This window comes from Paractinoplanes rhizophilus (assembly GCF_042664765.1).
GTDB classification, from domain to species: domain Bacteria; phylum Actinomycetota; class Actinomycetes; order Mycobacteriales; family Micromonosporaceae; genus Actinoplanes; species Actinoplanes rhizophilus.
This window is the reverse complement of record NZ_JBHTBJ010000014.1, coordinates 56,443-113,205: the sequence shown is the minus strand read 5'-3', so window position 1 is coordinate 113,205 and position 56,763 is coordinate 56,443. Positions and strand designations below refer to the sequence as shown.

The following is a 56,763-nucleotide window of genomic DNA, read 5'->3' as shown; positions in this document are numbered from 1 at the left end:
GGTCAGACTTACACGCTGCCGTCGAAGAAGTACAGGGGAAACCGCGACCCGGACGGCCCGGCGGGGCGGCTACGCCACCTGGAGCCGGTGGGCGGACTTCTCGGCGTACATGGCGGCGTCGGCCCGGCCGATCAGCGCGTCCCGATCGACGGCCTCGCCGCGCCGCGCGGTCGCCGACCCGCAGGACACCCCGACGCGCACCATCGCGTCCCCGGCGTCGACCGGCAGCCGCATCAGGCTCGCCGCCCGCGTGGGCAGATCCTCGGGCCCGCGCCCGCGCCGCAGCACGAGGAACTCGTCGCCGCCGACCCGGCCCACGACGTCGCCGTCCGCGGCCGCGCCGGCCAGCCGGGACGCCACGGTCCGCAGCACCGCGTCGCCGGCCCGGTGCCCGTGCCGGTCGTTGACCGGCTTGAAGCCGTCCAGGTCGAGCAGCAGCACGGTGACCTGGTCCAGCGTGCCGTTCGCCAGGTCGGCGAGCGCGCGGTCGATCTCGGACACCACGTGCCGCCGGTTGTGCAGCCCGGTGAGGTCGTCGTGGTGGGCGTGGTGAGCGAGGGTGCGCTCGGCCCGGCTGCGCAGCAGCGACATCTGCCGCAGGCGCAGCAGCACGAGCGGCACCGCGAGCATGGTCCCGACCGGCAGCAGCACGCTGGCCGAGGCGTCGCCGCGCACCGCCTGGATCGCGGCGATCAGCGGGTTGGCGCACAGGGCCAGACCCATCCGGAGCAGCGGCGGGTTGCCGGTCACCTCGCGGGCCGGCCGGTCCGGGTCGGTGACCATCGGGGCGGCCGGGTGCAGCGGCGCCGCCGCGATGGTCAGGAACGCGATCATCAGCAGCACCGCGGTCGGGATGGCGCTGCCGTGCGAGGCGGTGAGCACGCCGGTGACCTGCGCGGCGAGCGTGACGCCGCAGCACAGCACGAGGTAGGCGACCGGGCCACGGGCCCGGCGGGCACGGATGCCGATCCGGGCCAGCGCGCCCAGCACCGCGGCGAGCACCGCCACGTCGGCCAGCGCGAGCATCGAACCGAGCGGGGTGGCCGCCGGGGTGAGCCGGGGTGAGATCAGCCAGGCCCAGACCGGCCCGGCCATGCACACGCCGAAGAGGGCCGCGTCGAGCAGGCCCGCGAAGTCATTGGCGCCGTGCCTGCGCAGCACGCCCGCCGCGCCGGCCAGGAACAGCAGGTGCGCGGCGGCGATGCCGAAGTCGGCGGGCCGGCCCTCGGCGCGCCCGAAGTGGTGCCCGGGCACCCATTGCGACCAGAAGGCGAAGCTCACCGACAGCAGCACCAGCCCCGCGGTGGCGATCAGCCAGGGCCGGCGGTCGGCGAGGTGGCCGGTGCCGAGGGCACCGGCGAAGGTCGCGATCGGCACGAGGGTGACCAGGGAGAAGATCAGGGTGCGCAGGTGCGGGCCCGCCATCGCGTACGCCGTCCCGGCCGTCACCACGGCGAGGAGGAAGGCGATGTGCACCGGCCAGGCCGGCGCGGCCGTGCGCGGCCACCTCGTCATGATCTCCCCCTGTCGCCGATGCCCGCCCATCGGCAACGCGCGACCCCGGATAAGGAGATTCGGCGCCGGGAGTCAGCACGCGGGCCGGGATCAGCAGGCGGGCAGGCGCACGGTGACGGTGGTGCCGACGTTCTCGGTGGAGTCGACGTCGATGGTGCCGCCGTGATTGTCGACGATCTTGCGGCAGATCGCGAGGCCGAGGCCGGTGCCCGGCACGGCCTGCCGGATCGCGTTGGTGGCCCGGAAGAAGCGCACGAACAGCGCCTGCTGCTCGTCGGCCGGGATGCCCATCCCGGTGTCGGCCACCACCAGCACCGCCTCGCCGTCGTCCGGCCACGCGTGCACGGTCACCGTACCCGCGGCCGGGGTGAACTTGACCGCGTTGCCGAGCAGGTTGGCCAGCACCCGGTCGAGCTGCACCCCGTCGCCGCGCAGCGGAAGCGGACCGCGTACCTCGGCATGCAGCCCGACCGACGCCTTGGCCGCCGCCGGGCCGATCTCCGCGAGGGCCCGCTCGACGACCTCCGCCAGGTCCACCTCGCCCGGCTCGCTGCGGAAGCCGCCCGACTCGATCCTCGACAGCGTGAGGATGTCCTCGATCAGCTCGCGGAGCCGGCGGGCGTTGCGGGCGATGACCTCGAGCATCCGCTCCTGCGCGTCGGTGAGCTCGCCGGGATCGGCGTCGCGCAGCAGCTCGACGTAGCCGGAGATGCTGGTCAGCGGCGTGCGCAGCTCGTGCGAGACGGTGGCCATGAAGTCGGTCTTGGCGGCGTCGAGCGCGCGGAGCCGGGCCAGCAGCTCCTCCTCGCGCCGGTGCGAGCGCTCGGTCTCGGCGTCCTTGACCACGCTCGCCCGGCGGGCCCGCTCCACCTCGTGCCCGAAGGCGAGCACGGCCGCCGCGCCCCCGGCGAGGAAGCCGGCGGCGAACGCCGCGAGCCTGCGCATCGACCCGGCTCCGCGCAGGCCGCGCTCAGGCCCGTGCCCGGCTCAGCAGCGCCTGGATGCGTGAGACGAGCTCGCGGGGACTGAACGGCTTGGTCACGTAGTCGTCGGCGCCGGCGCTGAACCCGCCCTCGACGTCCTGTTCCTGGACCCGGGCGGTGAGCATGATGATCAGCATGCCGCTGGTGGCGGGGTCGGCGCGCAGCATCCGGCAGACGTCGATGCCGGACAGGCCGGGCATCGAGACGTCGAGCACGGCGAGCGCGGGCTGCCGGCCGCGGGCCTGCTCGAGCGCCGTCCGGCCGTCCTCGACGCCGATCACCTCGAAACCGGCCTGCTCGAGCTTGAAGGCGACCAGGTCACGGATGTCGGCGTCGTCGTCGGCGACCAGCACCACCGTCACGGCTGCTCCTCGGAGGTAGCCCAACTTTCACCACTAATCGGCACCATATCTGGATATCTGAGGCGTGTCGGGCGCTCCGCGAAGCTCGCAGACGGCAACCGGTCCGCAACCCGGCGGCATCGCTTCTGCATCCTTGATCGCTTTTCCTGATGGCACGACGCCCGCCGTTCCAGCCAGGTTGGAGGATCCGATGACCGCCGTGATCGATGACGTCCGCACCGAAGCACTGTTCGTGTCGGACCTGCAGCGGTCCCAGCAGCCGACCGCCGAGGTGATCCGCGAGGCGGTGACCGCCATGGTCGCCCGCCTCGGCGAGGCCCGCTGCGCCGAGCTCGTGGCCCAGGAGTTCGGCGAGCATCCCGACTGCGCGCCCGACCGGATGCGGTGGGCACGGTCGGCCATCCGGCTGGCCTTCGCCTGACACGCGCCGGGACGGGGTGGCGCGGTTGCCGCCCGCGCCCTAAGCTTCCCGGCATGCACGCGCGATTGAGCATGTGGTGGCCCGCCAGACCGGCGGCCACTCTCCCCCGCGCGTAACACACCGCGGCCGCCTCCCCGAGGCGGCCGTTGTCGTTGATGGCCCTCCGCCTCGGCCGGCAGTCGCCCGCCCAGGAAGAGGACAGCCATGATGCCCTTCGCTCTGCTCCACCGCGACGGCGCCGACCACGTCGAGGTGCTCACCGGCGACGTGATCACGGTGGCCACGCTCGCCGAGATCCCGGTGGAGCGCGGCCGGGAAACGCTCGCCCTGATCCCCCATCGGCAGATCGCCGAGCGGGGCTTCGCGTGCGTCGACGACGGCACCCCGCTCGAATGTTTGCTGATCAAGGAGCGGGGCGCCCTGCCGCTGAGCGCGTTCCCGCCGGGCGAGCTGACCCTCACCCCGGGCGGCTTCGATCTCTCCGACCAGGAGTACGGCGAGATCGTCGAGGCGGTGCTGCGCGACGAGATCGGCCACGGCGAGGGCGCGAACTTCGTGATCCACCGCGTCTTCGAGGCGTCCGTCGAGGGCGATCCGGTCGAGGCCGCGCGGGCCGCGTTCGGCCGGCTGCTCGCCGGCGAGCAGGGCACCTACTGGACGTTCCTGGTGCACACCGGCACCCGCACGCTGGTCGGCGCCACCCCGGAGCGGCACGTCAGCGTCGCCGACGGGATCACCATGATGAACCCGATCAGCGGCACCTTCCGGCACGGCGACGACCGGGACCTGCTCGACTTCCTCGCCGATCCCAAGGAGATCGAGGAGCTCTACATGGTGCTCGACGAGGAGCTCAAGATGATGGCGAAGGTGGCCGAGCACGGCGGGCAGGTGGCCGGCCCGTACCTCAAGCGGATGGCCCACCTCACCCACACCGAGTACCTGCTGGCCGGGCGCGGCTCGCTGGACGTGCGCGAGGTGCTGCGCGAGACGATGTTCGCGCCGACCGTCACCGGCAGCCCGATCGAGAACGCGTGCCGGGTGATCGCCCGGCACGAGCGCCGCGGCCGCGGCTATTACGGCGGGGTGCTGGCGCTGCTCGGGCACGACGACGAGGGCCGGCAGACGCTGGACGCCCCGATCCTCATCCGCACCGCCGAGATCTTCCCGGACGGCCGGCTGCGGGTCCCGGTCGGCGCCACGCTGGTGCGGCACTCGACCGCCGGCGGCGAGATCGCCGAGACCCATGCGAAGGCGGCCGGCGTCCTGGTCGCTCTGGGTGCACAGGGTCGCGCTGCTTTTCCCGTACGCGTGGAACTGGAGTCACCCGAAGTGCGTGCCGCCCTCGCGGCGCGCAACCACGACCTGGCCCGCTTCTGGCTCGACTCGCGGGCGCCCGGCGCGCTCACCGTGCCCGCGCTCGACGGCCGGACCGCGGTGATCGTCGACGGCGAGGACACCTTCACCGCCATGCTCGCCCACCAGCTCAAGGCCCTCGGCCTGACCGTCGAGGTGGTGCCGTGGCAGCGGTTCGACGCGCTGCGGGAGGCCGACCTGGTCGTGGTCGGTCCCGGCCCGGGCGACCCGGACGATCTCACCGACCCCAAGATGGCGGTGCTGCGCGACCTGGTCGCCGACCTGCTCGCGGCCCGCCGCCCGCTGCTCGGCGTCTGCCTCGGCCACGAGATCCTCGCCGTGCTGCTCGGCCTGCCCCTGCACCGCCGCGACTCGCCCTACCAGGGCCTGGCCCGCGACGTCGAGTTGTTCGGCCGGACCCGGCGGGTCGGGTTCTACTCGAGCTTCGCGGCGATGTCCGACGCGGACGTGCTGGACTCGCCGCTCGGCCGCGTCGAGATCGCCCGCGACCGGCAGGACGGCACGGTGCACGCGCTGCGCGGCCCGGGCTTCGCCGGCGTCCAGTTCCACCCGGAGTCGGTGCTCAGCCGCGACGGGGTGGCGGTGCTCGGCGAGATCCTGCCGGCATTGATGTCCGGCGTGGTTAGCCCGGCCGCGAACGGGTAGCGAAGGGACTAACCGGTGGTTCAAGGGGATCGAGAGCCTCCGCTTGGACCACCGGCCCCGGCTCGCGTTGCGCCTGGTCGAGGCCCTGCACGGCCCGATCATCGACGCCGTCCCGTCGCTCGACGAGTCCCTCGCCATCTGGGACGCGACGGTCCCGCTCCTGCGCAGCAAGGTCTTCTTCGAGCTGAAGCGCGGCCGCGGCTGACGTTTTCGGCGCGGCGCGACCGGGTATCCGCGTCGCGCCACGTCACGCATCTCACGAGGGGGTCATCATGGCGGAGCCTCAGGTCACCTTGGACCCGGCCGGCCTCAACCCGGTGGAGGACAAGCTGCGCGGCCCCCTCGAGGAACAGCTGACCTCGGCCCTGCGGGCCGCAACCGACAAGACCAGGCACACGTACGCCGGCGAGAGCGTCGACGCGGTCGCCGAGACCCTGCTCCGCCGCACGAAGTCGGCCCTGCACCCGGACATCGCCGCGGGCTTCCACCCCGACCCCGCCGAGCTGCGCCACGTCGCCGAGCAGATCGTCGCCGACGCCGACACCGGCGACATCCCCCGCCCGCGCGCGTAGGCCGCGCGACCCTCCGCCGCCGGGCGGGCCCTCGCGCGTCGGCGGTGGCCCGCCAAGTCCACGGATGCGGCACTCCACGCCCCGCGCGCTATTCGAGCCGGTAGACCTTCGACTCCCTCAGTTGGAAGCCGAGCCGCTCGTAGAGCCGGTTGGCCGCCGCCCGCGAGGGCCGCGACGTGAGGTCGACCGTCTTGGCGCCGTCGGTCCGCGCGAGCCGCACGGCTTCCCTGGTCAGCGCGGCCCCCACGCCGTGCCCACGAGCGCTCTCGTCGACGACGACGTCCTCGATCCAGGCCCGCAGTCCGGTCGGGATGGGGAACACGACCAGCGTCAGCGTCCCCACGACCGCGCCGTCGAGACGCGCCACCAGGAGGCGGTTGCCCGGCTGGCCGGCGATCGCCCTGAGCCGATCGGCGTCGAGTGGCGCGGCGGACCGCGAGAGCTGGGGCAGAAGTCGCCCGAACGCCGCTACCAGCTCGTCGCTGACCTCTTCCACGACCTCGATGGCGACGCTCATGGACCCCGACTCTAGACGTGGGCCCGTGGTCGCGGCAGGCGTGGGTCCGGCGGAGCCCGGTCAGGCGCGCGTCGCCACCAGGACCATGCGGTTGTGGTCGGCGTTGAGGGGCGCGCCGTCCTCGCCGTACCCGTGAATGTCTTGGAAATCGGCGGCGGCGCACCAATCTCTCAGCTCGGGGAAGGCGTAGAGGCGCTTCAGGAAGGTCAGGGTCCGGGCCCGGCCGGCGCGGATCACCGTGCGCTCGACGGTGAAGCGGGCGGTCAAGGGGTCGTAGTGGTGGCGGTCCACCAGCATGTCGCCGTCGGGGAGGCGGGCCGTGATGCGGGACGGGGTGAGGGTGGCGAGGAAGCGCGGGAGGTTGTCGAGGTCCATGATGAGGCGGCCGCCGGGGCGGAGGACGCGGGCCATCTCGGCCAGGACGACGCGGTTGGTGGGGTCGTCGAAGTAGCCGAAGGCCGTGGTCCAGTTGACGACGCGGTCGAAGCGGGCCGTCCAGGAGGCCGGTAGCTGCCGCATGTCGCCCTCGACGAACTCGGCGACGGCGCCGGCGCGGGCGCGCTCGAGGAACACCGTGGACGAGTCGAGGCCGGTGACCTCGCAGCCGCGGCGGGCCAGCTCGTTGGCCAGCGTGCCGTGACCGCAGCCGACGTCGAGGACGCGCATGCCGGGCGAGAGATCGAGCAGCCGCCAGACGAGGTCGGCCGCGGTAGAAGCGCCGCTGTACGCGGTGCCGACGATCGGACCGTGCGTCGGCGCCGACGCCGAGTCGGCGAAGAAATGCAGGTAGTCGTCGTCGTACATGGCCGCGGCATCGAAGAGGTCGCTCACGGCCCGATCCTAGATCGGCCTCAGACGGGGTCCTCGACGTAGCCGGCGGCGGACATGCGCTCGGCCAGCAGGCGCAGGCCGCTGCGCAGGCGGGACTTCGCGGTGCCCTCGGGAATGCCGAGCTCGATCGCCACCTGGCGATAGGAAAGGCCGTAGTAATAGGCCAGGGCGATCGCGTCGCGATAGAGGGCGGGCAGATCGCGTACGCACTCGCGGACCGCCTTCGCCTGGGCGGCGCCGACCACGTCGTCCTCCACCGTGGGCTCGACCGGGGCCTGGCCGGCCAAGCGGGTCAGGTGGGTGCGCTGGGCGGACTGGCGGCGCAGCAGGTCGATGGCGCGGCGCCGGGCCAGCATGCAGAGCCAGGTGCGCAAGCTGCCGGTGTGCGGGTCGAAGCGCTCGGGGTGGCGCCACAGCTCGACGAAGGCCTCCTGGACGGCGTCCTCAGCCCAGCACGGGTCGCCGGTGATCCGGGCGGCCAGGGCGTAGGCCGACGGCGCGTGCCGATCGTAGGCCTCGGTCAGCGCGGACTCGTCGGCGGCGACGAGCATGGCGCGCAGCCGTACGTCGTCGGCGTGGGAGCGCACGTCACTCACACCCCAGGGTGGCGGCGACGGTCAGCAGGTCGAGCGCGGCCGCCCGGGAGCCGTCGATCACGGCGACGGCGGGCGTGACCGGGACCCGGCCGGCCATCAGGCGGCCGAAGCGGTCGGCGGGGATCTCCACGTGGGCCAGCGCCGGCGCGGAGGAGCCGGACGAGGTGGACAGCGGCACGACGTGGGAGGCGCTGCCGGGGCCGGTCAGGGCGAGACGGATCGCGCCGGAGCGGCCGCGACCGGCGGCGTCCATGGCGCCGGGGAGCAGCGCGAGGCCGAAGTCGACGATGCGGGCCAGGTGCGCGGGCGACGGCGCCTCGGGCGGCAGCGAGACCGCCGCGCGGATGTCGTCGCGGTGGATCCACGTCTCGAAGGCTCGCTGCATCATGGCCTCGCGCAGCGGCCGCCGCATCGGTGTCTTGCCGGCCAGCCGCACGGGACGGCTCAGCAGCGACTCCTCGGCCGGCCCGACCGTACGCATCAGCAGATCGGACCGGTCGCGCCAGAGATCGCGGGCCCGGGCGGAAGCCGGCACGGGAGAACCGCGTTCGTCGGGCCGGGCGGAAGCCGGCCCGGGCGAATCGGAAACCGGCACCGCGGTGCCCAGGTCGGCGAGCACGTTCCCGTCGTTGCCGGCGAGGTGGCGGACCAGGTCCTCGACCGTGCGGCCGTCCGTGGTGGGCAGCGACCACTGCGCCGGCGACAGGGAATCGATCAGCACCTCGAAATCGGCGGCCTGTGACACGTACGCGGAAAAAGCCGAACCCGGCGACGGCGGCCGGGCCCGCACCGCGGCCGCGAGCACCCGCGACCGCAACGCCGGAGGCGGCGGCGCGGAGTGCGAGGACGCCAGCCAGTCCGCGGCCTGCCGGGCCAGCGAGACGTGCGCCGAGCACCGCGCGCACTCGGCGACGTGCGGGCCCACGTCCGGCACGTCGCCGAACGCGAACTCCTCCAGCAGGTCATCGGGGTGGTCCATCGCCGACGGACGATACGCGGCGGTGGCGGGCAGGCACAGGACCCGGACAAATGCCGGACAGAACGATCCGATCGGGCTCGGTGTGCGAACACCGGGCATGCGCACGCGGAGAGCACCGCTGAGGTGGACGTTCGTCAATCAGGACCCGACGCCCACCGCGGACCTGCTGCACGAGTTCGTCGCCGGCCGGCGTCGCCACGACATCCCGGCCGTGATCACGACGCTGTCCGAGGACTGCCTGGTGATCGAATCCGACGGAACGGCCCACCAGGGGCACGACGAGATCGAGCGCTGGCTGCGGCAGGACCGGACCGACGACTGGGTGATCGTGACCGCGGCGGCGACGCCCGACCTGCTGATCGCCGAGTGGCGGCGCGGCGGCCAGGAGGGCGTCACGATCGCCCGGCCGCGCGCGGGCGTCATCGGCTACCTGCGCGAATACGTGACGACGGCCTCGGAGAATTGACCCGGTTGCTCCGGCTGTGCGAGCTTGATCAAATGAAGACGTTCGCGGAGGCGACCGCGATCACCGCCCGGGAGGACGGCGCCTACCGGGCCGAGCTCGACCCGCAGTGGGCGGTCGGCGACAAACTTCACGGCGGCTATCTCATGGCGGTGCTGGGCCGGGCGGTGTCGGCCGCGGCCGGGCACGAGCATCCCGTCGCGGTGACCACCTCGTTCCTGCGGCCGCCGGTCGCCGGGCCGGCGACGATCTCGGTGACGCCGCTGCGCCAGGGCCGGGCCACCTCGCAATACCGGGCCGGCCTCGAGCAGGACGGCACGGTCTGCGCCGAGGCACTGATCACCCAGGGCGGGCTGGACGACGCCGAGCCGTTCTGGAGCGCGGCGCCGCCGCCCGAGCTGCCGCCCGAGGACGAGTGCCTGCTGCTGCCCGCGATCGCGCCGGGCGCTCCGTTCGCCGTACCCCTGCTGGATGTCGTCGAGCATCGGCTGGACCCGGCGTCGCTCGGGTTCGCCACCGGGCAGCCGTCGAAGAGCGGGCGGACCGGGGCATGGCTGCGGCTCGCGGACGGCTCGGACTGGGACCCGCTGAGCCTGCTGGTCGCGCTCGACCTGGCGCCGCCGATCTCGCTGACGCTGGGCGTGGCCGGCTGGGCGCCGACCATCACGTTCACCGCCTACCTGCGGCGGCTGCCGGCGCCGGGCCCGCTGCGGGTCACCATGCACGCCGCCGAGATCACCTCGGGGCGGATGGACGAGACGGCGCTGGCCTGGGACACGAAGGGCAACCTGGTCGGCCAGGCGACGCAGCTGGCCGCCATCCGGCACTGAACGGCCCCTACCGGGGCCGGCCGGGTGCCCTTACCATCGCCCGGTGCGAATTCGACCGGTCCTCGCCGCGACGTTGCTGAGCGTGCTCACCGCCGGGACGCTGAGTGGGTGTCACTCCGCATCCGGCGCCGCCGAAGCGCCATCGTTCGTGGACTCCGCGGCCCCGTCGGCACCTTCGCCCGATTTGTCGGCCGGGCCGTCGGCGTCCGTGCCGGCGTCGGCCTCACCATCGACCCCCGCCTCGGCCTCGGCAACCCCGCCGGTCAAGCCGAAGACCCTGCCCAAACCGGGTAATCCGAACGGGCACGCCGCGGTGCCGTCGACCGCCCGCCCGGTCGACACCAGCAAGCCCACCCGCAAGATCGGCAACGGCACCGCCGCGAGCTGCACCTCGGCCGCGGTGGTCAAGGCCGTCGCCGCCGGCGGCATCATCACGTTCGACTGCGGGCCGGTGCCGGTGACGATCACGATGACCGCGACCGCGAAGGTCCGCAACACCGTCAGCAAGGTCGTCCTCGACGGCGGCGGCCGGGTCACCCTGGACGGCGCCGGCAAGCGGCGCATCCTCTACCTGAACACGTGCGACGCCAAGCAGGGCAACGCCGGCGGCTCGTGCATCGAGCGGACGACGCCCAAGCTCGTCGTGCAGAACATGGCCTTCAAGAACGGCAACAGCACCGGCGAGAAGCTCAACGAGGGCGGTGGCGGCGCGATCTTCGCCTACGGCGGGTCGCTCCGGGTGATCAACTCGCGCTTCACCGGCAACAAATGCGATCGTACGGGCCCGGACCTGGGCGGCGGCGCGGTCCGCATCAGCTATCAGGGTGGCGACAACACCGTGTACGTCGTGGGCAGCACGTTCACCGGGGGTTCGTGCTCGAACGGCGCCGCCCTGAGCAGCCTGCACGCCCGCTGGGTGGTGCTGAACAGCGTGCTGAGCGGCAATTCGGCGGTCGGCAACGGCGCCAACCCGGCCCGCGCGGGCACCCCGGGCGGCGGCAGCGGCGGCGCGATCTACATGGACGGCGACACGATCAAGCTGACCGTCGACGGCACGATCATCGAGAAGAACCACGCCAAGGAGGGCGGCGGAGCGATCTTCTTCGTCAGCAACGACCGGTCGGGCACGCTGACGATCCGCAACTCGAAGCTGCGCAAGAACCCGAGCGACGGCTTCGAGACCTTCCCCGGCGTGTTCTACCTCGGCAAGGGCGACCCGGTCATCTCCGGCTCGACGGTGAGCTGACCCGGCGGGCGGACGCTAGGTGGGCTCGCCGCCCTGGCAGTGCCGCCATCGCCAGCGCCCGTCGACGAGCTCGACCAGGCCGGAGACCCGGTAGGCGAACTCGTCGGCGACGCCGGTGTCGGCCCGCACCTCGCCTTCGGCCTCGGTGAAGACATAGGCCTGGTCACCGTGGCGATGGACGGTCGCGGCCGTCACTTTCCACGCGTACGCCTCAGCGCGCCGGAAAACCTTGCCCAGCAGCGCGGTCAGCGCGTCCCGGCCGTTCGCGGTCTCGCCCCGCTCCGATCCGGCGTAGCCGACGCACTCGCCGGGCACGAAGCAGGCCAGGGCGGCGTCCAGATCGCGGGCGGCGAAGGCGGCGCTCAGGTCGCGGACGGCGTCAAGCGGTTCGCTCATGCGACGAGGACTTCCTCTCGGTCGTCCGCGTGCCGGGGAGCCTGCGCCACGATCGGGACGGGGGCCGCGGTGGGCTCGACGGCCGCGACCAGCAGGCCCGGCGCCGCGGTGAGCTCGACCGGCGGCAGCCAGCGGGCGTGCCGCGGGCGGTAGGCCGGCGTCTGCTCCGGCCCGCGCATGCCGGGCAGGAACAGGAAGCCGAACGTCACGACCGCCCCGAGCAGCCCGGCCCCGAGCAGTGTCGCGCGCACGCCGATCCAGCCCGCGATCGGCGCCGCGAGCGCATAGGACAGCGGCAGCAGCGCCGTGGACACGAACCAGTCCACGCTCGACACCCGGCCGAGCATCCGGGTCGGCACCAGCCGCTGCTTGGTCGTCGCCCAGGCCACCGTTCCGGCCGCCTCGAGCCCGTTGACCACCACGCACGCCAGCGCCAGCTGCCATGTGGCGGTGGCCGCGCCGTACCCGGCGACCGCCAGGGTGGCGACGGCCCACGTTCCATACATGTAGGAGATGAACTTGCGCGGGATGCCGATCCACCCGACCGTGAGCGCGGCCGCGATCGCGCCGAGGCCGCCCGAGGTGAGCACCAGCGAGAGCGCGGTCGCGCTGCCGCCCAGCTCGGTCTTCACCACATACGGCAGCAGCACCTCGGTCGGGCCGACGAAGAGCAGGTAGGTGAAGGTCGCGGAGAGGAACGTGCCCCACAGCCAGACGTGCCGCCGGACGTACGCGATGCCCTCGCGCATCTCCGCCCAGAGCGACTCGCCGCCCGATTCCTCGGAAACCTCGGACAACGAGCGGCGCATCGCCAGCAGGCAGGCCACGGACACGGCGAATGTCAGGCCGTCGACCGCGAACGCCCACCCCGCCCCGCCCACCGCGATGACCGCGCCGGCCAGCATCGGCCCGAAGATCTGCAGCCCGGCCGGCCGCACGAACTGGTCGAGCGAGTTGGCCGCCACGAGGTCGTCGGCCGGCACGATCCGTGGCACCAGCGCGTCGAACGCCGGGCCGAAGAACCCCGCCCCCGCGCCGTACACGACGATCAGCGCCAGCAGCATCCACAGCGACGTCAGCGCGCCGGTGAGGGTGAGCACGGCGACGACCGCCATCACCGTCCCGCGGAGCAGGTCGGAGGCGAGCATCACCCGGCGCGGGTCGAAGCGGTCGCTGATCACCCCGCCCAGCAGCAGCGTCACGACCTGCGGGAGGGACAGGGCGACGCCGACCGCGGACATCGCGGCCGGCACCCCGAACAGGTCGTACACCTGCCAGGCCAGGGCGACCAGCAGCATGCCGTCGCCGATCAGCGACGCGCTCAACCCGGTCCACAGCAGCCGGAACTGCCGATGGCGCAGGGGCGTCAGCGGACCGGCGAACGTGATCAACGCCGGAGCTTCCCGGCGTCGGCGAGCTCGGTGATGACCGCGTTGAGCTGGTCCAGCTCGGCGTCGGTGTTGGCCGCCGTGACCTGGGCCCGGAAGCCGACCTGGTCGCGCGGCACCAGCGGGTACGCGGCGAGCGTGACGTAGATGCCCCGCTCCCAGAGCAGCTTGCCGACCTCGTCGATGTCCTCGCCGGCGGCCAGCGGCAGCTCGATCACCGGCGTGCTGCCGGTGTTCGGGGTGAAGACCCCGAGGCCGCGGACGTGGTCGAGCACCTTCATGGTCTTGCGGTACAGGTCGGCCCGGATGGCGTCGCCGCGCTTCTCGTTGACGTCGAAGCCGGCCATCACGGTGGCGAGCGACGCGGTCGGGGCCGGGCCGGAGTACAGATACGGCGGGGCGGAGACCTTGAGGTGGTTCTTCAGCCAGGTGGGCAGGGCCAAGAAGGCCAACAGCGACGAGTACGACTTGGAGAAGCCGCCCACGAGCACGACGTTGTCGTACGACTCGCCGCAGAACTTGACGATGGCGTTGCCCTTGATGCCGTACGGGGACATCTCGTTGGCCGCCCGCTCACCGATCACGCCGAAGCCGTGCGCGTCGTCGACGTAGAGCAGCGCGCCGAACTCGCGGGCGAGCGCGGCGAACCCGGCGATGTCGGGCGCGTTGCCGGTCATGCTGTTCACGCCGTCCATGGCGATCACCTTGGGCACGCCGCCGGGCGCCGCGCGCAGCAGCTCGCGCAGGTGCTCGAGGTCGTTGGCCCGGAAGCGCTGCACGGTCGCGCCGAGGCCACGGGCGTACATGCTGCCGTCGTAGATGGTCTTGTGGGCCTGCGAGTCGAGGAAGACGTAGCCCTTGCCGGCCAGGATCGGCAGCACCGACATGTGGATGTGCGTGATGGTGGGCAGCACCAGCGTGTCGGGGGCGTCGAGCAGCTCGGTCAGGCGCTCCTCGATCTGCGGGTAGATCGACGGGTTGCCGAGCAGGCGCGACCAGCTGGGGTGCGTGCCCCAGCGGCGCACCTCGGGCTCGATGGCGGCCGCGATCTCGGGCTCGAGGTCGAAGCCGAGGTAGTTGCAGGAGGCGAAGTCGGACAGCCAGTGGTCGCCGACCCTGATCCGGCGGCCGTCGATCTCCTCGATGACGGCGTCGTACATGGGGTTGCCGCTGCGCAGCCGTTCCAGATCCGCCCAGCGGCCGTCCCGCTGGACGAAATCGAGACCGGTAAGAGGCGCGAGGGACATGTGCTTCCTTCCAACTACTTACTTGAGGGGGTGACGGTGGTGCCGGTGGTGCTGATGCCGAGCCGGGCGCCGATCTCGTCGGCGGTGACCGGCTTGGAGAACAGATAGCCCTGGCCGTACGGGCAGCCCATGGCGGCGAGCGCGGCGCGGTGCCCGTCGAGCTCGATGCCCTCGGCGACGACGTTGAGCTCGAGCGTGCGGGCCAGGCTGACGATGGTCTCGACCAGCGCCATCTGCTGGGCGCTGTGCAGGATGTCGTCGATGAACGACTTGTCGATCTTGAGAACGTCGACCGGCATCTGGCTGAGATAGCTCAGCGACGAGTAGCCGGTGCCGAAGTCGTCGATCGCGATGCGGATGCCCATGGCGCGCAGCTCACGGAGGTCGGCCCAGACCTGGTCGGCGTCGTGCAGCACCAGGCTCTCGGTGATCTCCAGCAGCAGCCACTCCGGCCGGGCGCCGGTCTCGGCGAGCACCTCGCGCACCTGGTCGACGAACCCGGGCGCCCGGAACTGCCGTGCCGACACGTTCACGCTGATGTACTTCAGCGACCCGCCGCCCGGCGCGGCCCGCCAGCCGGCGAACGTCTCCAGCGCCTCCCGCAGCACCCAGCCGCCGATCGCGACCACCGAGCCGTTCTCCTCCGAGAGCTCGATGAACTCGTTCGGGCCGAGCAGTCCGCGCAGCGGGTGCTGCCAGCGCACCAGCGCCTCGAGCCCGATCATCTCGCCGGTGGGCAGGTCGACGATCGGCTGGTAGCGCAGCCGCATCTGGTCGCCGGGAACGGCCTCGACCAGCGCCGAGCGCATCTCGAGCCGGCGGATCATCTCCTGGTGCAGCTCGTCGCGGTACAGCCGCCAGGTGCGCTTGCCGTCGGTCTTCGCGACGTACATGGCCACGTCGGCCCGGCGCAGCAGCTCGGTGATGCCCTCGGTGTCGCCGCTGGTCGCGACACCGACGCTGGCGGCGCCGCTGACCAGGTGCAGGCCGCCGGTGCCGTCGGTGACCTCGATCGGCTCGCTGAGCGCGACGACGATGCCCTCGGCGACCCGCTCGACCTCGCCGGGGTCGGTGATGTGCTCGATGAGCACCGCGAACTCGTCGCCGCCGGTGCGGGCCGACATGTTCAGCGGGCCGGCCACCTCGGCGATCCGCCGGCCGACCGCGACCAGCAGCTGGTCGCCGGCGCCGTGCCCGAGCGTGTCGTTGACCTCCTTGAAGTCGTCGAGGTCGACGAAGAGGACACCGACCAGGCAGCGGACGCTCTCGGCGGAGAGGGCGGCCTGCTCGAGCCGGTTCTGGAACAGCGAGCGGTTGGCCAGCCCGGTCAGCGAGTCGTGGTACGCCTGGTGCGCGAGGTCGCTCTCGAGGCGGCGCCGCTCGGTGACGTCCCGGATGGTGATGACCAGGCCGCCGACGGCCGGGTCGTCGCGCAGGTCGCGGCAGGTGACCTCGACCTGCAGCAGCAGGTCGTCGCCCGAGATCGCGGTGAGGTCGACGCCGTCGCGGGAGCCGCGGCCGCTGCCGGTCTGCTCGAGCAGCGCGCGCAGCTCGGCGTGGTCGGTGCTCGCGAACAGCCGGACCAGCGAAGTGCCGACCAGGTCGGTGCGGCCGAAGACGGGCAGCGCGGACGGGCTCGCGTACCGGATCTCCTCGTCGTCGCCGACGATCAGGATGACGTCGGAGGCGCTCTGGATCAGCGCGCGGAAGTAGTCCTCGCTGCTGCGCCGGGTGAGCTCCCGGGTCAGCGTGATCCGCTGAACCGCGAGCGTGCCCTGCGCCATCAGCGCCTCGAAGGACGGCTGCAGCGTGGTGAGCACGTGGTCGTCGGCGGCCAGGTACGCGCGGTCGCGGCGGGGCGGGTTGCCGTCGACGGAGCCGAAGACCGCCTCGCCGTACAGCGCCGACTCGAAGCCCTCGCATTGCGCGGCCACGACGGCCGGCAGCTCGGCGACCGGCGCCCAGCCGGTGCCGACCAGGCCGGTGTCGTCGCCCGGGTCGGCGACGCCCCGGACGTAGCAGAACCGGTACTCCTCGCCCTCGGGCACCAGCGCGGCGACGGCCTGCCGGAGCGCTTCGCCGGCGTCGAGCTCGCTGCTCGCCGCGACCAGGTCGGCCGCCGAGATGCGCAGCGTCCGCTCGCGGGCCGTGTTCTCCCGCTGCGCCTGGATCAGCCCGGCCACCCGGGCCATCACCAGCAGGAACATGGTGCCGGACGCGGTGGCGATCATGATGGCGTCCTCGACGCCGTCGGTGAGGTCCTCGACCACCAGCACGGCCGGGGCGATCAGCGCCGCCAGCGCCATCGCGGCGAGCCGCCGGCCGCCGCCCACGGTCTCGGTGGCGGCGTCGCCACCCGAGGTGAGCCGCCGCATCGACGGGTGCAGCGCGGCCAGCCCGAGCGCGGTGTAGAAGAAGATCCAGCCGGAGTCGGTCGGGCCGCCCACCTGCCAGGTGCCGTCGAGCTGCCGCAGGCCGTACACCACGTCGGTGGCCAGCAGCGCGGTCACGCCGGTCGCCAGCGTGGTCAGCGCGACCGGGCGGCGGGTGCCCGCGGTGACCAGGCGCAGCAGCATGGCCAGCGCCAGCACGTCGCCGAGCGGGTACGCGGCCGAGGTCAGCTTCTCCAGCAGCCCCATGTGGTCGTCGCGCACGTACGGCGAGATCAGGAAGACCCAGGACAGCAGGCCCAGGCCGGCCGTCGGCACCAGCGCGTCGAGCAGCGCGGCCCGGTTGTCCGCCCCCGACCGCGCCCGGATGAAGATCAGCAGCGCGACCGCGAGCATCGGGTAGACCAGCAGGTAGAACCCGTCGGCCAGGGACGGGAACGGATTGTCGCGCCCCAGGAAGTCGGTGAGGATGTTGTAAGTGGTGTCCCCGGCGGTGAAGCTCACCAGCACGGCCGACAGCAGGTACCACGGCAGCCGCTTGGCCGGCCGGTGCACCTGGACGCCGACGACCACCGCGAGGGCCGCGGAGAGCCCGATCGCGGCCCAGGAATACATGCTGAGCGCCGGGAAGGCATAGAACAGCGCGGTCAGCGCCACGATCCAGGCGGCGAAGCACGACTGCAAGCGCGCGGGCGACATCCGTGCTCCGTTCTGCGTCGGGAGGGCCGGGGGTTGAGGCCCTTCGCATCGGCAGCCGGTCACGCAGTGTTAGCTTCCGCGCGGACAAATCCGCTGAGCGACGAGCGCCTGCCCGACCGATCACGCGGGAGCGAGGCGGGGTCCGGGCGCTGGCTCATCCGGCCCTGGCTCATCCGGCCCTAACTCATCCGGCCCAGCGCCCGGCGGAACCGGGCCAGGTCCCGGCGGCGCGCTTCGAGCGTGGCGGCCAGCACGACCAGCAGCAGACCGCCGGCGGCGAGCGGGATCCAGCGCGGGATCAGATCCCAGACGAGCCCGATCTCGTGCAGCGCGACCAGCCCGAGCGTGCCGGCCCCGGCGAGCAGCGGGGCACGCAGCCGCAGCCGTGCGCCGGCCAGCAGAACGGCGAGCGCGGCGATCCCGAGCAGCAGGCGGCGCAGGTGTTCGCCGTCATGCGTGAGCACCAGCGCCAGGCTCGGGAGCAATCCGCCGATCAGCGCCGGGCCGTAGGTGGCCCAGCTGGGCGTGTGGTCCCGCCGGGCGACGATGGCGGCGGCCAGTGCCAGGACGCTTGCGATGATCGTGTACGCCTCGAGCACCGTCCCCGCGGGCGCCGCGACGGTCACGCCGAGCAGGGTGAGCACCAGCCCGGGCGCGGCGGCCGGCGCACCCGGCCGGCGGGCGGCCAGGCCCACGAGAAGGAGGGCCGCCACCGTGGCCGCGGCAACCGCCCGGACCTGGGCGACGGCGCTCAGCTCGAGGGCCGCCGTGGTGGTCCAGGCGATCGCGGGGATCGCGCTCAACGCGACAAACAGGCCGACTTCGGACAGGACGGTGCCGGCCGCACTGGCACCGGCGCCAGCCGCGTTGGCACCGGCGCTGGCCGCGTTGGCACCGGCGCTGGCCGCGTTGGCACCGGCGCTGGCCGCGTTGACGCTCGCCGCGTTGGCGTTAGCTGCGTTGGCGCTCGCTGCGCTGACTCTCCCCGCGCCGGCGCTCGGCGGGCTGGCAATCTCCGCGCTGGCGCTTCCCTCGTTGGCGGTCGTCGCGTTGGCGATCGTCGCGTTCGCGATCGTCGCATTCGCGGTCGTCGCGTTGGCGGTCGTCGCGTTGGCGCTGATCGGGGTGGCGCTCCGCGCGCGGGCGGCCACGCCCGCTCCGAGCAGGGCGATCGTGGTGAGAACCGCGGCGGCCGTGGCCGGGCGGCCGAAGCCGGCGATCAGGGCGTGCGCGCTCAGCAGGGCGGCGGTGACCAGCTGGCTCACGAAGGTGACGAGGGAGTCGGAGGTGGCGATGCGGACCGCCGTGGCGGCCGTGTTGGGGATCGCGGGGGAAGCCGCGGCGGACAGCGCGGCGGCTCGGGCAGCGGGGACGTGCAGAGCGGGAGCGGCGCGGCGGGCGGCCAGGAATAGGGCCGCGGACACGACGACCAGGTCCACGATCGGGCCGTTCCACCACGGGAGCCGCAGGCCGGCCGGAAGGGCCAGGGCGATCACGGCGGCGCCGCCGAAGAGGGACGCGAGGCGCAGGCGGGGCGGGACGGTGCCGAACAGGACGGCGGTGACCAGGGCCAGCGCGGCGGGGAGTTGCCAGCCGGGTCCGGGAACCGTCCGCGGCCACGCCGCGTGGAAGAACGGGGTCGCCGTGACGAGGGTGTTGAGCCCGGACACGGCGGCGGGCACGAACGCGACGAGGATGGAGACGACCGCGAAGCCGTAGGCGGCCGGGAGGCGCCGGGCGACCGAGCCAAGGGCGACCGGGCCAAGGGCCGGCTTCAAGGCGGTGGGGTTCGCGGCGACGAGGTTCAGGGCGGCCAGGGCGCCGAAGGTCAGCGACCAACCGGCGGCGCCGGGGTGCGCCGGAGCTACCAGCAGCGGGAGGGCCGGCTGGAACGCGACGAGGGCCGCGTAACGCGCCGCGGTCACGTGGGTGAGCAGGGCGTAGGCGGTGGCGGTCGCGGCGGTGACGGCGAAGACCAGGCCGGCGTAGCGGGCGGGGGACATCCTGGTTACGCCGAGCAGGTTCACGTACCAGGCGGCGTACCCGTCAAGAAGGGTGAGCAAAAGGCCGACGGCGGCCATGGTCTCGGCGGTGGCCGTCAGGCCCCGCCGCAGCGCGACCGGGGGCACGGCCAGGGCGGCGACGGTGGCCACGGCCAGGAGGGTGGCGCGGCCGGCCATGCCGAACTGGGACCACGCCACGGCGGCGAAGACGATCGCGGCGGAACCCAGGAGGAGGCCGCCGAGGACGAAGAGAAGGGTTTGCACGCCGTTGCCGCGTTTCGGTGCCGCGGTCGTGCGTACGCGTGCCGCGGCCGCATGCCGCCGCTGCCACGCCTGATTGATACGGATCTCCAGGTCGCGCACGACGTGCTGGGCGGTGGCCAGCTCGGCGATCAGCGCGCCGATCTCGGCGTCGGTGCGGATCACCTCGGCGGCGTCGTGGTCGGGACCGCGGCCGCAGGTCGGGCAGCCGGACTCCAGGGAGGCCGGGGCGCCGCAGTTCGGGCAGGGATACGTCACGTCGTTGATCCTTGTGGCGCGCGGGGGTGCGGAACTGAGCACGGATACTCAGGCCGCGGCGCGCGACGACTCAGATCACCAGCGGCCGCGGGGCTACCCGGATCACCAGCGGTTGCGGGCCTCCTCGGCCCAGCCGGTCAGGCCGTCCAGGTCGACGCGGGCGCCGGTGTCGGTGGTGGCCCAGCCGGAGAAGTGGCCGAAGCACTGGTGGATCTCGCTCGCCACCACGGCCAGGTTGGCGCGGGCGACCCGCTCGTGGAACGGCTCGAAGCGGGCGTCCACGCGCTCGCCGTGGATGCGCCACGGGCGTCGCCGGTCGCGGCGGTCGTACTCCCAGGTCAGGTCCTCGCTGATCTTGTGGAGGCGGCCGTCGAGGAAGAGCGCGTTCTCGGTCGAGCCGGTGCCGTCGGTCCAGCGGCCGCCCAGCTGGATGGCCCGGCCGGGAGCGGCGCCGGCGGCCCAGTTCCAGGCGGCGGAGTAGGGCCAGCGGCCGCGACCGTGGTCGAGCACCGCGAAGCCCTGGCCGACCACGTGCTCGACGTCGCCGAGCCGCAGCGCGCCGTGCACGGGCCGGCCGAGGTCCTTGAGCGTGTACTGGAACCGGCGGGTGCTCCACGGCACGACCACGCCGAGCGACTCGTGGCCCTCGACGGCGGGGACGACCAGATCGATCTCGATGCCGCGGGATCGCGCCGTGATCGCCGTACGCGTCGGGGTCTGCTCGATTTTGATCGTGAGGTTCCTGGCCCGCATCGAGACCAGGCCCGCGCCGGCGTGGGCCGGAAGCCGCACCGTGCGGTCGAGGGGAACGGTGGCGTCGACGCGGGTCTCGCGGCCGCTCGCCCGGTCGAGGAGGTAGAGGCCGTGCACGCCGGCGTAGTCGAGCGACGAGACGACGAGGCCGAGGATGTGGCCGGGGGTGACGATGCCCCAATACTCCCAGCGCTTGGTGCGGCCCCAGCCGCGCAGGTTGGCGCGGTGCCGGGGACCGCGCGTCCAGCCGACGGCGGCCGGGTTGAGACGGCCGCCGGGCAGGCACAGATCGACCGGCTCGCTGATCTCCCGCTCGTTGATCATGGCGGGCAGGCTATCCCAGGCGCATGGAATCGATCGATACGGAAAAGCATCGGTCGGTGGGCAAGTTCTCGCTGACGCTCGCTCTTTGTGGCGGGTATTTCCTGGTTCTGCTCGACGTGACGGTGGTCAATGTGGCGCTGCCGTCGATCGGGGCGGGGTTGCACGCGTCATCGTCGGGACTGGCTTGGGTGGTGGATGCCTATACGGTGCCGTTGGCCGCCCTCCTGCTGGCCGCCGGTGCGGTGGGTGATCGGCTGGGACATCGCGCGATCGTTTTATCCGGATTTATCGGGTTCCTCGTTGCCTCGGTGCTGTGCGGAGCCGCCGGGAACTTGCCGGCGCTGATCGGCGGGCGGGCGCTGCAAGGGGTGTCGGCGGCGCTGATGTTGCCGGGGACGCTGGCGCTGCTCAGCTCGTCGGCGGTCGATGACCAGGCGCGCGCCCGGGTGGTGGGGCTGTGGGCGGCCGTCGGCGGGTGCGCGCTGCCGGCCGGGCCGTTCATCGGCGGGCTGCTGGTGCAGGGCGTGGGGTGGCGGGCCGTCTTCTGGCTCAACGTGCCGGTGATCGTGCCGGCGCTTGTTCCGGTCCTGCGGTTCCGCCCGGCGCGGGCGACGGCCGGTGGGCGGGTCGACTGGCTCGGGGCCGCGGCGCTGGCGGTGGGGCTGGGGGCTCTCGTGACGGCGATCATCGAGCGGGAAGCTCTGCTCCTGCCGGTGGCGGCCGCCGGGGCGGTCGCGCTCTGGGTGGTCGAGCGGCGGGCCGATCCGCCCCTGCTCTCGGTGCCCTCCCCCGCGCGGTGGCCGCTCGCCGCCGCCTGTGGTGTCGCGGGCTTGATGAATTTCTGCGCGCTCGGCGGGCTGTTCCTGCTCACCCAGCTCTTCCAGGACGTGCACGGGCTCTCGCCGCTGGCCGCGGGGTTGCTCCTGCTGCCGGGGATGCTGCCCTTGCCGCTGCTGGGCGCGCCCTCGGGCCGGCTCGTGCACCGGATCGGCGCGTGGCGCACCTCGGCGCTGGGGCTGGCGCTGGCGGCGGTGGGGTTCGCGGGGATCGCGCTGTCGGCCGGTCGGCCGATGTACCCGGTGCTGCTGGTGGCGCTGGCGGTGTGGGGCGCGGGGCTGGGCATCCTGACGCCGGCGATCGTCAGCGCCGCGATGCGGACGGTGCCGTCGGCGCCGGGGATCGCCTCGGGGGCCAGCAATACGGCGCGGCAGACGGGTGGTGCGCTCGGGGTGGCCGTGTTCGGGGCTCTCGCGGGTAGCGCGGCCGGCGGTGGCTTCGGCCGGCACGCGGTGTGGTTGTTCGTGGCGGGGGCGGTGGCGTTCGCGGTGGCCGCAGCGTTCGGCGTGGTTTACGAGGGTTCGTCGGTGCCGGTCGGCGTATCCGCTGAGCGTTGAGGACGCAGCGCGGGGCGGCCTCCTAGGATCGGGCGTATGGAATTCGGCGTCGGATACTTCCCCACCCACGACGGCATGCGCCCCGGCGAGATCGCCCGCCGGATCGAGGAGCGCGGCCACACGGCGCTCTTCTTCGCGGAGCACACCCACATCCCGGCCAGCCGCGAGACCCCGTGGGGCGGCGGGCGCAAGCTGCCGCAGAAGTACTGGCACACGTACGACCTGTTCGTGGCGCTGACCGCGGCGGCCGAGGCGACCACCCGGCTGCGCGTCGGCAGCGGCGTCTGCCTCGTCGTCGAGCGCGACCCGATCACCACCGCCAAGGAGGTGGCGAGCGTCGACCACCTCAGCGGCGGCCGGTTCGAGTTCGGCATCGGCTCCGGGTGGAACCGGGAGGAGATGGCCAACCACGGCACCGACCCGCGCACCCGCCTGGCGCTGCTCGGCGAGCGGGTGCGCGCGATGCGCGAGATCTGGACCAACGACGAGGCCACCTTCCACGGGAAGTTCGTCAACTTCGACCGCATCTGGTCGTGGCCCAAGCCCGCCCAGAAGCCCTGGCCCCCGATCCTGATCGGTGGTGGCGGCCCGACCGCCGAGCAGCGGGTTCTGGAGTACGGCGACGGCTGGTTCCCGCAGTGGCACGACACCGACGTCCTCGCCCGGATCGCCGCGCTGCGCGCCCGCGCCGACCGCTATCTCCAGTTCCAGGTGCTGAGCGTCCCGCCCGACCCGAAGGCGCTCGAGCAGTTGGAGGCCGCGGGCGTCGACCGCGCCTCGGTGTGGCTGCCATCCGGCCCGTGGAGCGTGGTCGAGCCCGCGCTGGAGAAGTGGGAGAAGGCGATCGCCGAACTGGTCGGCCGGTGACCCCCGCCGAGCTGTTCGGGACCGCCCGGGTGGCCCGTCTCGCCACCGTCGCCCCGGACGGCGTCCCGCACCTGGTGCCGATCGTCTTCGCCCGCGCCGGCGACGTCCTGCACACCGCCGTGGACGCGAAACCCAAGCGCTCTTACCGCCTCAAGCGCCTGGCCAACATCGCCGCGAACCCGCGGGTGAGCGTCCTGGCCGACCACTACGACGAGGACTGGTCCCAGTTGTGGTGGGTGCGCGCCGACGGCGTGGCCCGCGTCCTCGATTCGTCGCCGGAGGGGCTGCGGGCGTTGGTGGACCGCTACCCGCAATATCAGCAGACGCCGCCGCCCGGCCCGTTCCTGGAGATCAGGGTCGAGCGCTGGTCGTCCTGGTCGCCGTCGGTTGCGTCATAGCCCCTGCCGGACCGCGTAGACGGCGGCCTGGGTGCGGTCGGCCAGGCCGAGCTTGAGCAGGATGCTCGACACGTGGGTCTTGACCGTCTTTTCCGAGACGACCAGATCCTGCGCTATCTCGCGGTTGGAACGCCCCTCGGCCAGCCGGGTGAGCACGTCGCGCTCGCGGGCGGTGAGCGTCTCGCCGGTGGCCGGCGGGGTCAGCAGCGCGTCGGCGGCCGACGGATCGAGCAGCAGGTGGCCGGCCGCGACCGAGCGCACCGCGGCGACGAGCGCGCCGGGGTCGACGTCCTTGGAGAGGTAGCCGCGGGCGCCGGCCCGGATCGCGGCCGGCATCCGGTCGGCGAAGCTGGTCACCACCAGCACCCGGCAGGCGAGCGCGCGACGGCGCAGCTCGTGCAGCACCTCCACGCCGTCCATGCCGGGCAGCATCATGTCGAGCAGCACCACGTCGGGGCCGGTCTCGGCGATCATCTCCAGCGCCGCCGGGCCATCGGCGGCCTCACCGGTCACCTCCAGGCCGTCCGCCAGCTCCAGGAAGGTGCGCAACCCACGCCGTACGGCCGGGTGGTCGTCGACGATCAGCACGCGGATCGGCTCAGCCGGGTGCGTCACCGGGCACCTCCAAGCGGACCACCGTGCCGGCGCCGGGGGTGGACCGCACGGTCGCCGTACCGCGGACCGAGTGGGCCCGCTCGCGCAGTGACCGCAGGCCCAGGCTGCGGCCCGCCCGCAGCACCGCCGAGATGTCGAACCCGGCGCCGTCGTCGGCCACCTCGAGCACCGCGCCGGCCGGGCCGTGCCGGGCCAGGCTCACCCGGACGAGGCGGGCGCAGGCGTGGCGCACGGCGTTGTGCAGCGCCTCCTGCGCGACCCGCAGCACCACCGTCTGCTGGGCGGGTGGCAGCACCGGCGGATCGTCCTCGTCGTAGCGCACCCGCGGGCCGTCGGCCCCGCCGTAGGCCCGGTCGAGGATCTGCGCCTGCTTGCGCAGCACGGACGGCAGGCCGTCCTCGGCCAGCCGCGCCGGGCGCAGCTCGAGAACCGCCGCGTGCAGCTCCTCGGCGGCCTCGCGGGCCAGGGTGGAGACCTCGGCGAGCCGCTCCCGCGCCGCCGGCGGGTCGCGGTCGAGCAGCACGTCGGCGGCCTGCGCGGTGAGCCGCAGGCCGAACAGCCGCTGGGCCACGGCGTCGTGCAGGTCGTGGGCGATGCGGGCGCGCTCCTCGGCGATGGTCAGCTCGCGGTTGCGCGCGTAGAGCCGGGCGTGGGTCAGCGCGATCGCGGCGTGCGCGGCGAGCACGCCGACCAGTTCCTCGTCGAACTCGGTGAAGCCGCCGGGCTTGTTGGCCAGGTAGAGCGCCCCGAGGATCTCGGCGCCGCTCATGATCGGGACGCCGAGGAACGCGCCGAGCTTCGGGTGGGCGGCGGGCCACCAGCCGAAGCGCGGGTCGGCCCGGATGTCGGCGACGCGCTGGGCCTGCGGCTCGCGCAGCATCACCGCGAGGAAGCCGTGCTGCCGCGGCAGGGGCCCGATCGCCGCCCGCTGCTCCGCGCTGATGCCGGCCACCACGAACTCGGCGAACGAGCCCTCCTCGTCGGGGACGCCGAGGGCCGCGTAGTCGGCGCCGACGAGGTCGCGAGCGGTGTCCACGATCGTCTGGAGCACCTCGGGAACGGTGAGCTGGTCGCTCACCGCCAGCACGGCCGCGGAGAGGCGACGGGCCGTGCGCAGCTCGTCGCGCGTGGTCATGCGCCCACGATAGGCAGCCGAGCCGGAATCCGCCTCATCCCGCGGTCCTAGGACCATGGTCCGACGCGGAACCCGTCCGCGGCCCGATACGGCCGCCGCCGCGACGGGGCAGGGTCGAGGCATGACGACAACCGCAGTGATCACCGGAGCCTCCCGGGGGCTGGGCCGGGCCCTGGCCGAGGGGCTCGCCCGCGACGGCTGGCAGCTCGTGATCGACGCCCGCACCGCCCCCGATCTGGAGGCCGCGGCCGGCGAGTTGAGCCGCTTCACGAAGGTGACGGCGATCGCCGGCGACGTGGTCGACGACGACCACCGGGCCGAGCTCGCGGCCGCGGCCGACCGGCTGGGCGGAGCCGACCTGCTGGTCAACAACGCGTCCACGCTGGGCGGCAGCCCGCCCCCGGCGCTCGCCACGTTCCCGCTGCCGGCGCTGCTCGACACCTTCGAGGTCAACGTGCTGGCCCCGATCGCGCTCACCCAGTTGCTTCTCCCCCAGCTGCGCGCCTCGGCCGCCGGCGCGGTGCTCAATGTCAGCTCGGACGCCGCCGTCGAGGCGTACGAGGGATGGGGTGGTTATGGCGCGGCCAAGGCGGCGCTCGACCATGCGAGCGCGGTGCTGGCCAAGGAGGAGCCGGCCCTGCGGGTCTGGGCGGTCGACCCCGGCGACCTGCGCACCCGGCTGCAGCAGGAGGCCTTCCCGGGCGAGGACATCTCCGACCGGCCGCTGCCCGAGACGGTGGTGCCACGCCTGCTGACGCTGCTGCGCGACCGCCCCGAGTCCGGCCGGTACGCCGCCGGGTCGCTGCGATGACCGCCACCCTCGACTTCCACCTGCCCGACGAGCTGGCCGCGCGGGAGCCGGCCGAGGCGCACGGGCGCCGGCGCGACGACGTACGCCTGCTGGTGAGCCGCGGCACCGCGGTGACCCACCATCGGTTCCGCGAGTTGCCACGCCTGCTCGACGCCGGCGACGTGCTGGTGGTGAACAACTCGGCGACGCTGCCGGCCGCGCTCGACGCCGGCCCCGGCCTGGTCGTGCACGTCTCGACCGAGCGGCCCGACGGCAGCTGGCTGATCGAGCTGCGCCGGCCGGTGGCCGGTAGCACCGCGCCGCTGCTGGGGGCGGCGCCGCGACGGCTCGCGATCGAGGACGGCACGTTGACGCTGCGCGAGCCGCTCACCGACCGGCTGTGGGTGGCCGACGCGCGGGTGCCCGGCACGATGGCCGACTATCTGCTGCGGCACGGGCGGCCGATCCGGTATGCGTACACCGACCGGGACTGGCCGTTGGAGACCTACCAGAACGCGTACGCGATCCGGCCCGGCAGCGCCGAGATGCCGAGCGCGGGCCGTCCGCTGACCGGCCGGGTGCTCGCCGAGCTGGCCGGCCGGGGCGTGCTGGTCGCGCCGGTCACGCTGCACACCGGGGTGGCGTCGGCCGAGGTGGACGAGCCGCCCTATCCGGAGTGGTTCGAGGTGCCGGAGCCGACCGCGCGCCTGATCCGCCACGTGCGCCAGCACGGGGGCCGGGTCATCGCGGTCGGCACCACGGTGGTGCGCGCGCTGGAGACGACGGCGGGCGAGCCGGCGACCGGGTGGACCGACCTGGTGATCGGCCCCGAGCACCGCATCCGCGTGGTCGACGGCCTGCTCACCGGCCTGCACGAGCCGCGCGCGTCGCACCTGCGCATGCTCACCGCGATCGCCGGCGAGGAGGCGCTGCGGGCCGCCTACGCCGAGGCCCTGCGCGGCCGCTACATGTGGCACGAATTCGGCGACGTACACCTGTTGCACGGCCACCGACGGTGACGGTGCGCCGCGGCCGGGCGACCACGGGGCGCCCGGCCGCGACCGCCCCGGTCAGGCCCGCATCACCGTGGCGATCGGGATGCCGGCGGCCCGCAGTGCCGGGATGAAGCCGCCGAGGATGCCGGCCACGATGCCCGCGATGATGCCGGCCACCCCGGCCTCCCACGGGAACTGCACGTCGTGCAGCAGCGGCTGGGAGTCGCCGAGCAGCATCGACACCACCTTGAGGGCCGCGGCGCTCGCGCCGATCGCCGCGGCCGCGGTCAGCAAGCCGGTCAGCAGCGTCTCGGCGAGCACGATGCCGGCCAGCAGCGAGCGGGGCGTGCCGACCGCCCGGCGCAGGGCGAACTCCTCGACCCGCTCGCCGACCGTGGCGAGGCCGACGTTGAGGATGCCGGCCACGCCGATCAGCAGCACCAGCCCGGCCATCGAGAAGAAGATCAGCCGCATCAGGGCGAGCTCCTTGCTGCGGTGCTTGCGGCTGTCCACGGTGGACACGTACGTCTCCACGCCCGCCCCGCGCAGCTTCGCGGTCAGCACCTGCTCGGTCGGCGTCGACGGCGCCAGCATGACCCGCATCTCGCCACCGCTCGACGGGTCGCCGAGCCTGCCCGCCGGCAGCCAGGCCGACAGCTCGTCCAGCCGCACGTACGCGCGGGGCTGCGGGTCGCCGTCGTCGATCACCCCGATGAACTGCGGCGTGATGTTGTTCGTCGCCCCGGTCACCCGCATCTCGGCCGGTACCTGATGCTGCTGGAACCCCTTGGCCGCTTCCCGGTTGAGCACCAGCCGCGGGGCCAGCGCCGGCACGGTGGAGAAGTCGAGCCACCGCCCGGACTGCTGCCGGAACGGCCGGAACACCCGGACGTCGCCGGTCAGCGCGGTGAGTCGCACCTCCACGGCCTCGCCCTCGGGTCCGCCCTCCTCTTCGCAGTGCCCATCGGGATAGCAGATCGACCCGCCGCCCCAGTCCTGGTCCATCGGCGAGCCGCCCGGGTTGACCGGCTGGACGCCGGGCTCGCCGACGATCGCCCGCACGCCCACCGTCGCCACCGCGTCCGAGCGGCCGGCCAGCGTGCCGAAGACGATGTCCGCGGACCGATCGCTCGGCTGCATGTCCATGACCCGGGTGCCGTCGATGCCGTCGACCAGTTCCAGGTCGGAAATCAGGGCGCGCTCGGCGATGCTCGCGCCCGCCTGCACCACCACGACCGCGAGCACGCCCAGGAACAGGCTCACCATCGACAGCAGCGTGCGCAGCTTGCGGGCCCGGATCCCCTGGATGCCGATGATCAGCGACGAGCGCAGCCGCCCGGAGAGCCGCATCATGCCGGCGCCCGCTCGGTCAGCCGCCCGTCGCGCAGGTCGAGGATCCGGCCCATCCGCGCGGCGTGGTCCCGGTCGTGAGTCACCAGGATCAGCCCGCATCCGCGCTCGGTCGCGTCCAGCAGCGCGTCGATCACGAGGGCGCCCGTCTCGGTGTCCAGCGCCCCGGTCGGCTCGTCCGCGAGCAAAACCCGGGGATTGCGTACGAGGGCGCGGGCGATCGCCACCCGCTGCTGCTCGCCGCCGGACATCTTGGCCGGGCGATTGCGGGCCAGGTGCGCGATGCCGACCCGGTCGAGCGCCGCCATGACCCGCCGCCGGCGTTCCCGGCGTGGCAGCCAGCCCTGCCCGTTGACCAGCGCCATCGCCACGTTCTGCGCGGCCGTCAGATGCTTGAGCAGGAAGAACCGCTGGAACACGAAGCCGAAGTGCGAGCTGCGCAGCTTCGCGGCCCGGCGCTCCGGCAGCCGGCTGATGTCCTGCCCCGCGAGCAGGTAGCTCCCCGAGTCCGGCCGGTCGAAGAGCCCCACGACGCTGAGCAGCGTGCTCTTGCCCGAGCCGGAGCGTCCGACGATCGCGACGCTCTCCCCGGCCCGCACGGTGAGGTCGACGCCGTCGAGGATCGTGCGTGGCTCCTGTTGTCCCTTGAGCACCTTGGTGATGCCGCTGAGCTCGATCAGCGCGTCCCCGCCGGCGAGGTCGCCGGCCGGCCCGCCGAGGGTGGCCAGCTCCATGGTCACGTCGGCACCGCTCATCCCGGCCCGCCCGAGCCGCCCTGGTCGGCGTTGGGGGCGGCGGCCGGCAGGTCCGGGCCGGGGATCGCGATCGTCTCGTCGCCGCGCAGGCCCTTGCGGATCTCGACGACCTTGCCGTCGGTGATACCCAGCGTCACGTCGACGGTCTTGCGGGTGCGGTCCGCGCCGACGATGTCGACCTTGCCCTTGCCCTGGATGCCGGCGACGGCCTCGACCGGCAGCACGAGCACGTGCGCGGCCTTGGCGGTGATCACGTCGAGCGTCACCGAGGCGCCGTTGATCAGCTTGACGTCGTCCGGCGGGGTGCAGACCAGCCGCATCCCGGTCGGCTCGGAGCCCGCGGTGCCGCCGCCGTCCGCGCCGCCCGCCTCCAGGCCGCCGGCCGGGAGCTTGGAGATCTCCGGGGCGTCGCCCGACTGCCGCGGGTCGGGGGTGGGTGGGGGCGGTTCGGGGATCGTCCCGGACGGCAGGGCCGCGATCGTGCCGAGCGCCTCGCACGGGAACGGCCCCGGCCCGTTCTTGATCTGGGCGCGCACGTTCTGCACGGCGCCGGAGATCCGGTACGCCTGCGCGCTGTCGATCTCGGCGACGATGCCGTACCCGGCGTGCTTGGCCGAGACCACCGGCATGCCCGCCGTGACCTCGGCCCGGTCCTCCATGAGCCGCCCGGCGAAGATCGAGTCCTTGGGGATCTCGACGCGCCGCGGCACGCCGTCGTCCCACACCGACGCCACCCAGATCGGGCGGGTGGCCGGCGTCTTCGAGGGCTGCCGGCTCACGTACCGGATCTCGCCGTCGACCGGCGCGACGATGCCGAAGACCGGGTCGATCGTCACCTTGCCGCTGAGGCTGATCTGGTTGGTGAGGTCCTGCCGGGTGGGCTTGACCGTGGTGAGCACGGTGCCGCGCGGCTCGAGGCCGGGCGTCCGGGGCTTCTCCGCCGCCGGCGTGCAGCCGCACAACAGGGCGCCGGCCGTCACCACCGCGCCCGCACCGGCAAGCCTGCGTCTGTTCACGGATCCCCCTAGCGGTCTCGAGGCGAAGCCAGCGATGATCACCGATCGGCCACGCGGACGAGACGCTACAAGGATCATGCAAGCTCTCCGCCCGACCGGCGGAGGATCGGTCCGGGCCATTGCCCGAACGAAGGACGCCGGGAGGGCCGGTCGGCGATATTGTCCTGCGGGTGACGACGCGCGTGGTGGTGCTGGGTGCGGGGTTCGGCGGGCTGGAGCTGGCGACGGAGGTGTCGGGGCGCTGCGGCGCCGGCGTCCAGCTGACGCTGATCGATCAGGCCGAGGGTTTCGTCTTCGGCTTCTCCAAGCTCGACGTGATGTTCGGCCGCCGGCCGCCCGAGCAGGTGCTGCATCGCTACGCGAGCATGGTGAGCCCGGGGGTGCGGTTCATCAAGGCGACGGTGACCTCGATCGACCCCGAGACCCGCCACGTCGAGACCACGGCGGGCGCGTTCGACGCCGACATCCTCGTGGTGGCGCTCGGCGCCGACGTGCATCCCGAGGCCACGCCGGGGCTGGCCGAGGGCGGCAACGAGTTCTACACCGTGCCGGGCGCGTTCCGCTGCCGCGACGTGCTCGACAAGTTCGAGGGCGGCCGGGTCGTCGTGGCGGTCACGTCCTTGCCGTTCAAGTGCCCGCCCGCGCCGAGCGAGACCGCGCTGCTCGTCCACGAGTTCCTGACCGCCCGCGGCCTGCGCGACCGGTCGGAGATCTCCCTGGTGATGCCGCTCGGCACGCCGATCCCGCCGTCGCCCAAGGCGTCGGAGGCGGTGCTGGCGGCCTTCGCCGAGCGGGGCATCACGTGGATCCCGCAGCGGCTGGTCCGCTCGCTCGATCCGGAGCGCCGCGTGGCCGTGCTGGGCGACGGCGGCGAGCTCCCCTACGACCTGTTCCTCGGCGTGCCGATGCACAGCGTGCCGCAGGTGGTGGCCGATTCCGGGCTGGCCGTCGACGGATGGATCCCGGTCGACCCGCACACTCTGGAGACGAAATACCCCCACGTGTACGCCGTGGGCGACGTGACCAGCGTCGGCACGCCCAAGGCCGGCGCCTTCGCCGAGGGTCAGGGGGCCGTGGCCGCGGCCCGGATCGTCGCCGCCGTGCAGCAGCGCGCGCCCGAGGCCGAGTACGACGGGCACGGCGTCTGCTATCTGGAGTTCGGCGACGACCAGGTGGCCAAGGTGGGCGTCACGTTCCGGCCGGGGCAGCCGCCGGTCGGCGACCTCGAGGGCCCGTCGGCCGAGCTGGCCGGGGACAAGACCACCTTCGGCGCCGATCGCATCCGCCGCTGGTTCGGCCGCGAATGGACGACGGCCTGACCCGGCGGACCGATCTCACTGGCCCGTGCCCCGATGGTGTTTCTTGACGTACGTGTACCCGGGCTCGAGCGGATCGGACTCGACCTGCTGGTGCAGCGTGACCTGCCGCTCCGAGGCGTGCGCCCCCGGCGGTAGCTTGCGCACGAAACCGTTGACCAGATGCTCGTGCCGGTCGCCCTCGAGCCCCTCGAACGGGTCGGCCGGCTCGACCAGCGGCGCGTAGAACAGCATCTCGGCCGGCTTCTGGCCCTCGACCGCGGGGTACCACGGGTACCCGGTCGAGTCGACGCTGCCGTCGACCCGGGTCAGGTATCCCTCGCGGATCAGCTGGTCGACGGCGTTGCGGAGCAGGAACTCGTTGCGCTTGCCCCGGGCCAGGCCGGTCTTGGCGGCAAGCACCGCCGACGGGAGCACGGCGCTGCCGTCCTCGAAGACGCGGCCCTGCCTGCGCACCGCGTGCAGCACCCGGCCCCGGTTCGACTTGTCGGCCACGAACTCCCTGGTGACGACCTTCGGGTCGTACTCGTGGAAGTAGTTGATCCCGTCGATCGCCAGCGGCTCGTCGAGCGCGGCGGTGCGCGCGACCACCTCGTCCCGGCCGGGTTGCCAGGTCACGGTGACCAGCACGCCCGGTTGGACGTCGGCCGGCCACTCAACGCCCCCGAAGTGCCACTCGACGTCCTCGCGCAGCGCCGACACGAACGTCTCGCGAAGCGGCGCGATGCCGCGTACCCGATGGTCTAAATGCAGGTGAATGGGGTCTTTGCCGGAAAGGGCGGCAACGCACTCCTCCGGCGCGGCGCAGACGCCGCCCGCCAGGTCGGCGCGCCAGAGGGCGAACCGGCGCGAGACGGTTCTCATGGCCCTCCGACTGAGCAGGAATGGAGTAGCAGGTGGTGGATGGGCGTGTGTAGGAAGGATAGCCACACGTACTGTTCGTATCTGACAACGACGTCCGACCGGGGAAGAGGGACGATGCACGCCGCCGACAGCCACGACATGATCCGCGTGCACGGCGCGCGGGTCAACAACCTCAAGGACGTCAGCGTCGAGATCCCGAAACGCCGGCTCACGGTGTTCACGGGCGTCTCGGGCTCGGGCAAGAGCTCGCTGGTCTTCGGCACCATCGCGGCCGAGTCGCAGCGGCTGATCAACGAGACGTACAGCGCGTTCGTGCAGGGCTTCATGCCGTCGCTGGCCCGGCCCGACGTCGACGTGCTCGACGGGCTGACCACCGCGATCCTCGTCGACCAGGAGCGGATGGGCGGCGACGTGCGCTCGACCGTCGGCACCGCCACCGACGCCAACGCCATGCTGCGCATCCTGTTCAGCCGGATCGGGCAGCCGCACATCGGCTCGCCGCAGGCGTTCTCGTTCAACGTGCCGTCGGTCAGCGGGGCCGGCGCGGTCACCCTGAACAAGGGCGGGCAGCAGACCAAGGAGCGGCGCAGCTTCAGCATCCTGGGCGGCATGTGCCCGCGCTGCGAGGGCCGCGGCTCGGTCAACGACATCAACCTGGCGGCGCTCTACGACGAGGACAAGTCGATCAACGAGGGCGCCATCAAGATCCCGGGCTACAGCATGGAGGGCTGGTACGGCCGGATCTTCCGCGGCGTCGGCTACTTCGACCCCGACAAGCCGATCAAGAAGTACACCAAGAAGGAGCTGAACGACCTGCTCCACAGGGAGCCGACCAAGGTCAAGATCGAGGGCATCAACCTCACCTACCAGGGGCTGATCCCCGCGATCCAGCGGTCGATGCTGTCCAAGGACATCGACGCGCTGCAGCCGCACATCCGCGCGTTCGTCGAGCGGGTCGCCACATTCAAGACCTGCCCCGAGTGTGACGGCACCCGGCTCGCGCCCGAGGCGCGCTCCTCGAAGATCAACGGCAAGAACATCGCCGACTGCTGCGCCATGCAGATCAGCGACCTCGCGGCCTGGGTGCGCTCTTTGTCCGAACCGTCGGTGGCCCCGCTGCTCAAGGCCCTCTCCCAGACCCTCGACTCGTTCGTCGAGATCGGGCTCGGCTACCTCTCGCTCGATCGGCCGTCCGGCACGCTGTCCGGCGGCGAGGCGCAGCGCACCAAGATGATCCGCCACCTCGGCTCGGCGCTCACCGACGTCACCTACGTCTTCGACGAGCCCACCATCGGCCTGCACCCGCACGACATCCAGCGGATGAACGACCTGCTGATCCAGCTGCGCGACAAGGGCAACACGGTGCTGGTCGTCGAGCACAAGCCGGAGGCGATCGCGATCGCCGACCACGTCGTCGATCTCGGGCCCGGCGCCGGCTCCGGCGGTGGCGAGGTCGTTTTCGAGGGTACGGTCGAGGGCCTGCGCGCCGGCGGCACGCTCACCGGCCGGCACCTCGACGACCGCGCGTCGCTGAAGCCGGACGTCCGCAAGCCCACCGACCACCTGAAGGTCCGCGGCGCCGACACCCACAACCTGCAGGGCGTCGACGTCGACATCCCGCTCGGCGTGCTCGTCGTCGTCACCGGCGTGGCGGGCTCCGGCAAGAGCTCGCTCATCCACGGCTCGGTGTCGCCGCAGGAGGGCGTGGTCTCGGTCGACCAGGGCGCGATCCGCGGCTCGCGGCGCAGCAGCCCGGCGACGTACACCGGATTGCTGGAACCGATCCGCAAGGCGTTCGCCAAGGCCAACGGCGTCAAGCCGGCGCTGTTCAGCGCCAACTCCGAAGGCGCCTGCCCCAACTGCAACGGCGCCGGCGTCATCTACACCGACCTGGGCATGCTGGCGACGATGGCCACCACCTGCGAGGTCTGCGAGGGCAAGCGGTTCGACGCGTCGGTGCTCGAATACAAGCTGGGCGGCAAGGACATCAGCGAGGTGCTGGCGATGCCGGTCGCCGAGGCCGCGCCGTTCTTCGGTTCCGGTGACGCGCGCACGCCCGCCGCCCACGCGATCCTCACCCGGCTCGCCGACGTCGGTCTCGGATACCTGTCGCTGGGGCAGCCGCTGACCACGCTGTCCGGTGGCGAGCGCCAGCGGTTGAAGCTCGCCACCCACCTGGGCGAGAAGGGCGGCGTCTACGTCCTCGACGAGCCCACGACCGGCCTGCACCTGGCCGACGTGGAAAATCTGCTCGGCTTGCTGGACCGCATCGTCGACTCGGGCAAGTCGGTGATCGTCATCGAGCACCACCAGGCCGTGATGGCCCACGCCGACTGGATCATCGACCTCGGCCCGGGCGCCGGCCACGACGGCGGGCGGGTGGTCTTCGAGGGCACCCCGCGCGACCTGGTCGCCGACCGCTCCACCCTGACCGGCGAGCACCTGGCCGGTTACGTGAACGCCTAGCTAGATCCGTTCGATCTGGATGGGCTCGGCGCCGTCGAGATAGATGACGTAGCCGGCTTCGTCGTCGTCGATCAGGTCGACCGGGACGACTTCGAGCACGTACTCGGGGCGGGGCCGGAAGCCGAAATCGGCGGGCGGGTCGTAGCGCTCTATGCCGGTGACCCGCACCTCGGTCGGCGGGATGCCGACGAGGCACGGGTCGCCGGTCTCGAGCTCGGACGGATCGGGCTCGAGACGCCACGGCGTGGTGCGCCAGTCGTACGCGTCCGGGTCGCGCGGGAAGGCCACGGTGCCGTCCCACGTGTTCTCGGAGTCCGGGTCGGCCTCCCACCACGGCCAGTCGATGAGCACGCGATGCCGGGTGGTGCCGCCGACCCGCGCGTCGAACGCCTCCGCCGAGATCACCAGAAGGTCACCGACGGCAATGGCGAGCGTCATACTTTGTCTTCCCAGACGACGAATTCGCTCGGCGCCAGCCCGCGGAGGAGGTCACCTATCGGCAAGCTCTGAAGCGAGGTCAGCCAAGCGTCGAGGCGGTCGTCCCCCTCCGGGAACCACCATTGCGAAACGCTGCCGGCGACCTCCAGATCGGCGTTCATCGGGTATCTGTACTGGAACTGGACCTGGAGGTACGACTCGTGCTCCCCGTGCGCGTCGACGACTTCGAGTTGCCGCGCCAGGCTCAGCACGAATCCCGGCTCCGGAAGCCAATCTGCCTCGCCGTACTGGAAAAGATAGCCGTCCGCATCCTGGCCAGCGGGGACGTCGAACTTGACCGCCGAGAACCGGCGGGCGAGCCCGGCCAGCGTCGGCACGGGCGGGGCAGCGGCCTCTCCTCCGGTGAGGAGGCTACGAGCAACCTCGATGGCCTCTCCTACCTGGCGCTTGTTCGGCAAGCCAACACCTCCGGAGCGACGCTAACAGTTCCGTGTTCGTGAAGCGCTCCGGCCCACGTGGTCGCACATGGCCGGAGCGCTTGCGGACCCGACGGCCAGTAGCCGCCCAGCACTGGTTCCTGATGTGGTTCAACACCAGCGGTTGAAGCTCGCCACCCACCTGGGCGAGAAGGGCGGCGTCTACGTCCTCGACGAGCCCACAACCGGCCTGCACCTGGCGCGGAGTACGTCGGCGGAGGTCAGTCGTCCTGCTCGGAGTAGTCGCCGTTGGCCACGTCGAACAGGACGTTCACCCAGAAGCCGGGGTCGTCCGGATCGTCCGCGCCCGCCGTCACCTCCGACGCGAAGACGCGCAGGCACTCGGCGAACTGCCGGGGCGAGGCGCTCACGTAGCTCACCGACATGTCGATCCGGCTGAGATAGAGCACCTCCCCCGTCGCGCAGTCAACGACGTACACATCCTCGCTCTCCGGATCGCCGACGCCGAGTACCTGCGCTGCGACATCGGCGGACCCTACCAATCCGTTCAGGCGTTGGTGAACAGCACCTACCGCTCCGGCCGACCTCGCAGGTGGACGTTGAAACCGTATAGGATTCAGCAATGAACGCCGATTTCTCCAGGATTTTCCGTGGCCTTATGCAGAACCGCCGGCTATCGGCCAGAGCCGTCAGCCGAGCTTCTGGCCGGGCCGAGTCAACTGTCAATCAACTACTTGCCGGCACGCTTCCACCGAATCACGACATCCTTCGAGACTTTGCGCCCGTGCTGCAATTGGATGCGGCCGATCTCTTTGTGATAGCAAACCTTCCTATAGATACCGAAACGGCCGCGCGCGAGCCATATCCTGCGACTGCCGAGATAGGTCAGCTCGTTGCCGCTGCCAGCTTCTTGAATCCCGCGGAGGTCAAGCAATTGATCCAAGCTGCGAAGGCGCTCCGGGCCGAGACCCCCCGGGAGGTGTAACGCCCGGCTTCCTCATCAACCGATGGCTACGGGCCATGGCCTGCGGGATCACCAACGCACCTCTGCATGCAGTTGAGTGACCCCGCAGACATCAAGCCAGGAAGAACCAACACCAGCGGCTAACCGAAATCGAATGGATCCCAGCGCGCCTTGCTGAGGTCGAACCCATTTCGGCCGAAGGCCTCGCGTATCACAGCTTCGGTGGACGCACCTGGCCGGTAGTGACCCGAGAAGTTGTCGAATCGATTGATCACTCCACCCGGCCCCACGTCGAACGTGCCAGCGGCCAGCACGCCCTTACCTCGCGAGAGGCTTGTGTGACCAGCACCTGGCGCGATCTCCCAGATGCTCTCGTGGAACGTCCGTACCGACTTGTCGGGCATCACCACGAAATGATGGTTTCCCTCGGCCAGATTCGCACCGCTCCTCGTCCATGAATTCATGGGAATCCAGTCCTGAGGGGTATCATCCGCGCCATTTCTGCCAGGATGCAGCAGGCCGTCATCGTCACCGCAGTTGTGGACAAGCACCGGCGTGTTTCCGGCGACCACGTAGTAGGTGTGGGTGTCGCTGACGGTGAGGTTGTAGACGGTCGTGGTGGCGGCCCGTTCGGCCCGCCGGACGACGGTGACCCGGTGGCCGCCGGCGTCGCGGAGGGTCTCACCGATCTTGAGCTTGGCGGCCGGCGCCCACGCGCCGCGGTCGAGGCTGTAGAACTTGTGTCCCGCGGTGGCGGTGACTACCGCCGGCGGGCCGCCGCCACCGGCCCCGGCGCCGGCCAGCGTCAGGTCGATCAGATCCTTGTCGCCGGTGCCGACCACGGTCGCGGTCACCTGCTGCGGCTCGGTCAGGCCGGTCTTGGTGTCGGTGGCCTGGACCGTGTCGCCGGGCTGCAGCTTCTCGATCGGCTTGGCGCTGCCGTCGGCGAGCAGCACCGCGGTGCCGGCCGCGAACGAGTTGGAGGCCAGGCGGGCCTTGTTGCCCTGGGCGACCTTGCAGCTCTCGCCGGTCGACGTCTCCTTCTTCTTGGCGCGCTTGGCGTTGTCGGCGGCCTTCTGCGAGGTGGCCTTGGCCTTGCCGCCGGCGTCCTTGGCGCCCTTCGCCGCCTTGGCCGCCTCGTCGGCGTACTTCTTGCTGCCGGCCGCCTCGTCCGCGGTGCGGGTGGCCTTCTTGATCCAGCGCGGGATCGAGGACAGCGCGTTCTTCGCCGCTTTCAGCCGGCCGTACGCGTCGATCAACCGCCGGCCCACCCCGATCGCCTTGATCGCGACCTTGGCGGCCTTGAACATCTTGCCCCACGGCACCGCCTGCAATGCCGTGGAGATGCAGGCGACGATGTCGCCCTCGGTGATGCAGGCCTTCGCGTCGTTGAAGCCGACGAGATCGAGGATCAGGTTGACGATCTCGTCGCCGATCATCTTCACGAAGCCCTCGGCCTCGTCGACGATCTTCTTCGAGCTCAGCCAGTCCGGGTTCTCGGTCTGCTGGTCGCCCTCGCCGGCGGCCGGCGTGTTGCCGTCGGTCATCGCGCCGCACGCGGCCGGGTTGTTGGCGCAGCCCGAGTAGTACGACACGTACGCGTCGGTCATGCCGGTCTTGCCGTCGTCCGGGTCACGGCCGGTCGGGTCGGTCAGCGAGGTCGGGCGGGCGTTGGTGTACGAGTACGTCGACACCGCCTGGTCGCTGGCCGGCTGAGCGACCGGGTCGGCCGAGGCGAACCGCCCGGTGGACGGCTCGTAGCTGCGGGCCCCCATCGCGTACCGGTCGCCCTGGCTGACGTCCTGGTACGTGCCGGCGTACTGCATCGGGTTGGCCGGCGCGCCATCGGCGGCCTTGGTGGTCCCCCGGCTCACCCCGAACGCGTCGTAGTCGTAGCTCCACTCGGTGGCCCCGGCCGGTGAGACCACCCCGGCGATGCCGCCGAGCCAGTCCCGCAGGTAGGAGTGGGCGCCCAGTGCGTCGGCCGACGGCACGAGCAGGGCGAGCGGCTGACCGGACGGGTCGTACAGGTAGTCCCGGCCGACCGTGCCGGTGGCGTCGGTCTGCCGTTCCTGGGCGAGCAGCGCCCGCCCGGCGTTGAGGTCCCAGCTCCAGGTCTGGGTCTGGTTGTCGGAGACCGCGGCGATCCGGTTGCCGCCCGCGTCGTACGTGTAATTGGTGGTGCGGCCGTTGGCGGTGGCCGACGTCATGGTGTGGTCGAGGGCGTACGTGAACCTGTCGTTGCCGGCCTGGGTCTGATTGCCCTCGAGGTCGTAGGCGAAGGACCGGGTGTTGGTCCGGCTGCCGGTGACGTTCTCGGTGATCAGCTGGTCGGCGGCGTCGTACGCGTAGCTGGTCGTGGTGTTCTCGCCCGGCGCGTTGCGGGTCATCGTCTTGCGGTTGCCGACCAGGTCGTAGGTGTAGTCGGTCCGCTCGGCGACCGCGCCCGAGCAGGACTGCGCGCCGAAGCACTCGGCGGTGAGCCGGTTGGCGGCGTCATAGGTGTACGCGGTCGACTCGGTGATCGTCGGCTGGCCCGGCTCGCCCGTGGTCTCCGTGATCCGGGTCGGGTTGCCGACCTTGTCGCGGCTCAGGTCGAAGGCGGACAGCGTGGTGTCGCCCTTTGTGGCGGCGATCCGCGTCATCCGGCCGGCCCGGTCGTAGTCCCGGTGCTCGGCGATCCCGGTGGACGCCGGGTAGGTGATCCCGGTCAGGTTGTCGGCGACGTCGTACGAGAACTTGTACTCGGCGCTCGACTCGCCCCGGCCCGCGGTCAGTGTCCGGACCCGGTTGCCCTCGTCGTAGGTGGCGCCGATGTGCGTGCCGTCCGGATAGGTGCGCCCGGTGACCCGGTCCTCGCTGTCGTAGTCGTACTTGAACGTCTCGCCGCCGCGGGTGGTCGAGGTGAGCCGGTCCGTATCGTCGTAGGCGTACGACTGCACGCCGGCCGGGTCGGCCGCGCTGACCAGCCGGTTCTTCGCGTCGTAGCCGTACGTGTAGCTGACGCCGCCGGAGCCGAGCTGCTTGCCGGTCAGCCGGCCGAGGTTGTCGTAGGCGTAGAAGACCGTGCGGGCCGGCCGGTTCGGGTCGGGGCGGCCCGGCTCGACGATCCGGGCGGTGACCTCCTCGATCAGGTTGGCGTCGGCGTCGTAGACGTACTCACGGCGCCGGCCGAGCGGATCGGTGCTGACCGTGGTGCGGCCGGCCCGGTCGTACTCGATCGAGGCGACCCGGCCGAGCGGATCGGTCCGCTTGATCACCCGTCCGTCGGCGTCGTAGGTGTAGACCAGCGACTGGCCGCCCGGCGCGTCCGGGCCGGTCACCTTGGTCAGACGGTCTGCGTCGTCGTACGCGAACTTGGTGGTGTTGCCGTTGGCGTCGGTCTGCGCGACGGGCCGGTCGATCGCGTCGTAGGTGGCCTCGCTGACGTTGCCGAGTGGATCGGTCACCGTCTCGGGGTTGCCGGCCCGGTCGTACGTGTACTTGGTGGTGAAGTCGTCCGGGTCCGCGCCGGAGACGTTGCCCCGCGGCTCGGTGACCGCGACGACCCGGCCGTCGTCGTCGTACTTCGTGGTGACCACGCCACCGGTCGGCGTGGTCTGCTTGATCGGATTGCCGGCGTCGTCGTACTCGATGCCGGCCGCGCCGGACCCGGGACCCGAGCTTCCGGTACGGCGGTTGGCCTCGTCGAAGCTGCTGGTCAGCTTCTCGCCGCGCTCGTTGGTCATCTCGACGACGTTGCCGTTGTTGTCGTACGCGACCGAGGTGTCCTTCTTGAACTGGTCCTTCTGCCCGGTGGGCCGGTCCAGCGCGTCGAACTTGGTGTCCACCTCGACCCGCTCGCCGTTCGAGCCGTACGGCCGGTCGGCGCGGATCAGGTTGCCGTTGTAGTCGTAGTGGAAGACCGCGGTGAACAGGTCCTTGTGCGCGGGATCGGCGTTGCCCCGCGGCGACGTCTCGGTCGCGACCCGCCCGTTGAGGTCGTAGGTCCAGCTGGTGGTGTTGCCCTCGCCGTCGGTCAGCGACGCGCGCCGGCCGCCCGGGGTGTACGTCGTCGAGGTGACGTTGCCGACCGGGGACTTGGTCTCGATCCGCCGGCTCGCGTCGTCGTACGTGTAACGGCTGGAGTTGCTCAGCGGGTCGGTCGAGACCACCACGTTGCCGAGCTCGTCGTAGACGGTCCGGAACGGCTGCGCCTTGCCCGGCTGCCAGACCTCGGTGATCTGGCTCTGCGCGTCGTAGACGTACCGGGTGCGGTAGGCGTCCTTGTTGCCGCCGGACACCGTGCCGCGCGGGTCGACCACCGAGGCGAGCCGGCCGGTGACGTCGTACGTCATCTCGGTGCGCCGGCCGGTCGGCGTGATCTCGGCGGTGCGGTTGCCGTTGGCGTCGTACTCGTACCGGGTGACCTTGCCGCGTGGATCGGTGCGCGCGGTCAGCTGACCCTTGGCGTCGTACTCGTACCGGTAGCCGGTGTCCTGCTTCGGGTCGCGCTGCGCGACCATCTCGTTGAACTCGTTGTACTCGTACTTCCAGGTGTTGCCCCGGCCGTCCCGGTACGACGTGAGGTTGCTGCGGTTGTCGAACGAGTTGACCGTGGTGAACGAGAACGGTTCCGGCGCCGTCCGCGAGACGGGGTTGCCCTCCTCGTCGAAGCGGGTCTCCTCCTGGTTGCCCTTCGGGTCGACCACCAGGCTCTTGTTCAGCTTGCCGGTGTAGCGGTGGTTGGTGGTGTCGTTGCCGGCGTTCTGGCTGTAGAGCAGGACATTGTTCTTGTACCCGTCGACCACCGCCACGCCGTCCGGGTCAGTGGTGCGGGCGATCTGCTGCCCGGCGTCCCAGGCGAACGTGGTCTTCGCGCCCAGCGGGTCGAGCTGCTCGGCGACCCGGCCGCTCGCGTCGTACGTGTTGCGGATCAGCTTGTGCCCGCGCGCGTCGGTGATCTCGGCGAGCCGGCCGGCGGCGTCGTAGCCGTAGGAGGTGACGTAGCTCCGCGGGTCCTGCACCTTGAGCAGGCGCCCGTCCTGGTAGTCGAACTGGGTCGACCGGCCGTCCGGCAGCGTGATCTTGGTGATCAGCCGCAGGTCGGCCCGGGACTCGAAGCGCACCACCCGGCCGCTCGCGTCGGTGACCGTGCTGAGCAGCCCGGCCGAGGTGTAGCCGAGGGTCACCCCGAGACCGCGCGCGTTCTTGATGGATTGCAGCAGCCCGGCGGCGTCGAAGCGCAGCACCCGGCGATCCGGCGGCACCAGCTGCCAGCCGCCGTCGACCTTCAAGAGCTTTGCGCGTACGCCCGCGGGAGCGTCATAGCCGCCGCCGGCGGTTGCGGTGTAGACCGCCTCGGACCCGTCCTCGGCCCGCACCCGCACCGCGCCGTTGTCGGCGGCGATCACCCGGATGTCGTACGAGGAACTCCAGCCCGCCCCGAACATGCCGGTCGCGGCGTTGCCGGACGAGTAGTAGCGGGCGTGGTCGAACGGGATGCCGTACGAGGGCATCGCGAAGTCCCGCTCCACCCGCAGGTACGCGCCGGTGGCCGTGTTCACCGTGGCGCCGCGCAGCGCCTGGGCCACCACGGTCGGCCCGAGCACCGTGGCGCAGCCACAGCCGGCCGCCTGCCCGGCCGGCAGCGCCGGCACGTCGTCGGTCTTGCGCGGATGCGCCGGCGCGGACGCCGCGCTGGTCATCTCGGTGCCGTCCGGCGCGACCTCGGTGACGGTGACCGTGTAGGTACGCGCCGGATCGAGCACCCAGCCGTCGGCCGCACCGAAGCTGCGGCACAGCAGGGCCGGGTCGAAGCAGCGGCTCAGGTCCTTCTTGGCCAGCTCGGCCGAACGCTGCTCGGCAGCCGTTTCGGTGTCGGTGACGGTGGCGAACCAGCGGCCCCAGGAATCCGGGTTGCCGTCGTCGACCTCGGCGTCCCAGTAGACGACCAGCGAGGTGTCGCCGAGCAGGAAGCCCGGCCGGGCGATCGGCCGCCCCGGCACCGCCGCCTGCGCCCGGGCCACCGCGGCGGCCATGGTCTTGCGCTTCGCCTGCACGGCGGCGGTCGGCTTGGCCGGTGGGCCCGCGGCGTCGGCGGCGGGTGGCACCGGCGGCGCCGCGCGCCCGGCCGGCAGGCCGTGGTTCGGAGTCGCGGTGGCCGGCAGCGGGCTGTGCACCGGGCCCGCGCCGGAGGCCGCGACCGGCGCGGCGGAGGCCGGCGACGCCGGCGAGGTGACCAGGTAGGTGGCGACGATCGCCAGGATCAGGGCATGGCAGAGCAGCCGGAATCGAGCAGACACGCGCACGAGACAATCCCCCCGTGGATGTGGCGTTGTGCAGTCCACCGAGCACGCTTCCGCATCGACAAAGATCGAATCAACCGGTCAAAGAGGGGATTGACTTTTGCCGTTGGGAGCGCTCCCATCGTCGCGGCTGGACACCTCGTTCCTAGTCATGCGTGAACTAGCCGCATGACTCGCATGACTCCTTTTGGCCAAACTCCGGGCGCAGGGCCATCGTTCCGGCGCGCGGGCCGGGCCTCGACGGCGCCGCGAAGTGATCACGCTGCGCTTGTGTGAGATCAGCGCGCAGTGATGTCCCCCGTTAGAGTGACCGCCGGGGGTGTTGTGTGCGGTCCGCTCGGGGAGTCAGCGTCGTGTTCGCCGTCAGCGGCGCGACGCAGGCCTCCTGGATGTCCCGCCTGCCCGCGATCCTGGAGCGGGCCGACACCGATCTGGTACGCCTCGGTGTGGCGTTCTTCCTGCTCGGCGTGGGCACGCTCACCGCGATGCTGCTGACCGGACCGGTCTGCGATCGGATCGGCAGCCGGCGCGTGCTCGTCGCGGGCTTCGCGGTCGCTCTGCCGTCGCTGGCCGGGATCGCGCTCTGCCGGTCGCCGGAGGCGCTGGGCTTCGCCCTGCTCGTGATGGGCATCGGCGCCGGCATCTGGGACGCCGCCATGAACGTGCAGGGCTACGCCGTCGAGAGTGGACTCGGCAAGCACCTGATGAGCGGCTTCCACGGCTGGTGGAGTGTCGGCAGCATGGCCGGGGCCGGGCTCGGCCTGCTGGCGGCCCGGCTGTCGGTCGGCCTGGTCCCGCACCTGGCGGTGGTTTCCCTGCTCGCCGCCGCGCTCTGCGTGCTGAGCCTGCGCACCTTCGACGACAGCGGAGTTCGTCGGCCGGAGGAGGCCGAGGAGAAGCGCCGGCGGCCGGTCGGGCGGCTCGCGATGATCGCGGTTCTGATGTTCTGCGGCGCGCTGGTCGAGGGCGGCGCCAGCGACTGGCTGGCGGTCTACCTGAGCGGGGAGCGGCGCCTCTCGCACTCCAGCGCGGCCCTGGGTTACACGGTCTTCGTCACCGCCATGGCCGCCGGACGGCTGGCCGCCGAGCGGCCGCACCGGCACATCGGCCCCGCCGGGATGGTCCGCGCCGGGGCGATCGTGGCCGGTGTCGGCATCGGGCTGGTCGTGCTCACCACGAAGGGTCTCTGGGCATTCGCCGGCGCGTTCGGGTGGGGCATGGGCATCTGCTGGGCCTTCCCGGCCGCGCTCAGCGCGACCGGGAACATCGCGACGGGCTCCGCCGTCGCGATGATGACCGCGATCGGCTATTGCGCCAGCATCCTCGGCCCCTTGGCGATCGGCTGGCTGGCGCACGCCGCGGGGTTGGGGACCGCCTTGCTCGGACTCGTGCCGTTGGTGGTTGTGGTCGCTTTTCTGTCGCCCGTTCTCGCGTCTCGCGACGTGAAGCCCCGCAGCTGAAGCCGATCCAGCGCGGCCTCGATCGGGCGGCGCCCGTTCAGCGCGCTCCGGATCGGCCGAGCGCCGTTCATGAAACCGCGCCAGCGCTCCCGATCCCGCTGCCACGCCTCGATGTAATCGACGCAGGTCTGCGCCTTGATGAACTGCAGCCGGCCACTCGCCGCGGCCAGTGACTCCACAATGTACTTCTGCCGGGGGGTGATCGAGCCGGTCCCGTTCTCGATACGGGCCCTGATCTCCTCGATGAGCGCCAGCCGAACCGCCAGATACGACTCCCAGTACGCGCTCTCGGCGTCCGCGATCCGGCGGCCGTCGTCGAAGAGCGCGAAGAGCCCCTCGGCCAGCACGTCGCCGAACTCCTCGCGACGGGCGCGCGCGGGATTGGCGAACGGGTCGTACGGCTTCTGCAACGCGATGCCCACCTGGCTCACCGGCCGGAGCATCGTCTCGCCCAGCAGAAAGAACCAGTCCTCGTTGTAGATCTCGGGAAAGAAGGAGTCGATCCGGTCCGCCGGCACGGCCAGCGCCCCGCCGCCGATGAACGTCTCCTGCGGCGCCCCGGTCTCGCGGTTGGCGTGGCAGACAACGGAATTGTCCGGATACCCTCCAATGTGGAGTCCGACTCCGTCGTAAGCAGCCAGCAAGGCCGCGGCGCGCTCCAGGTCGGTCGCGTCCGGCACTTTGATGTCGTCGTCCAGGAACACCACGCGCTTCCAGCCGGCCAGCCGCGCGAGCACCAGCCCGGCATTGCGCTTCGCGCTGGTGTCGGTGCGCCGCTTGAGCCGCGACTCGCCGAGGACGGTCGGCGTCTCCATGGCCGGGAGCCGGGCGACGCCGGTCTCGGGGTAGTCCACCGCGATGACGTCGAGATCCGGATACCGCGTGAGGTAGCTGACCGCCTGGAGGGCGTCGGCGTGCTTGCTGCAGAGCACCAGCAGCGTGCAGCCCAGCGCGGCGGTCAGCCGACCGGCCTCGGCCAGCGCGGCCGCTTTCCGGGCACTGGGCACGATGATGGCATCGACGGATGCGCGTTCCCGAGCCGGGCCCGAATCCTGGATGAGACGCCGGTGCGACGAGTGATGGGCGTTCGGGCTCACCCGTCGCCCACCGTGGGCGGCCACTCGTGCAGCCGCACCTCTGGCAGCGTCCAGTCGGGGGTCACCACGGCTCCGTTCAGGTTGATCCGGACCCGCATCAGGATGCTGAACGTCGGCGCATCCCGAAAGCGCTTCCGAACATAGTCTTCGTTGCGATCGCGGAACTTCGCGTCGGTCAACGCACGAACGGCGCCATAGGTTCCGCGTCCGTACATGCCATTGCACAACGTAACGGTTCGTTGAGCGTTATATGGGCTGATCCCCCGAAAGAAGTGGGCCACATCTTCCACCAGCGAGCCGCCCGCCTCATCAAGGACGGGAGTGAAGGTATCGCCCTCGGCGGTGGCGAAGTAACCGGGGTCCTCGTCATTGGGACGCATCTGTTGCCGGACACGCAGATCCAGGCGCCGGGTGACGTCGCGGTTGACGGGATTCCAATCCACGCCGCCGATCAGCACCAGGTGCGAGCTGAAGTCGTCCTCGTGCATCTCCTCCGACCGCAGGATGCGGACGTCCGCGATCGGGTTCACCGCCCGGATGTGCCCGTGCACCTCGATCAGAGCATCGAGATCCGCCATGCCGTGTGAGCGCACGTAGTCGGGATCCCTGGGATCGGTGAACAACATCCGCTCCCGGTACGGGCTGGGCAGGCTCCCACTCACGATGACAATCGGCCGCTGGTCGGGAAAGAACCACGTGCCACCGCCGATGGTGTCCTCGACCGAGCCCGCGAGCGGAAGCGGCCGGGCATCGAACATGCCGGAGTCATCGCCGTACGGCGGCGTCTCCGGGAAGCGCAGACTGAGCAGCTCGGCATAGAGGCGATCCCGCACCTGGCGCTCGTCCTCGCCGAGCTCGCCCTCGTCGAGCAGGCGGGCCGGCTCGGACGCCACGGATCGCCGGGTGGCGAAGAAGGTGGCGTATCCGATCAGCCGCTTCGTGGGGGGCAGCACGGGTTTCCGGGTCGACTCCCACGAGGAGATCAGCGACAGGCTCAGCGGGCTCCGACCGCCGAGAGCGTCGGCGATCTGCTGTTGGGTGACCTTGACGCCGGGCCAGTGCTGTTGCCGCAGCGATCGCAGGCGCCGTGCGAGGCGGGCATCGGGTCGCTCTGCCGCATGCATGAGAACCTCACTGAATTTCAGTTGAGTCCAAGAAGTCTAGAGTCTTGGTCAACACTGTTACCAGAAGCCGATCACGTCGTCGCACATGACGCGCAGAGAGGTCGGCGTGAATATGATTGAATGCTGCCCCTTCTTGTCGCCTTGGTTCAGCCGCAATAGCCTGGAAGTCTGAAGTTCATTCAAGTCTTCTGAAGTTTGCAGGAGGCGTGATGACTCCGATGATCAGCCGCAGACGACGCGCTCCGCCGACGCGCGCGCCGCCGTGCTCCGGCATCCGACAACGCCCCGCCCAGGCGACTTCCTCAAGGCAACAGAGATCCGCTTTTCCGTCGGACGCGCAGACACCCTCGAGGACCGCAGCCAACGATGACCCGAGGGCGCCTTGCGAACTCTCGAGGAGTCCGTTATGTGGAACGTACGCGTTCATGAAAGGCGCGTAAAGCCGTCGCGGGGCATGATCGGCCGGGGACTTCCGGTCGTCATCGGAGTTGTCGTCCTCCTCGCCCTCACCGCCGCCGCCCCCGGGCCCGACGCTTCGCGGGCCGAGCTGACGGCCTATTCGGCCGGGTGCGCAGTCGCCCTCGTGCTGGCCGTCAAGATCTTCATCAAGCTCTTCTTCTACATCCTCAAGGCGGTCGTCGTCGTATCCGCCTTCCTGGCGCTCTTCTCGCTGGTGAAGGTCACGGTCAGCGCCATCGCCGGCGGCTGACCACCGGACCCTCGCGGCGGTCAGGGCGGGACCGCCGCGAGCCGGCGATGTCCGGACGACCCGCGATCGGGTCGTCGGGGATCGGGGACGGGTCCCGGTTCGATGTTTGCCGTGGCCCGCGGGCGGCAAGATGGCCCTCGTGGCGAGCTTCCTGTTGACCTGGAACCCGGACACCGCGCGCTGGTCGGACGCCGAGTTCGACGAGGCGGCCGAGCGGTCGGCCGCCGGTCATGCGTTGCCGAGCCGGTGGGGTGTCGGCATTCGCAAGTCGGGCATCGCGGTGGGTGACACCGCATATCTGGTACGGCAGCGTCGCGACCGCGGGATCGTGGCCAGCGGCAGGTTCGCGAGCGAGATCTACGAGGACGTGCGCTGGGACGGCTCCGGGCGCACGACCACGTACGCCGACGTCCGGTTCGACGTGATCGTGCCGCTGGTCGACCGACTGCCGGTCGTCCTGCTGAAGCACCAGGTTCCGGCGGTGCCGTGGGACCACCTGCAGGGCTCCGGCGTCCGGGTGCCGGCCCGCAGCGAGCCCGGCCTCGAAGCGCTGTGGCTGGCCCACGCCGGCCAGGGCCGGGGATAGCACGCCGCCAGCGCGGTCCACCCGGTCTGGTGCCAGGCGCCCAGGCCCACGCCAGAATGCGCAACAGCTGGTCCTGCCCCACCATCGACAGCAGGAAGTCGAAGTCTGCCTGGTCGCGGCTATGCCGCCGGTGCCGCGGTTCCGTCGCGCGGGGCGGCTGCGGCGCTGGGCGCCGTGCCGGTCGGGTCGGCGGTTGTCGGGCTCGAAGTGGATGACGTCGTGGCCGGCGAGGCCGAACGCGACCGCGACGAGCTCGGGTATGGCGCGCTGGTGCGTCGCTTCCGTGCGGTGGCCGACCCCTCGGTCGGCTCGAGCCTCGGCGAAGCGGATTGCCGGGCCGGCGCCGAGGCCGACGATGCCTCGACGGCGGCCGATTCGCCGCCCGGCGGCCGCAACGCGTAGAGGTTGCCGCTCTCGCTGACCGCGAAGAGTCCAGCGGCATCGCCACTGACCGCGAGGTCGAACCGGTCGCCCGTCACGTTCTGCCACCGCAGGCTGCCGGTGCGGGCGTCCAGCCCGACGAGCCGCCCGTCCGGATAGGCCACGTCCACCTCGCCGCCGCGCACCAGCGGGATGCCGGCCGCGCCGCCCGGCTGGGGCCGGTAGCGCCAGCGCACCTGCGATGTCCGGACGTCCCACGCGCCGATCGACCCGTCCGCGCCGGCGGTGAAGACCACCCCGTCGCCGCCGCCCGCGATCCGGGAGATCGAGACCTCGTCGGCGATGCCGTCCAGCTCGGCGCCGTCCTTCAGCTCCACGCAACGGACGGTGCCGTTGTCGATCGCCACGCACGCCGTGTCACCGGCGGCGATCGGACCGTCGGTCACCGTACCCACTTCGGCCCGCCACCGCAGCGCTCCGTGGTCGCTCACGCCGTTGAGCTTGCCGTCGCCGGAGGCGACGACCACGACGCCGTCGCTCACGACGGGCGAGGCGCCGATCTTTCCCTCGGTCCACGCACGCCAGCGTCGGTGTTTCTCTCCAATCTCGTACGCGTAGAGCACACCGTCCGCGCCGCCCGCGTAGACCCGTTCCGCGTCCACGGCCGGCCGCGCCGGCACCTCGTGGCCGGTGTCCCGGTGCCAGAGCTCGCTGCCGTACGTGGCGTCCACGGCGACGATCCGTCCCGCGCCGGTGACCGCGTAGGCGACGCCGTCCCGGATCGTGGTGTCCGCCCGCGCCCCGGGCCCGAGCTCCATCTCCCAGGCGAGCGCGCCGTCGGTGCGCCGGTACGCCCGCAGCTTCCCGTCCCGCCCGCTGACCACGATCCACTGGCCGCTCACGCCGGGCGGCTCGACCGCCGGCACTCCGGTGTTGACCCGCCAGACCACCTGCGCGCCCGGCTGGACCGCCGACGACGCGACGGTCGCGCCGCCGCTCCCGGCCTGGCCGTCACGCCCGTCGCCCCAGGGCCAAGCGGCTACCGCGGTCACCGCCGTGACGGTCAGCAGCACCGCGGCGAACCCGCCCACGATCGGCCACCGATAGGCCCGCCATCGCGACCGCCCGCCCCCGGACCCGCCGGCTCCCCACCCACCCGTCGTGGGCCCACCAGCCCGCGGCGGCCGGCCGCCCGTGGCCGACCTCAGCGGCGGCGAATAAACCCCCGGATCCCCGGCGGGCGCCGACGGCCCGGCCGCATCTGGCGTCCCGGCCGCATCCGGCGGCATCTGCACACCGGGCGGCGGCACCGACACCGGCAGGCTCGCCACCGGCGCGCGCGGAAGCCGCCCAGGTTGATCCGGCGGCGCGGACGCCCCAGCAGCGGGAGCCGCCGCAGCAGAAGCCGCCGCAGCCCCTGCGGCAGGAGCCGCCGCAGCAGAAGCCGCAGCGGGAGCCACCGGCGAGCCGGGCAAGACCGGCGGCCCAGACGCCGGTGCACCGGAAGCCGGCACACCGGAGGCAGCGGCCACCGCCTCCGCGGCCTTCCGGGGTGGCGGCAGCACGACGAACGACGCCGACGCCTTCGCACCCGGCGCCGCACCCGGGCCGCTGAGCCGGGCCGCCCCCAGCGCGATACCCAGCTCCGGCTGTTCGTCCAGCACGACCGGCCGCCCGAACGCCTCCGACACCGTCAGGCCGACCAGGGGGATCCGGGACGACCCGCCGGCCAGCACCACGCAGCGCAGCGCCGACGCGTCGACCGCGGCCGACCGCAGCGCGCGGCGCATGGCCTCGACCGTCTCGTCCAGGGCGGGGGAGATCATCGCCTCGAAGTCGGAGCGGCGGATGCGCACCCGGGTGTGCAGGCGCGGCAGCGCGACCCCGATCTCGGCCTCGGTGTCGAACGACAGGCTCTCCTTGGCCTCCACGCACTCGCGTCGCAGCCGGGTCAGGGCCTCGGTCACCGCGGCGTCCTCGAGGTCGAGGCCGGCGAGCCGATCGCCCAGGGCGGACCGCACGTGCTCGAGCACCGCCTCGTCGAAGTCGATGCCGCCGAGCTGCTCGACGCCCTGCGGCTCGCCGAGCACGTCGAAGCCGTCCGCGGTCTTGCGCAGCACCGCCGCGTCAAAGGTGCCGCCGCCCAGGTCGTACACGGCGATGGTCTCGCCGGCCGCGACCCGCGCCGTCCCGGCGTACCGCACCGCCGCCGCCTCCGGCTCGGTCCGCAACGAAAGCCGCGAAGAAACGGACGGCAGGCCGGCGAGCCGCACCGCCTCCTCGAGCCGCTCCCGCTTGTACGGTCCCCAGTTCGCCGGGTAGGTCAGCACGATCCGGCTCGGCGGCCCGCCACGCGCGTCGGTCACCGCCGCGACGACGTGCCGCAGCAGCCGCGCGGTCAGCTCATGCGCTGCCAGCGGCGTGTCGCCGAGCCGGACCGGCACGGGATCGCCCATCCGGCGCTTGAACTCGCGGGCCAGCCGGGTCGGCTCGGCCTCGCCGCGGCGCTGGGCCGCCTCGCCGATCAGCACCTCGCCGTCGTCGCGCAGGAACACCAGCGAGGGCATCTCCGGCCCCCGCCCGCCCAGCCGGACAGTCTCGAGCACGCCGTCCACGTTGACCGCGGCGGCGGTGTAGGTCGTCCCGAGGTCCACCCCGAGGCCGTACTCCATTCCCCGGATGCTATGCGGCAGAGGCGAACGTGAATATCCCTCAACCGAATACTCAGCCGAGCCAGCCGGGGCGGATCAGACCCGCCTCGTACGCGTAGACGACCAGCTGCGCGCGGTCGCGGGCACCCAGCTTGATCATCGTGCGGCTCACGTGGGTTTTCGCGGTCGCCGGGCTGATCACCAGGCGGGCGGCGATCTCGTCGTTGGACAGACCCTCGGCGACCAGCACCAGGACCTCCCGCTCGCGCTCGGTGAGCTGGTCGAGCTGGGCCGGCGGGGCCACCGCCCGGCTCGGCCCGCCCTTGCCGGCGAACTCGCCGATCACCCGCCGGGTCACGCTCGGCGAGAGCAGGGCGTCGCCGGCCGCCACGGCCCGGATCCCGCGCAGCAGCTCGACCGGCTCGGTGTCCTTGACCAGGAACCCGGAGGCGCCGGTGCGCAGCGCCTCGAAGACGTACTCGTCGAGCTCGAACGTGGTCAGGATGACCACCCGGGTCTCGGCCAGCGCCGGGTCGGCCGCGATCCGCTTGGTGGCCTCGAGTCCGTCCACGCCCGGCATCCGGATGTCCATCAGCACCACGTCGGGATGCGTCTGCTGGGCCTGCTTGACCGCCTCGAGCCCGTCGGACGCCTCGGCCACCACCCGGATGTCGGGCTCCGCGTTGAGCAGGGCCCGGAACCCGGCCCGCACCAGCGCCTGGTCGTCCGCCAGCAACACCGAGATCATCCGGCCCTCCCGCCGTCGGGGTCGTGCTCATTGTCGGGCGTCGGCAACAGCACCGACACCAGGAACCCGCCCTCGACCGGCCCGGCCTCGACGCTGCCGCCGAGGCTCTGCGCCCGCTCGCGCATCCCGCCGATGCCGGTGCCCTCGGCCGACGGCGCGCCGGAATCCACGAAGGCGCCCTCGTTGCGGATCGCCAGATGCAGCGCGGTGGGCAGATAGTCGACCGCCACCGAGGCGGTCGCGCCCGGCCCGGCGTGCTTGCGCACGTTGGTGAGCGCCTCCTGCACGATCCGGTACGCCGCGCGGTCGACCTCGGGCGGCAGCACGCGCGGGGCACCGGTCACCTTCGTCGAGATCGGCAGCCCGGCGTCCGCGGTCAGCTCGTCGAGCCGGCTCAGGCCGAGCGAGGGCTGCCGGGGCGCGGCCTCGCCCTCGGCGCGCATCACGTCGAGAACCGCGCGCACCTCGCGCAGCGCCTCCGAGCTGGCCGTCTTGATCGCGGTGAGCGCCTCGCGGGCCTGCTCGGGACGGCTGTCCATCAGGTGCAGCCCGACCCCGGCCTGCACGTTGATCAATGAGAGGTGATGGCCGAGCACGTCGTGCAGCTCGCGGGCCATGCGCAGCCGTTCCTCGGACGCCTGCCGGCGCTCCTGCTCCGCCTTGGCCCGGGCCCGCTCGGCCCGCACCTTCATCATCTCGGCCATGTGCTCGCCGCGGACCTTCGCCGCCCCGCCCAGGAAGATCAGCACCGCCATCCCGACCGCGAGCAGCACCAGCGACGCGAGGTCCGCGTGGGCGCCGGCGGGCAGGCCGAGCCGATCGGCGAAGACCCAGCAGGTCACGAAGTACGCGACGTAGGCCACCGCGGCGGACGCGATGGCCGAGCGGGCCCGCCCCAGGCGCGCCAGATTGAACAGCGCGATGCCCGGCGCGACCGCGATGGTCCATCGCGGCGCCGAGAACGTGGCGAAGCCGAGCGACGCGAGAGCGGAAACCGCGAAGGCGGTGACCGGAAACCGCCACCGCCCCAGCAGGGCCGCCGGCCCCACCAGCAACAGCGCGTAGACCCAGAAGGTCATCGGCCGGTAGACGCCGCCGTCGGAGAACGCGTTGTTGGCCCCCACCACCTGGAAGAACCCGGCGATGACCGCGGCGCCGACCCCGACGCGCCGGTGCCGCCGATACTCCCCCGACGTGAACCGCCCGGTGCGGCGGTCCGGCCGCCACGGCGGACCCCACGGGCGCTCGTCTTCCATGCGGCGAACCTACGGCACCGGGCCGGCTTGCCGCATCGGAGCGCGGTCGTACTCCCCCGGTCGTATGCGCCGTGCCGACGGCGTACGGAAAACGGGTTTAATCCAGCGAAAAGCCGCAGCCGATGATGCGACGCCGAGCCGACGCCCGCCGGGCGGCGAAGGCCGACTCTGGTATCACGACGCCCCACGAGGAGGAGTAATGAACGAGAACACGACGAGCGGCCCGGCCCGGATGCGCACCTCCGACCAGGAACGCGAGCGGATCGCCGAGATCCTGCGCGCCGCCATGGCCGAGGGCCGCCTCACGCTCGAGGAGGGCGAGGAGCGCCTGGCCGCCGCGTACGCCGCGAAGTTCCGCGACGAGCTCGGCCCGCTGACCGCCGATCTCCCCGACGGCGGCCGGAGCGCCCTGGCCGACACGCCGCAGGCGCGTGTCGCGACACGCCGGCACCTGCGGCGCCACGCCGGTTTCGTGGTCGTGGTCGCGCTGTTCCTGACCGGCCTGTGGGCGCTGTCGGGCGCGCACTTCTTCTGGCCGGCCATCCCGCTGCTGTTCCTGGTCATGGGTCTGGCCCGGCACGCACGCTGGCGCCACTACGCCGATCACTATGCGCCGCACCACCACGTGGCGCCCTGGAACAGGTGAACCACGACACTCCCCAGTGGACGTGTCGGTTGTTGATCACCCCTTCCCGCTCTGCCAGAGTGACCGGGTTTGCGCGGGGAGGGTGGTCAATACCGATGATGGGACCGTCGCACGCTCTGTCGGGAGCGGCAGCCTGGCTGGCCGGAAGCTGGGCGCTGGACGCCTTCGCGGGCTACGGTCAGTCACCGCTGGCGATCGCCGTCGGCGCCACGGTCTGCGCGGGCGGCGCGCTGCTGCCCGATCTCGATCTCTCCGGCAAGGTCACCCGCAACCAGGGCGGCGCCACCGTGGCCCGCACCTTCGGCGTCCTGTCGCTGTTCGTGGCCGAGGTCATCGAGAAGATCTCGCTCGGCATCTACACCGCGACCCGCCTGAGCAAGGACCCGCGCCGCAACAACGGCCACCGCACCTTCACCCACACGCTGCCCTTCGCCGCGCTCGTCGGCTGGGGCACCACCGCCCTGGCCACGCACTACGGCAAGTGGGCGGTCGTCGGCATCATCTTCTTCATGGCCGGCCTCGCGCTGCGCGGCCTGTTCGACGAGTGGGCCGAGCGCGCCGGCTGGGTGATCGTCACGCTCTGCTCGGCCGCGATCGCCTGGTTCACCGCGGCCGCCCTGCCCGGCGACCGCGGTTATCCGATGCTCGGTCTCGCGGTCGGCGTGGGCTGTGTCGTGCACCTGCTGGGCGACATCATCACCTCCGCCGGGGTGCCGATCCTCTGGCCGATCCCCACCGGCCGGCGCATGTGGCGCATGGTCGGCGTGCCGAACGGCATCGCCGTCCGGGTGGGCGGCAAGACCGAGACGATCGTCCTGCGCACGGCGTTCACCGTGGTGGCGCTGCTGGCGATCGCCGCGATGTTCGCTCCCGGGCTGCTGCATCGCTTCGAATTGGACGCTTGGGCGGGCGAGCGATAAGGCCGTCGCCGGTCACCCTTGGCGACGCGTTTTCCGTACGGCGACCGCAGAAGTCCCCGCGGCCACGGGTTATCGGTGTGCCTCGCCACGGGACGCTGCCGAAGACGTACCCATTCCCGGCGATCTGGGCGCCACCATCAGCCCCAACGGCGCTCCCAGACCGCCTGGGAACTCTCCGCCTTACAGCGGCATCGGGTCGACGTCGCAGTTGGCCCGCTGCCCCGCCTGCGCCGCCGCGATGACCGGATGGTCGCGGCCGAGCACCCGCCGGTAAGCCGCGATCACCGGCTCGGGATCCGCCCGCCGGTCGAACGCGAGGTTGAGCGCCACCGCCAGGGTGGACGGGTGGTCGGCGCCCAGCACCTCCCGCGACTTGCGGAACGTCTCCTCGTCCAGCCGCTTCGCGGCCTCCAGGTCACCGCGCGCCGCCAGGTCGCTGGCCAGGTTGGTGGCGCAGGTCAGGGTGAGCACATGCCGCGGCCCGAGCCGCTCGTGCAGCCCCTGGTAGGCCGCGTTGTCGTGCTCGTACGCCGCCTCGACCAGCCCGAGCAGCCGCAGCACGATCCCGAGGTTGGTGCGGGCGTAGAGCGTGTACGGATGGTCGGGCCCGAGCGTGCGGTGGTAGTCCTGCCTGGTCCGCTCGGCCAGCTCTCGCGACTCCGCGACCTGGTCGTTCTCCCGCAGGTCGACGGCATAGTTGAGCGAGCAGGCGATGGCCTCCGGGTTCAGCTCGCCGAACCGCCGCCGCAGCTCGTTCATCGTCTCGAGCGCCAGCTTGCGCGCCCGCGCATGATGACCGGCCCGCCGCCGCGAGACGGCCAGGTTGCGCGCCGCCATCAGCGTCTGCGGATGGTCGACGCCGAGGATCTTCTGGATCCGCTCGTACAGCTTCTCCTGCAGCCGGTTGGCTTCGACGTAGTCGCCGCGTTCGCGGAGGTCGAGCGTGAGCCCGTTCTGGGTGAGCAAGGTGAGGTAATGGTCGGCCCCGAGCACTTCGACCCGGCGCCGGACGGTGTCCATGTCGCGATCGAGCGCGGCCGGGAAGTTCCCGTTGAGCCGCAGGCTGACGCCGAGGCTGTGGGCCATGACCAGAGTGCCGGGGTCGTTCCCGCCGAGAACACGCTCGGCGATCTGGAAGGCTTCCTGGTCGAGCGCGAGCGCGCCGGGGAAGTCGCCGGCCGCCCGCAGATCGGCCGCGACCAGGCTCATCGCGTCGAGGGTCTCCTCGTCGTCGGGCCCGTTGGCCGCGCGCAGCTTGGCCAGGCTGTCCGCGTTGTACCGGGCCGCCTCCGCGAACTCGCCGAGCTGTCTCAGCACGTGCCCGAGCCAGCGGGCCGCCTTGAGCAGCTGCGGGTCGTCGGCACCGAGCATGTCGGACCACCGCTCGACAACCTGGGTTGCGAGCTCGCGGCAGCCCTTCTGGTCGCCCCAGTAGTAGGAGAACCCGATCACGTCGAGGACCAGCTGACGGGCCCACTCGTCCTCGCACCCGACCAGATCGGAGGCGAGCACGTGCGGCAGCAGCGCGTGGAACCGCGGCCATTGCGCGGTGGCGCTCGGGTTGCCGGGATTGCCGGCGGCCAGCAGCAGGTGCGCGGCATGCTCCCTATCCCCCCGCTGCTCGGCGGTGAGCTGATCGAGGACGACCGTGCGGACCAGCCGGTGCAATTGGACCGTCCGCGGGTTGCCATGGTTGAGCCGAGCCAGGCCGTACCGTTCGATCTCGCGTAGCGCCCGGTCGAGCCGGCTGGGGTTGCGCAGCGTCGCGCCCAATTCGGGCGAGAAGCCGACGTGCGGCGGTCCCACGAACAGCTCCCGCGAGATCGGCTCCGGAGCCATGAACGCACACGCCTGAAGCAGTTGCAGCGACGCCGGATTGGCCCGTCCGAGGTGTTCCAGCGCCACCGCGGAGGCGGCGGCCACGGCGACCTCGTGCCGCGGGTCGTCCACCCGGGCCGCCATGTCCTCCCGTTTCGCCGCGAGCAGCCGCAGATACTCGTCGACCGGCTCCTGGGTGGCCGCCCGCCACGCGCTCGCCTGCCCGA

48 protein-coding genes (1 of these 48 only partly in view) are annotated in these 56,763 nt (G+C 72.1%); 20 read left to right on the top strand and 28 right to left on the bottom strand.

Annotated features, from left to right (window positions below; translation table 11 throughout):
* Positions 1–69 precede the first annotated feature (69 nt).
* The 3 genes from ACFQS1_RS20475 to ACFQS1_RS20465 form a co-directional block, all read right to left on the bottom strand.
* A complete protein-coding gene (locus ACFQS1_RS20475; RefSeq protein WP_378970622.1) occupies positions 70–1,515 on the bottom strand; it encodes a GGDEF domain-containing protein in 1,446 nt (481 codons plus the stop codon).
* Positions 1,516–1,605: 90 nt separating this feature from the next.
* Positions 1,606–2,460 carry a sensor histidine kinase gene (locus tag ACFQS1_RS20470; protein WP_378970619.1) on the bottom strand — a complete coding sequence of 285 codons (855 nt, stop codon included), beginning with the start codon at positions 2,458–2,460 and terminating at the stop codon, positions 1,606–1,608.
* A gap of 25 nt (positions 2,461–2,485) precedes the next feature.
* The gene (locus tag ACFQS1_RS20465) at positions 2,486–2,860 is read right to left on the bottom strand and encodes a response regulator transcription factor (protein WP_378970617.1); all 375 of its coding nucleotides are present in this window, start codon (positions 2,858–2,860) and stop codon (positions 2,486–2,488) included.
* A 190-nt stretch (positions 2,861–3,050) separates the two neighbouring features.
* Between ACFQS1_RS20465 and ACFQS1_RS20460 the strand changes: the two genes are divergently transcribed.
* From ACFQS1_RS20460 to ACFQS1_RS20445, 4 genes are all read left to right on the top strand, one after another.
* The gene (locus tag ACFQS1_RS20460; RefSeq protein WP_378970615.1) at positions 3,051–3,281 is read left to right on the top strand and encodes a hypothetical protein; all 231 of its coding nucleotides are present in this window, start codon (positions 3,051–3,053) and stop codon (positions 3,279–3,281) included.
* Between the two features lie 204 nt (positions 3,282–3,485).
* Positions 3,486–5,300 (top strand): anthranilate synthase family protein, encoded by a 1,815-nt coding sequence (locus ACFQS1_RS20455; RefSeq protein ID WP_378970612.1) that lies wholly within the window; start codon positions 3,486–3,488, stop codon positions 5,298–5,300.
* Positions 5,301–5,343: 43 nt separating this feature from the next.
* Entirely contained in the window at positions 5,344–5,505 is a 162-nt protein-coding gene (locus ACFQS1_RS20450; protein WP_378970610.1) for a hypothetical protein, read from the top strand.
* A 67-nt stretch (positions 5,506–5,572) separates the two neighbouring features.
* Entirely contained in the window at positions 5,573–5,872 is a 300-nt protein-coding gene (locus ACFQS1_RS20445) for a hypothetical protein (RefSeq protein WP_378970608.1), read from the top strand.
* Between the two features lie 88 nt (positions 5,873–5,960).
* Here the strand turns inward: ACFQS1_RS20445 and ACFQS1_RS20440 are convergent, their stop codons facing one another.
* The 4 genes from ACFQS1_RS20440 to ACFQS1_RS20425 are packed head-to-tail and all read right to left on the bottom strand — an operon-like array spanning position 5,961 to position 8,795.
* Positions 5,961–6,389, bottom strand: a complete 429-nt coding sequence (locus ACFQS1_RS20440) for a GNAT family N-acetyltransferase (protein ID WP_378970606.1) — start codon at positions 6,387–6,389, stop codon at positions 5,961–5,963.
* A 60-nt stretch (positions 6,390–6,449) separates the two neighbouring features.
* The gene (locus ACFQS1_RS20435) at positions 6,450–7,220 is read right to left on the bottom strand and encodes a class I SAM-dependent methyltransferase (protein WP_378970604.1); all 771 of its coding nucleotides are present in this window, start codon (positions 7,218–7,220) and stop codon (positions 6,450–6,452) included.
* 20 nt (positions 7,221–7,240) lie between these two features.
* A complete protein-coding gene (locus ACFQS1_RS20430) occupies positions 7,241–7,816 on the bottom strand; it encodes an RNA polymerase sigma factor (protein ID WP_378970601.1) in 576 nt (191 codons plus the stop codon).
* Positions 7,809–8,795, bottom strand: coding sequence for a maleylpyruvate isomerase family mycothiol-dependent enzyme (locus ACFQS1_RS20425; RefSeq protein WP_378970599.1), 987 nt, complete (start codon positions 8,793–8,795; stop codon positions 7,809–7,811). Before ACFQS1_RS20425 ends, ACFQS1_RS20430 begins: the two co-directional genes overlap by 8 nt.
* A gap of 97 nt (positions 8,796–8,892) precedes the next feature.
* Here ACFQS1_RS20425 and ACFQS1_RS20420 point away from each other — a divergent pair, with 97 nt between their 5' ends.
* The 3 genes from ACFQS1_RS20420 to ACFQS1_RS20410 are packed head-to-tail and all read left to right on the top strand — an operon-like array spanning position 8,893 to position 11,334.
* A complete protein-coding gene (locus ACFQS1_RS20420; RefSeq protein ID WP_378970597.1) occupies positions 8,893–9,261 on the top strand; it encodes a nuclear transport factor 2-like protein in 369 nt (122 codons plus the stop codon).
* Between the two features lie 32 nt (positions 9,262–9,293).
* Positions 9,294–10,088 carry a thioesterase family protein gene (locus ACFQS1_RS20415; protein ID WP_378970594.1) on the top strand — a complete coding sequence of 265 codons (795 nt, stop codon included), beginning with the start codon at positions 9,294–9,296 and terminating at the stop codon, positions 10,086–10,088.
* Positions 10,089–10,131: 43 nt separating this feature from the next.
* Positions 10,132–11,334, top strand: coding sequence for a hypothetical protein (locus ACFQS1_RS20410; protein WP_378970592.1), 1,203 nt, complete (start codon positions 10,132–10,134; stop codon positions 11,332–11,334).
* A gap of 15 nt (positions 11,335–11,349) precedes the next feature.
* Here the strand turns inward: ACFQS1_RS20410 and ACFQS1_RS20405 are convergent, their stop codons facing one another.
* The 6 genes from ACFQS1_RS20405 to ACFQS1_RS20380 form a co-directional block, all read right to left on the bottom strand.
* On the bottom strand, positions 11,350–11,730 hold the full coding sequence (locus tag ACFQS1_RS20405; protein ID WP_378970589.1) for a nuclear transport factor 2 family protein: 381 nt from the start codon (positions 11,728–11,730) through the stop codon (positions 11,350–11,352).
* Complete coding sequence (locus ACFQS1_RS20400; protein ID WP_378970587.1) at positions 11,727–13,121, bottom strand: MFS transporter; 1,395 nt, start codon at positions 13,119–13,121, stop codon at positions 11,727–11,729. The genes ACFQS1_RS20405 and ACFQS1_RS20400 overlap by 4 nt, the downstream gene beginning before the upstream one ends.
* Positions 13,118–14,365 carry an aminotransferase class I/II-fold pyridoxal phosphate-dependent enzyme gene (locus ACFQS1_RS20395; protein ID WP_378970584.1) on the bottom strand — a complete coding sequence of 416 codons (1,248 nt, stop codon included), beginning with the start codon at positions 14,363–14,365 and terminating at the stop codon, positions 13,118–13,120. The genes ACFQS1_RS20400 and ACFQS1_RS20395 overlap by 4 nt, the downstream gene beginning before the upstream one ends.
* Before the next feature lie 14 nt (positions 14,366–14,379).
* The gene (locus ACFQS1_RS20390) at positions 14,380–17,454 is read right to left on the bottom strand and encodes a putative bifunctional diguanylate cyclase/phosphodiesterase (RefSeq protein ID WP_378970582.1); all 3,075 of its coding nucleotides are present in this window, start codon (positions 17,452–17,454) and stop codon (positions 14,380–14,382) included.
* 179 nt (positions 17,455–17,633) lie between these two features.
* The gene (locus ACFQS1_RS20385; RefSeq protein ID WP_378970579.1) at positions 17,634–19,976 is read right to left on the bottom strand and encodes an SCO7613 C-terminal domain-containing membrane protein; all 2,343 of its coding nucleotides are present in this window, start codon (positions 19,974–19,976) and stop codon (positions 17,634–17,636) included.
* A gap of 102 nt (positions 19,977–20,078) precedes the next feature.
* Entirely contained in the window at positions 20,079–21,053 is a 975-nt protein-coding gene (locus ACFQS1_RS20380; protein ID WP_378970577.1) for a DUF2804 domain-containing protein, read from the bottom strand.
* 23 nt (positions 21,054–21,076) lie between these two features.
* Here ACFQS1_RS20380 and ACFQS1_RS20375 point away from each other — a divergent pair, with 23 nt between their 5' ends.
* From ACFQS1_RS20375 to ACFQS1_RS20365, 3 genes are read left to right on the top strand one after another with little or no spacing between them, the layout of a single operon-like run.
* Positions 21,077–22,447 (top strand): MFS transporter, encoded by a 1,371-nt coding sequence (locus tag ACFQS1_RS20375; protein WP_378970575.1) that lies wholly within the window; start codon positions 21,077–21,079, stop codon positions 22,445–22,447.
* 36 nt (positions 22,448–22,483) lie between these two features.
* Positions 22,484–23,314, top strand: coding sequence for an LLM class F420-dependent oxidoreductase (locus tag ACFQS1_RS20370; protein ID WP_378970573.1), 831 nt, complete (start codon positions 22,484–22,486; stop codon positions 23,312–23,314).
* Entirely contained in the window at positions 23,311–23,712 is a 402-nt protein-coding gene (locus ACFQS1_RS20365; protein WP_378970570.1) for a TIGR03668 family PPOX class F420-dependent oxidoreductase, read from the top strand. Before ACFQS1_RS20370 ends, ACFQS1_RS20365 begins: the two co-directional genes overlap by 4 nt.
* Here ACFQS1_RS20365 and ACFQS1_RS20360 read toward each other — a convergent pair.
* Together ACFQS1_RS20360 and ACFQS1_RS20355 are read right to left on the bottom strand one after the other, a co-directional pair.
* On the bottom strand, positions 23,707–24,327 hold the full coding sequence (locus ACFQS1_RS20360) for a response regulator (RefSeq protein WP_378970568.1): 621 nt from the start codon (positions 24,325–24,327) through the stop codon (positions 23,707–23,709). The genes ACFQS1_RS20365 and ACFQS1_RS20360 overlap by 6 nt on opposite strands.
* Complete coding sequence (locus tag ACFQS1_RS20355) at positions 24,311–25,462, bottom strand: GAF domain-containing sensor histidine kinase (protein WP_378970566.1); 1,152 nt, start codon at positions 25,460–25,462, stop codon at positions 24,311–24,313. The genes ACFQS1_RS20360 and ACFQS1_RS20355 overlap by 17 nt, the downstream gene beginning before the upstream one ends.
* Positions 25,463–25,583: 121 nt before the next feature.
* Here ACFQS1_RS20355 and ACFQS1_RS20350 point away from each other — a divergent pair, with 121 nt between their 5' ends.
* Complete coding sequence (locus ACFQS1_RS20350) at positions 25,584–26,273, top strand: SDR family NAD(P)-dependent oxidoreductase (RefSeq protein ID WP_378970564.1); 690 nt, start codon at positions 25,584–25,586, stop codon at positions 26,271–26,273.
* Positions 26,270–27,271: an S-adenosylmethionine:tRNA ribosyltransferase-isomerase gene (locus ACFQS1_RS20345; RefSeq protein ID WP_378970562.1), complete on the top strand. Its 1,002-nt coding sequence runs from the start codon at positions 26,270–26,272 to the stop codon at positions 27,269–27,271. Before ACFQS1_RS20350 ends, ACFQS1_RS20345 begins: the two co-directional genes overlap by 4 nt.
* A 51-nt stretch (positions 27,272–27,322) precedes the next feature.
* Here ACFQS1_RS20345 and ACFQS1_RS20340 read toward each other — a convergent pair whose 3' ends face one another.
* The 3 genes from ACFQS1_RS20340 to ACFQS1_RS20330 are packed head-to-tail and all read right to left on the bottom strand — an operon-like array spanning position 27,323 to position 30,368.
* Positions 27,323–28,600, bottom strand: a complete 1,278-nt coding sequence (locus ACFQS1_RS20340) for an ABC transporter permease (RefSeq protein ID WP_378970560.1) — start codon at positions 28,598–28,600, stop codon at positions 27,323–27,325.
* Positions 28,597–29,331, bottom strand: a complete 735-nt coding sequence (locus ACFQS1_RS20335) for an ABC transporter ATP-binding protein (protein ID WP_378970782.1) — start codon at positions 29,329–29,331, stop codon at positions 28,597–28,599. The genes ACFQS1_RS20340 and ACFQS1_RS20335 overlap by 4 nt, the downstream gene beginning before the upstream one ends.
* Before the next feature lie 17 nt (positions 29,332–29,348).
* Entirely contained in the window at positions 29,349–30,368 is a 1,020-nt protein-coding gene (locus ACFQS1_RS20330; RefSeq protein WP_378970558.1) for an efflux RND transporter periplasmic adaptor subunit, read from the bottom strand.
* A 170-nt stretch (positions 30,369–30,538) separates the two neighbouring features.
* On the opposite strand from ACFQS1_RS20330, the gene ACFQS1_RS20325 reads away from it, so the two are divergent.
* Positions 30,539–31,687, top strand: a complete 1,149-nt coding sequence (locus tag ACFQS1_RS20325) for an NAD(P)/FAD-dependent oxidoreductase (RefSeq protein ID WP_378970556.1) — start codon at positions 30,539–30,541, stop codon at positions 31,685–31,687.
* A gap of 15 nt (positions 31,688–31,702) precedes the next feature.
* On the opposite strand, the gene ACFQS1_RS20320 is transcribed toward ACFQS1_RS20325, so the two are convergent.
* The gene (locus ACFQS1_RS20320; RefSeq protein WP_378970553.1) at positions 31,703–32,548 is read right to left on the bottom strand and encodes a hypothetical protein; all 846 of its coding nucleotides are present in this window, start codon (positions 32,546–32,548) and stop codon (positions 31,703–31,705) included.
* A gap of 114 nt (positions 32,549–32,662) precedes the next feature.
* Between ACFQS1_RS20320 and ACFQS1_RS20315 the strand changes: the two genes are divergently transcribed.
* Positions 32,663–35,014, top strand: coding sequence for an ATP-binding cassette domain-containing protein (locus ACFQS1_RS20315; RefSeq protein ID WP_378970551.1), 2,352 nt, complete (start codon positions 32,663–32,665; stop codon positions 35,012–35,014).
* Here ACFQS1_RS20315 and ACFQS1_RS20310 read toward each other — a convergent pair whose 3' ends face one another.
* From ACFQS1_RS20310 to ACFQS1_RS20300, 3 genes are all read right to left on the bottom strand, one after another.
* Complete coding sequence (locus tag ACFQS1_RS20310) at positions 35,015–35,452, bottom strand: hypothetical protein (RefSeq protein ID WP_378970549.1); 438 nt, start codon at positions 35,450–35,452, stop codon at positions 35,015–35,017.
* On the bottom strand, positions 35,449–35,910 hold the full coding sequence (locus ACFQS1_RS20305; protein WP_378970546.1) for a hypothetical protein: 462 nt from the start codon (positions 35,908–35,910) through the stop codon (positions 35,449–35,451). The genes ACFQS1_RS20310 and ACFQS1_RS20305 overlap by 4 nt, the downstream gene beginning before the upstream one ends.
* A gap of 239 nt (positions 35,911–36,149) precedes the next feature.
* Positions 36,150–36,368, bottom strand: a complete 219-nt coding sequence (locus ACFQS1_RS20300) for a hypothetical protein (RefSeq protein ID WP_378970790.1) — start codon at positions 36,366–36,368, stop codon at positions 36,150–36,152.
* A 143-nt stretch (positions 36,369–36,511) separates the two neighbouring features.
* On the opposite strand from ACFQS1_RS20300, the gene ACFQS1_RS20295 reads away from it, so the two are divergent.
* Complete coding sequence (locus ACFQS1_RS20295) at positions 36,512–36,874, top strand: hypothetical protein (protein WP_378970544.1); 363 nt, start codon at positions 36,512–36,514, stop codon at positions 36,872–36,874.
* A 119-nt stretch (positions 36,875–36,993) separates the two neighbouring features.
* Here the strand turns inward: ACFQS1_RS20295 and ACFQS1_RS20290 are convergent, their stop codons facing one another.
* Positions 36,994–43,137 (bottom strand): DUF6531 domain-containing protein, encoded by a 6,144-nt coding sequence (locus ACFQS1_RS20290; protein WP_378970542.1) that lies wholly within the window; start codon positions 43,135–43,137, stop codon positions 36,994–36,996.
* A 356-nt stretch (positions 43,138–43,493) separates the two neighbouring features.
* Between ACFQS1_RS20290 and ACFQS1_RS20285 the strand changes: the two genes are divergently transcribed.
* Positions 43,494–44,600 (top strand): MFS transporter, encoded by a 1,107-nt coding sequence (locus ACFQS1_RS20285; RefSeq protein WP_378970539.1) that lies wholly within the window; start codon positions 43,494–43,496, stop codon positions 44,598–44,600.
* 1,093 nt (positions 44,601–45,693) lie between these two features.
* On the opposite strand, the gene ACFQS1_RS20280 is transcribed toward ACFQS1_RS20285, so the two are convergent.
* Positions 45,694–46,821 carry an XRE family transcriptional regulator gene (locus ACFQS1_RS20280; protein ID WP_378970535.1) on the bottom strand — a complete coding sequence of 376 codons (1,128 nt, stop codon included), beginning with the start codon at positions 46,819–46,821 and terminating at the stop codon, positions 45,694–45,696.
* Between the two features lie 454 nt (positions 46,822–47,275).
* On the opposite strand from ACFQS1_RS20280, the gene ACFQS1_RS20275 reads away from it, so the two are divergent.
* Complete coding sequence (locus tag ACFQS1_RS20275; RefSeq protein WP_378970533.1) at positions 47,276–47,530, top strand: hypothetical protein; 255 nt, start codon at positions 47,276–47,278, stop codon at positions 47,528–47,530.
* Positions 47,531–47,669: 139 nt separating this feature from the next.
* A complete protein-coding gene (locus ACFQS1_RS20270) occupies positions 47,670–48,116 on the top strand; it encodes a hypothetical protein (RefSeq protein ID WP_378970531.1) in 447 nt (148 codons plus the stop codon).
* Between the two features lie 119 nt (positions 48,117–48,235).
* Here ACFQS1_RS20270 and ACFQS1_RS20265 read toward each other — a convergent pair whose 3' ends face one another.
* Genes ACFQS1_RS20265 through ACFQS1_RS20255 form a run of 3 tightly spaced genes read right to left on the bottom strand, consistent with a single transcriptional unit; the run spans position 48,236 to position 53,152 of the window.
* On the bottom strand, positions 48,236–51,169 hold the full coding sequence (locus ACFQS1_RS20265) for an Hsp70 family protein (RefSeq protein ID WP_378970529.1): 2,934 nt from the start codon (positions 51,167–51,169) through the stop codon (positions 48,236–48,238).
* 52 nt (positions 51,170–51,221) lie between these two features.
* Positions 51,222–51,896: a response regulator gene (locus ACFQS1_RS20260; RefSeq protein WP_378970527.1), complete on the bottom strand. Its 675-nt coding sequence runs from the start codon at positions 51,894–51,896 to the stop codon at positions 51,222–51,224.
* On the bottom strand, positions 51,893–53,152 hold the full coding sequence (locus ACFQS1_RS20255) for a sensor histidine kinase (RefSeq protein ID WP_378970525.1): 1,260 nt from the start codon (positions 53,150–53,152) through the stop codon (positions 51,893–51,895). Before ACFQS1_RS20255 ends, ACFQS1_RS20260 begins: the two co-directional genes overlap by 4 nt.
* Positions 53,153–53,351: 199 nt before the next feature.
* Between ACFQS1_RS20255 and ACFQS1_RS20250 the strand changes: the two genes are divergently transcribed.
* Positions 53,352–53,798, top strand: a complete 447-nt coding sequence (locus ACFQS1_RS20250) for a DUF1707 domain-containing protein (protein WP_378970522.1) — start codon at positions 53,352–53,354, stop codon at positions 53,796–53,798.
* Between the two features lie 95 nt (positions 53,799–53,893).
* On the top strand, positions 53,894–54,718 hold the full coding sequence (locus tag ACFQS1_RS20245; RefSeq protein ID WP_378970520.1) for a metal-dependent hydrolase: 825 nt from the start codon (positions 53,894–53,896) through the stop codon (positions 54,716–54,718).
* Positions 54,719–54,898: 180 nt separating this feature from the next.
* On the opposite strand, the gene fxsT is transcribed toward ACFQS1_RS20245, so the two are convergent.
* Positions 54,899–56,763: the final stretch of an FxSxx-COOH system tetratricopeptide repeat protein gene (fxsT, locus tag ACFQS1_RS20240; protein WP_378970518.1), read on the bottom strand. The gene runs 1,876 nt beyond the window's last position; 1,865 of the gene's 3,741 nt are visible here — the last part of the coding sequence; the start codon falls outside the window, past its right edge; it ends in the stop codon at positions 54,899–54,901.

Excerpts from the sequence above, each read along its gene's own strand:
- ACFQS1_RS20475 (WP_378970622.1), bottom strand. The coding sequence starts at position 1,515 with ATGACGAGGTGGCCGCGCACGGCCGCGCCGGCCTGGCCGGTGCACATC.
- ACFQS1_RS20470 (WP_378970619.1), bottom strand. The coding sequence starts at position 2,460 with ATGCGCAGGCTCGCGGCGTTCGCCGCCGGCTTCCTCGCCGGGGGCGCG.
- ACFQS1_RS20460 (WP_378970615.1), top strand. The coding sequence starts at position 3,051 with ATGACCGCCGTGATCGATGACGTCCGCACCGAAGCACTGTTCGTGTCG.
- ACFQS1_RS20455 (WP_378970612.1), top strand. The coding sequence starts at position 3,486 with ATGATGCCCTTCGCTCTGCTCCACCGCGACGGCGCCGACCACGTCGAG.
- ACFQS1_RS20445 (WP_378970608.1), top strand. The coding sequence starts at position 5,573 with ATGGCGGAGCCTCAGGTCACCTTGGACCCGGCCGGCCTCAACCCGGTG.
- ACFQS1_RS20440 (WP_378970606.1), bottom strand. The coding sequence starts at position 6,389 with ATGAGCGTCGCCATCGAGGTCGTGGAAGAGGTCAGCGACGAGCTGGTA.
- ACFQS1_RS20425 (WP_378970599.1), bottom strand. The coding sequence starts at position 8,795 with ATGGACCACCCCGATGACCTGCTGGAGGAGTTCGCGTTCGGCGACGTG.
- ACFQS1_RS20420 (WP_378970597.1), top strand. The coding sequence starts at position 8,893 with ATGCGCACGCGGAGAGCACCGCTGAGGTGGACGTTCGTCAATCAGGAC.
- ACFQS1_RS20415 (WP_378970594.1), top strand. The coding sequence starts at position 9,294 with ATGAAGACGTTCGCGGAGGCGACCGCGATCACCGCCCGGGAGGACGGC.
- ACFQS1_RS20405 (WP_378970589.1), bottom strand. The coding sequence starts at position 11,730 with ATGAGCGAACCGCTTGACGCCGTCCGCGACCTGAGCGCCGCCTTCGCC.
- ACFQS1_RS20395 (WP_378970584.1), bottom strand. The coding sequence starts at position 14,365 with ATGTCCCTCGCGCCTCTTACCGGTCTCGATTTCGTCCAGCGGGACGGC.
- ACFQS1_RS20390 (WP_378970582.1), bottom strand. The coding sequence starts at position 17,454 with ATGTCGCCCGCGCGCTTGCAGTCGTGCTTCGCCGCCTGGATCGTGGCG.
- ACFQS1_RS20380 (WP_378970577.1), bottom strand. The coding sequence starts at position 21,053 with ATGATCAACGAGCGGGAGATCAGCGAGCCGGTCGATCTGTGCCTGCCC.
- ACFQS1_RS20375 (WP_378970575.1), top strand. The coding sequence starts at position 21,077 with ATGGAATCGATCGATACGGAAAAGCATCGGTCGGTGGGCAAGTTCTCG.
- ACFQS1_RS20370 (WP_378970573.1), top strand. The coding sequence starts at position 22,484 with ATGGAATTCGGCGTCGGATACTTCCCCACCCACGACGGCATGCGCCCC.
- ACFQS1_RS20355 (WP_378970566.1), bottom strand. The coding sequence starts at position 25,462 with ATGACCACGCGCGACGAGCTGCGCACGGCCCGTCGCCTCTCCGCGGCC.
- ACFQS1_RS20350 (WP_378970564.1), top strand. The coding sequence starts at position 25,584 with ATGACGACAACCGCAGTGATCACCGGAGCCTCCCGGGGGCTGGGCCGG.
- ACFQS1_RS20345 (WP_378970562.1), top strand. The coding sequence starts at position 26,270 with ATGACCGCCACCCTCGACTTCCACCTGCCCGACGAGCTGGCCGCGCGG.
- ACFQS1_RS20340 (WP_378970560.1), bottom strand. The coding sequence starts at position 28,600 with ATGATGCGGCTCTCCGGGCGGCTGCGCTCGTCGCTGATCATCGGCATC.
- ACFQS1_RS20335 (WP_378970782.1), bottom strand. The coding sequence starts at position 29,331 with ATGGAGCTGGCCACCCTCGGCGGGCCGGCCGGCGACCTCGCCGGCGGG.
- ACFQS1_RS20320 (WP_378970553.1), bottom strand. The coding sequence starts at position 32,548 with ATGAGAACCGTCTCGCGCCGGTTCGCCCTCTGGCGCGCCGACCTGGCG.
- ACFQS1_RS20315 (WP_378970551.1), top strand. The coding sequence starts at position 32,663 with ATGCACGCCGCCGACAGCCACGACATGATCCGCGTGCACGGCGCGCGG.
- ACFQS1_RS20310 (WP_378970549.1), bottom strand. The coding sequence starts at position 35,452 with ATGACGCTCGCCATTGCCGTCGGTGACCTTCTGGTGATCTCGGCGGAG.
- ACFQS1_RS20295 (WP_378970544.1), top strand. The coding sequence starts at position 36,512 with ATGAACGCCGATTTCTCCAGGATTTTCCGTGGCCTTATGCAGAACCGC.
- ACFQS1_RS20280 (WP_378970535.1), bottom strand. The coding sequence starts at position 46,821 with ATGCATGCGGCAGAGCGACCCGATGCCCGCCTCGCACGGCGCCTGCGA.
- ACFQS1_RS20275 (WP_378970533.1), top strand. The coding sequence starts at position 47,276 with ATGATCGGCCGGGGACTTCCGGTCGTCATCGGAGTTGTCGTCCTCCTC.
- ACFQS1_RS20265 (WP_378970529.1), bottom strand. The coding sequence starts at position 51,169 with ATGGAGTACGGCCTCGGGGTGGACCTCGGGACGACCTACACCGCCGCC.
- ACFQS1_RS20260 (WP_378970527.1), bottom strand. The coding sequence starts at position 51,896 with ATGATCTCGGTGTTGCTGGCGGACGACCAGGCGCTGGTGCGGGCCGGG.
- ACFQS1_RS20255 (WP_378970525.1), bottom strand. The coding sequence starts at position 53,152 with ATGGAAGACGAGCGCCCGTGGGGTCCGCCGTGGCGGCCGGACCGCCGC.
- ACFQS1_RS20250 (WP_378970522.1), top strand. The coding sequence starts at position 53,352 with ATGAACGAGAACACGACGAGCGGCCCGGCCCGGATGCGCACCTCCGAC.
- ACFQS1_RS20245 (WP_378970520.1), top strand. The coding sequence starts at position 53,894 with ATGATGGGACCGTCGCACGCTCTGTCGGGAGCGGCAGCCTGGCTGGCC.